Annotated in this window: 52 protein-coding genes (2 of these 52 only partly in view); 24 read left to right on the top strand and 28 right to left on the bottom strand. The window is 72.5% G+C overall.

All coding sequences use genetic code 11. From position 1 onward, the window contains the following. From IF28_RS0129580 to rhaI, 3 genes are all read right to left on the bottom strand, one after another. On the bottom strand, window positions 1-160 hold the 5' end (the start) of the coding sequence (locus IF28_RS0129580) for a rhamnulokinase (protein ID WP_030226529.1). The gene continues 1,289 nt to the left of window position 1, outside the view; 160 of the gene's 1,449 nt are visible here — the first part of the coding sequence; the start codon lies at window positions 158-160; its stop codon lies beyond the left edge, outside the window. Continuing rightward, window positions 157-2,196 carry a bifunctional rhamnulose-1-phosphate aldolase/short-chain dehydrogenase gene (locus IF28_RS0129585; protein WP_030226531.1) on the bottom strand — a complete coding sequence of 680 codons (2,040 nt, stop codon included), beginning with the start codon at window positions 2,194-2,196 and terminating at the stop codon, window positions 157-159. The genes IF28_RS0129580 and IF28_RS0129585 overlap by 4 nt, the downstream gene beginning before the upstream one ends. Before the next feature lie 143 nt (window positions 2,197-2,339). Then, window positions 2,340-3,500, bottom strand: coding sequence for an L-rhamnose isomerase (gene rhaI, locus IF28_RS0129590; protein ID WP_030226534.1), 1,161 nt, complete (start codon window positions 3,498-3,500; stop codon window positions 2,340-2,342). Between the two features lie 261 nt (window positions 3,501-3,761). Here rhaI and IF28_RS0129595 point away from each other — a divergent pair, with 261 nt between their 5' ends. From IF28_RS0129595 to sigJ, 10 genes are all read left to right on the top strand, one after another. Then, window positions 3,762-5,279 carry a sugar ABC transporter ATP-binding protein gene (locus IF28_RS0129595; protein WP_030226537.1) on the top strand — a complete coding sequence of 506 codons (1,518 nt, stop codon included), beginning with the start codon at window positions 3,762-3,764 and terminating at the stop codon, window positions 5,277-5,279. Beyond that, window positions 5,276-6,316 (top strand): ABC transporter permease, encoded by a 1,041-nt coding sequence (locus tag IF28_RS0129600; protein ID WP_030226539.1) that lies wholly within the window; start codon window positions 5,276-5,278, stop codon window positions 6,314-6,316. Before IF28_RS0129595 ends, IF28_RS0129600 begins: the two co-directional genes overlap by 4 nt. Continuing rightward, a complete protein-coding gene (locus tag IF28_RS0129605) occupies window positions 6,309-7,280 on the top strand; it encodes an ABC transporter permease (RefSeq protein WP_030226541.1) in 972 nt (323 codons plus the stop codon). Before IF28_RS0129600 ends, IF28_RS0129605 begins: the two co-directional genes overlap by 8 nt. A gap of 124 nt (window positions 7,281-7,404) precedes the next feature. Further along, the gene (rhaS, locus tag IF28_RS0129610) at window positions 7,405-8,490 is read left to right on the top strand and encodes a rhamnose ABC transporter substrate-binding protein (RefSeq protein ID WP_030226545.1); all 1,086 of its coding nucleotides are present in this window, start codon (window positions 7,405-7,407) and stop codon (window positions 8,488-8,490) included. Window positions 8,491-8,521: 31 nt separating this feature from the next. Then, on the top strand, window positions 8,522-8,842 hold the full coding sequence (locus IF28_RS0129615; RefSeq protein WP_030226548.1) for an L-rhamnose mutarotase: 321 nt from the start codon (window positions 8,522-8,524) through the stop codon (window positions 8,840-8,842). Between the two features lie 14 nt (window positions 8,843-8,856). Further along, window positions 8,857-10,281 carry a BNR repeat-containing protein gene (locus tag IF28_RS0129620; protein WP_030226550.1) on the top strand — a complete coding sequence of 475 codons (1,425 nt, stop codon included), beginning with the start codon at window positions 8,857-8,859 and terminating at the stop codon, window positions 10,279-10,281. An 81-nt stretch (window positions 10,282-10,362) separates the two neighbouring features. Continuing rightward, a complete protein-coding gene (locus tag IF28_RS0129625; protein WP_030226552.1) occupies window positions 10,363-11,388 on the top strand; it encodes a LacI family DNA-binding transcriptional regulator in 1,026 nt (341 codons plus the stop codon). Window positions 11,389-11,489: 101 nt separating this feature from the next. Then, window positions 11,490-12,791, top strand: coding sequence for an alpha/beta fold hydrolase (locus IF28_RS0129630; RefSeq protein WP_030226555.1), 1,302 nt, complete (start codon window positions 11,490-11,492; stop codon window positions 12,789-12,791). A 42-nt stretch (window positions 12,792-12,833) separates the two neighbouring features. Further along, window positions 12,834-13,577 (top strand): PIG-L deacetylase family protein, encoded by a 744-nt coding sequence (locus tag IF28_RS0129635; protein ID WP_030226556.1) that lies wholly within the window; start codon window positions 12,834-12,836, stop codon window positions 13,575-13,577. Then, the gene (gene sigJ, locus IF28_RS0129640; RefSeq protein ID WP_406710873.1) at window positions 13,574-14,464 is read left to right on the top strand and encodes an RNA polymerase sigma factor SigJ; all 891 of its coding nucleotides are present in this window, start codon (window positions 13,574-13,576) and stop codon (window positions 14,462-14,464) included. Before IF28_RS0129635 ends, sigJ begins: the two co-directional genes overlap by 4 nt. Before the next feature lie 301 nt (window positions 14,465-14,765). On the opposite strand, the gene IF28_RS0129645 is transcribed toward sigJ, so the two are convergent. Continuing rightward, window positions 14,766-16,208 (bottom strand): cytochrome P450, encoded by a 1,443-nt coding sequence (locus tag IF28_RS0129645; protein ID WP_051713926.1) that lies wholly within the window; start codon window positions 16,206-16,208, stop codon window positions 14,766-14,768. A gap of 104 nt (window positions 16,209-16,312) precedes the next feature. Between IF28_RS0129645 and IF28_RS0129650 the strand changes: the two genes are divergently transcribed. Next, window positions 16,313-16,921 (top strand): TetR/AcrR family transcriptional regulator, encoded by a 609-nt coding sequence (locus tag IF28_RS0129650; protein ID WP_030226563.1) that lies wholly within the window; start codon window positions 16,313-16,315, stop codon window positions 16,919-16,921. 90 nt (window positions 16,922-17,011) lie between these two features. After that, on the top strand, window positions 17,012-17,740 hold the full coding sequence (locus IF28_RS0129655; RefSeq protein WP_030226565.1) for a DUF2470 domain-containing protein: 729 nt from the start codon (window positions 17,012-17,014) through the stop codon (window positions 17,738-17,740). Between the two features lie 27 nt (window positions 17,741-17,767). Here the strand turns inward: IF28_RS0129655 and IF28_RS0129660 are convergent, their stop codons facing one another. Both IF28_RS0129660 and IF28_RS0129665 read right to left on the bottom strand, forming a co-directional pair. Further along, window positions 17,768-19,003 carry an FUSC family protein gene (locus tag IF28_RS0129660; protein ID WP_030226567.1) on the bottom strand — a complete coding sequence of 412 codons (1,236 nt, stop codon included), beginning with the start codon at window positions 19,001-19,003 and terminating at the stop codon, window positions 17,768-17,770. 81 nt (window positions 19,004-19,084) lie between these two features. Continuing rightward, window positions 19,085-19,573, bottom strand: a complete 489-nt coding sequence (locus tag IF28_RS0129665; protein WP_030226571.1) for an FBP domain-containing protein — start codon at window positions 19,571-19,573, stop codon at window positions 19,085-19,087. 161 nt (window positions 19,574-19,734) lie between these two features. Between IF28_RS0129665 and IF28_RS0129670 the strand changes: the two genes are divergently transcribed. Further along, a complete protein-coding gene (locus tag IF28_RS0129670) occupies window positions 19,735-20,715 on the top strand; it encodes a phosphotransferase family protein (protein WP_030226573.1) in 981 nt (326 codons plus the stop codon). Between the two features lie 91 nt (window positions 20,716-20,806). Then, window positions 20,807-22,096 (top strand): ROK family transcriptional regulator, encoded by a 1,290-nt coding sequence (locus tag IF28_RS0129675; RefSeq protein ID WP_030226577.1) that lies wholly within the window; start codon window positions 20,807-20,809, stop codon window positions 22,094-22,096. A gap of 9 nt (window positions 22,097-22,105) precedes the next feature. Here the strand turns inward: IF28_RS0129675 and IF28_RS0129680 are convergent, their stop codons facing one another. The 4 genes from IF28_RS0129680 to IF28_RS0129695 all read right to left on the bottom strand — a co-directional run bounded on the left by IF28_RS0129680 (window position 22,106) and on the right by IF28_RS0129695 (window position 25,668). Continuing rightward, complete coding sequence (locus IF28_RS0129680) at window positions 22,106-22,381, bottom strand: hypothetical protein (protein WP_030226579.1); 276 nt, start codon at window positions 22,379-22,381, stop codon at window positions 22,106-22,108. 300 nt (window positions 22,382-22,681) lie between these two features. Continuing rightward, window positions 22,682-23,896 carry an FUSC family protein gene (locus IF28_RS0129685; RefSeq protein ID WP_106982167.1) on the bottom strand — a complete coding sequence of 405 codons (1,215 nt, stop codon included), beginning with the start codon at window positions 23,894-23,896 and terminating at the stop codon, window positions 22,682-22,684. A gap of 30 nt (window positions 23,897-23,926) precedes the next feature. Further along, window positions 23,927-24,583 (bottom strand): HAD family hydrolase, encoded by a 657-nt coding sequence (locus IF28_RS0129690; RefSeq protein WP_030226585.1) that lies wholly within the window; start codon window positions 24,581-24,583, stop codon window positions 23,927-23,929. A 44-nt stretch (window positions 24,584-24,627) separates the two neighbouring features. Next, entirely contained in the window at window positions 24,628-25,668 is a 1,041-nt protein-coding gene (locus tag IF28_RS0129695; protein WP_030226587.1) for a PHP domain-containing protein, read from the bottom strand. 110 nt (window positions 25,669-25,778) lie between these two features. Here IF28_RS0129695 and IF28_RS0129700 point away from each other — a divergent pair, with 110 nt between their 5' ends. Beyond that, entirely contained in the window at window positions 25,779-26,060 is a 282-nt protein-coding gene (locus tag IF28_RS0129700) for a hypothetical protein (RefSeq protein WP_030226588.1), read from the top strand. A gap of 2 nt (window positions 26,061-26,062) precedes the next feature. Here the strand turns inward: IF28_RS0129700 and IF28_RS0129705 are convergent, their stop codons facing one another. The 3 genes from IF28_RS0129705 to IF28_RS0129715 all read right to left on the bottom strand — a co-directional run bounded on the left by IF28_RS0129705 (window position 26,063) and on the right by IF28_RS0129715 (window position 27,842). Continuing rightward, the gene (locus IF28_RS0129705; protein WP_030226590.1) at window positions 26,063-26,608 is read right to left on the bottom strand and encodes a VanZ family protein; all 546 of its coding nucleotides are present in this window, start codon (window positions 26,606-26,608) and stop codon (window positions 26,063-26,065) included. A 59-nt stretch (window positions 26,609-26,667) separates the two neighbouring features. Further along, complete coding sequence (locus IF28_RS0129710) at window positions 26,668-27,330, bottom strand: DUF4230 domain-containing protein (protein ID WP_030226592.1); 663 nt, start codon at window positions 27,328-27,330, stop codon at window positions 26,668-26,670. A 131-nt stretch (window positions 27,331-27,461) separates the two neighbouring features. Next, a complete protein-coding gene (locus IF28_RS0129715; protein WP_030226594.1) occupies window positions 27,462-27,842 on the bottom strand; it encodes an anti-sigma factor antagonist in 381 nt (126 codons plus the stop codon). A 317-nt stretch (window positions 27,843-28,159) separates the two neighbouring features. Here IF28_RS0129715 and IF28_RS0129720 point away from each other — a divergent pair, with 317 nt between their 5' ends. Then, complete coding sequence (locus IF28_RS0129720; RefSeq protein WP_030226597.1) at window positions 28,160-28,552, top strand: VOC family protein; 393 nt, start codon at window positions 28,160-28,162, stop codon at window positions 28,550-28,552. A 42-nt stretch (window positions 28,553-28,594) separates the two neighbouring features. Here the strand turns inward: IF28_RS0129720 and IF28_RS0129725 are convergent, their stop codons facing one another. After that, entirely contained in the window at window positions 28,595-28,906 is a 312-nt protein-coding gene (locus IF28_RS0129725) for a DUF4235 domain-containing protein (RefSeq protein WP_030226599.1), read from the bottom strand. A 61-nt stretch (window positions 28,907-28,967) separates the two neighbouring features. After that, window positions 28,968-29,999, bottom strand: a complete 1,032-nt coding sequence (locus IF28_RS0129730; protein WP_030226601.1) for a glutathione S-transferase family protein — start codon at window positions 29,997-29,999, stop codon at window positions 28,968-28,970. A gap of 137 nt (window positions 30,000-30,136) precedes the next feature. Here IF28_RS0129730 and IF28_RS0129735 point away from each other — a divergent pair, with 137 nt between their 5' ends. Beyond that, window positions 30,137-31,066, top strand: coding sequence for a cation diffusion facilitator family transporter (locus IF28_RS0129735; RefSeq protein ID WP_030226602.1), 930 nt, complete (start codon window positions 30,137-30,139; stop codon window positions 31,064-31,066). Between the two features lie 472 nt (window positions 31,067-31,538). On the opposite strand, the gene IF28_RS0129740 is transcribed toward IF28_RS0129735, so the two are convergent. Further along, a complete protein-coding gene (locus tag IF28_RS0129740) occupies window positions 31,539-32,171 on the bottom strand; it encodes a LysE family transporter (RefSeq protein ID WP_030226603.1) in 633 nt (210 codons plus the stop codon). A 251-nt stretch (window positions 32,172-32,422) separates the two neighbouring features. Between IF28_RS0129740 and IF28_RS0129745 the strand changes: the two genes are divergently transcribed. Beyond that, window positions 32,423-33,391, top strand: coding sequence for an aldo/keto reductase (locus tag IF28_RS0129745; RefSeq protein WP_030226605.1), 969 nt, complete (start codon window positions 32,423-32,425; stop codon window positions 33,389-33,391). Window positions 33,392-33,400: 9 nt separating this feature from the next. Here IF28_RS0129745 and IF28_RS0129750 read toward each other — a convergent pair whose 3' ends face one another. Further along, on the bottom strand, window positions 33,401-33,982 hold the full coding sequence (locus IF28_RS0129750) for a DUF4232 domain-containing protein (RefSeq protein ID WP_030226607.1): 582 nt from the start codon (window positions 33,980-33,982) through the stop codon (window positions 33,401-33,403). A 14-nt stretch (window positions 33,983-33,996) separates the two neighbouring features. Next, window positions 33,997-36,375, bottom strand: coding sequence for a SpoIIE family protein phosphatase (locus IF28_RS0129755; RefSeq protein ID WP_030226610.1), 2,379 nt, complete (start codon window positions 36,373-36,375; stop codon window positions 33,997-33,999). A 233-nt stretch (window positions 36,376-36,608) separates the two neighbouring features. Here IF28_RS0129755 and IF28_RS0129760 point away from each other — a divergent pair, with 233 nt between their 5' ends. From IF28_RS0129760 to IF28_RS0129775, 4 genes are all read left to right on the top strand, one after another. Beyond that, a complete protein-coding gene (locus IF28_RS0129760; RefSeq protein ID WP_030226614.1) occupies window positions 36,609-38,855 on the top strand; it encodes a glycoside hydrolase family 9 protein in 2,247 nt (748 codons plus the stop codon). A gap of 113 nt (window positions 38,856-38,968) precedes the next feature. Next, window positions 38,969-39,211 (top strand): hypothetical protein, encoded by a 243-nt coding sequence (locus tag IF28_RS0129765; RefSeq protein WP_030226616.1) that lies wholly within the window; start codon window positions 38,969-38,971, stop codon window positions 39,209-39,211. A 3-nt stretch (window positions 39,212-39,214) separates the two neighbouring features. Then, on the top strand, window positions 39,215-39,592 hold the full coding sequence (locus IF28_RS0129770; protein ID WP_030226619.1) for a hypothetical protein: 378 nt from the start codon (window positions 39,215-39,217) through the stop codon (window positions 39,590-39,592). Between the two features lie 338 nt (window positions 39,593-39,930). Continuing rightward, window positions 39,931-41,571, top strand: a complete 1,641-nt coding sequence (locus IF28_RS0129775; RefSeq protein ID WP_030226622.1) for an RICIN domain-containing protein — start codon at window positions 39,931-39,933, stop codon at window positions 41,569-41,571. A gap of 97 nt (window positions 41,572-41,668) precedes the next feature. Here IF28_RS0129775 and IF28_RS0129780 read toward each other — a convergent pair whose 3' ends face one another. Then, a complete protein-coding gene (locus IF28_RS0129780) occupies window positions 41,669-42,838 on the bottom strand; it encodes a lactate 2-monooxygenase (RefSeq protein ID WP_030226626.1) in 1,170 nt (389 codons plus the stop codon). 422 nt (window positions 42,839-43,260) lie between these two features. Here IF28_RS0129780 and IF28_RS0129785 point away from each other — a divergent pair, with 422 nt between their 5' ends. Further along, complete coding sequence (locus IF28_RS0129785) at window positions 43,261-43,695, top strand: subtilase-type protease inhibitor (RefSeq protein ID WP_030226628.1); 435 nt, start codon at window positions 43,261-43,263, stop codon at window positions 43,693-43,695. 151 nt (window positions 43,696-43,846) lie between these two features. Here IF28_RS0129785 and IF28_RS0129790 read toward each other — a convergent pair whose 3' ends face one another. From IF28_RS0129790 to IF28_RS0129825, 8 genes are all read right to left on the bottom strand, one after another. Continuing rightward, window positions 43,847-44,044 carry a CDGSH iron-sulfur domain-containing protein gene (locus tag IF28_RS0129790; protein WP_030226631.1) on the bottom strand — a complete coding sequence of 66 codons (198 nt, stop codon included), beginning with the start codon at window positions 44,042-44,044 and terminating at the stop codon, window positions 43,847-43,849. Next, window positions 44,025-44,654 carry a HemK2/MTQ2 family protein methyltransferase gene (locus tag IF28_RS0129795; RefSeq protein ID WP_030226634.1) on the bottom strand — a complete coding sequence of 210 codons (630 nt, stop codon included), beginning with the start codon at window positions 44,652-44,654 and terminating at the stop codon, window positions 44,025-44,027. The genes IF28_RS0129790 and IF28_RS0129795 overlap by 20 nt, the downstream gene beginning before the upstream one ends. A gap of 46 nt (window positions 44,655-44,700) precedes the next feature. Then, on the bottom strand, window positions 44,701-45,714 hold the full coding sequence (locus tag IF28_RS0129800) for an iron-containing redox enzyme family protein (RefSeq protein ID WP_030226636.1): 1,014 nt from the start codon (window positions 45,712-45,714) through the stop codon (window positions 44,701-44,703). 180 nt (window positions 45,715-45,894) lie between these two features. Then, the gene (locus IF28_RS0129805) at window positions 45,895-46,905 is read right to left on the bottom strand and encodes a hypothetical protein (RefSeq protein ID WP_030226637.1); all 1,011 of its coding nucleotides are present in this window, start codon (window positions 46,903-46,905) and stop codon (window positions 45,895-45,897) included. A gap of 106 nt (window positions 46,906-47,011) precedes the next feature. After that, window positions 47,012-49,837, bottom strand: a complete 2,826-nt coding sequence (locus IF28_RS0129810) for an NHLP bacteriocin export ABC transporter permease/ATPase subunit (RefSeq protein ID WP_030226638.1) — start codon at window positions 49,835-49,837, stop codon at window positions 47,012-47,014. A 1-nt stretch (window position 49,838) separates the two neighbouring features. Further along, window positions 49,839-52,061 (bottom strand): NHLP family bacteriocin export ABC transporter peptidase/permease/ATPase subunit, encoded by a 2,223-nt coding sequence (locus IF28_RS0129815; protein WP_030226641.1) that lies wholly within the window; start codon window positions 52,059-52,061, stop codon window positions 49,839-49,841. Further along, complete coding sequence (locus IF28_RS0129820; protein WP_030226644.1) at window positions 52,058-52,864, bottom strand: HlyD family efflux transporter periplasmic adaptor subunit; 807 nt, start codon at window positions 52,862-52,864, stop codon at window positions 52,058-52,060. The genes IF28_RS0129815 and IF28_RS0129820 overlap by 4 nt, the downstream gene beginning before the upstream one ends. 110 nt (window positions 52,865-52,974) lie before the next feature. Beyond that, entirely contained in the window at window positions 52,975-53,190 is a 216-nt protein-coding gene (locus IF28_RS0129825; protein WP_030226648.1) for a hypothetical protein, read from the bottom strand. 568 nt (window positions 53,191-53,758) lie between these two features. Here IF28_RS0129825 and IF28_RS0129830 point away from each other — a divergent pair. Further along, a complete protein-coding gene (locus tag IF28_RS0129830) occupies window positions 53,759-54,988 on the top strand; it encodes a S1 family peptidase (RefSeq protein ID WP_037894283.1) in 1,230 nt (409 codons plus the stop codon). A gap of 182 nt (window positions 54,989-55,170) precedes the next feature. On the opposite strand, the gene IF28_RS0129835 is transcribed toward IF28_RS0129830, so the two are convergent. Further along, window positions 55,171-56,970, bottom strand: partial view of a PP2C family protein-serine/threonine phosphatase gene (locus IF28_RS0129835; RefSeq protein ID WP_078621528.1) — the 3' portion only. Its footprint extends 327 nt past the window's final position; 1,800 of the gene's 2,127 nt are visible here — the last part of the coding sequence; the start codon falls outside the window, past its right edge; its stop codon occupies window positions 55,171-55,173.

Raw genomic sequence — 56,970 nt, forward strand, 5'->3', positions numbered from 1 at the left:
GGACGTCCCAGCGCAGCCCCTCCGGCACGCGCACCGGCCGGTTGGGGAAGCGGTGGGCCTCGGCCAGTTCCAGGCTGTCGGGGCCGACGCGGCCGACCATGACGCGCCCGCTGGACGCGCCGAGGTCGACCGCGGCGTACGACTTCACGGCGGTGCTCATCGCAGGAACGCGGCGGCGACGCCGGCGTCGACCGGGATGTGCAGGCCGGTGGTGTGGGTGAGGTCGCCGCCGGTCAGCGCGAACACGGCGTTGGCCACATGCTCGGGCAGCACCTCGCGCTTCAGCAGCGTCCGCTGGGCGTAGAACTCGCCCAGCTTCTCCTCCGGCACCCCGTACACGGCGGCGCGCCTGGCGCCCCAGCCGCCCGCGAAGATTCCGGAACCGCGTACCACACCGTCCGGGTTGACCCCGTTGACCCGGATGCCGTGCTCACCCAGCTCGGCTGCCAGCAGCCGCACTTGGTGGGCCTGGTCGGCCTTGGTCGCGGAGTAGGCGATGTTGTTGGGACCGGCGAACACGGCGTTCTTCGACGCGATGTAGACGATGTCGCCGCCCAGTTCCTGCGCGGTCATCACCCGGGCCGCCTCGCGCGAGACGAGGAAGGAACCGCGGGCCATGATGTCGTGCTGGAGGTCCCAGTCCTTCGCGGTCGTCTCCAGCAGCGGCTTGGAGACCGAGATGCCGGCGTTGTTCACCACCAGGTCGACCCCGCCGAAGGCGAGCACGGCGGCCTTGAACGCGTCGGCGATCTGCTCCTCCGACGTCACGTCGACGGTCACGGCGACGGCCCTGTCGGTGCCGCCCAGCTCCTCGGCGACCTGCGCGGCGTTCTCCCCGTTCAGATCGGCCACGACGACACACGCGCCCTCGGCCGCCAGCCGCCGGGCGATCGCCTTGCCGATCCCGCTGCCGGCGCCGGTGACCAGCGCGACCCGGGTGGCGAGCGGCTTGGGCCTCGGCATCCGCTGGAGCTTGGCCTCCTCCAGCGCCCAGTACTCGATGCGGAACTTCTCCGACTCCTCGATCGGCGCGTACGCCGACACGGCCTCGGCCCCGCGCATCACATTGATCGCGTTGACGTAGAACTCGCCGGCCACGCGCGCGGTCTGCTTGTCCTTGCCGAAGCTGAACATGCCCACACCCGGCACCAGCACGATCGCCGGGTCGGCGCCGCGCATCGCGGGGGAGCCGGGCTCCGCGTGCCGCGCGTAGTAGGCGGCGTACTCCTCGCGGTAGGCCGCGTGCAGTTCCTTCAGCCGGGCCACCGCCTCGTCGAGCGGGGCGGACGGCGGCAGGTCCAGGACCAGCGGCCGGACCTTGGTGCGCAGGAAGTGGTCCGGGCAGGAGGTGCCGAGCGCGGCCAGCCGCGGGTGCTCGGCGCGGGCCAGGAAGTCCAGTACGGCGCCGGAGTCGTCGAAGTGCCCGACCTGCGGCCGGTCCTGCGAGGCGACGGCCCGCACATACGGGGCCAGGGCCGCGGCCCGCTCCCGCCGCTCGGCCGCGGACAGCGCCCCGTACCCCTCGAGCACCGGTCCGAAGGGCTCGGGCCGGCCACGCTCGGCGAGGAACTCCTCGGCGGTGCGGATGATGTGCAGCGAGTTCCGCTCGCACTCCTCGGAGCTGTCACCCCAGGCGGTGATGCCGTGTCCGCCGAGCACACAGCCGATGGCCTGCGGGTTGGCCTCCTTGACGGCCGCGATGTCGAGCCCGAGCTGGAAACCGGGCCGCCGCCACGGCACCCACACCACGGTGTCACCGAAGCACTCGGCGGTCAGCTTCTCCCCGTCGGCCGCGCAGGCGAGCGCGATCCCCGAGTCGGGGTGGAGGTGGTCCACGTGGGCGGCGTCGACGAGTCCGTGCATCGCGGTGTCGATCGAGGGCGCCGCACCCCCCTTGCCGTGCAGACAGTAGTCGAACGCGCCGACCATCTCGTCCTCGCGCTCGACGCCCGGATAGACGTCGGTGAGCGCCCGCAACCGGTCCAGCCGCAACGCGGCCAGCCCCGCCTCGGTGAGCGTCCCGAGATCCCCGCCGGACCCCTTGACCCACATCAACTCCACGTCACCCCCGGTGACGGGGTCGGTCTCGGTCCCCTTGGCGGAGGTGTTGCCACCGGCGTAGTTGGTGTTACGGGGATCAGCACCGAGCCGGTGCGACCGAGCGAGGAGGGCGACAGCTTCGGGATTGGTTGCCATGAACGATCAGTCCTTGTCGAAAGAGGGGGAGTGGTGCGCCCCTTCAGGGGCGCGGGGCTGCGTTGAATGTGCGGCTGCCGCCGCGCGGGCGCGATCAACCACAACCGACGCGCAGCCCGCGACGAACAGAACCCGGCAGACGCTCACGCGCCCCAGCCGGCCTGCTCACCCCCGACCCGCTCGGCCACGATCCTCTCGGCCCATCCGGACCGCCGGTAGGCGGCCATGGGCTCGGGGTCCAGCCCCATCTCCTCCCGCACCTCACGCAGCAGCGGACGCACGTCCGTGTTGTACGCGTCCATCAGCACGGCATTGGCCTCGAGTACGTCTCCCGCCCGCTGAGCATCGGCCAACGCCGACCGGTCGACGAGCAGAGCCTTGGCCGTCGCCTCCTGGACGTTCATCACGGAACGGATGATCGCCGGGATCTTCGCCTCGATGTTGTGGCACTGGTCGAGCATGAACGCCACCTCGGGCGTGAACCCGCCCCCACGGATCACCTCGTACATGATCCGGAACAGCTGGAACGGGTCGGCCGCGCCGACCATCAGGTCGTCGTCGGCGTAGAACCGCGAGTTGAAGTCGAACGCGCCGAGCCTGTTCTCCCGCAGCAGCGTCGCCACGATGAACTCGATGTTCGTGCCCGGGGCGTGGTGACCGGTGTCGACGACCACCTGCGCCTTCCCGCCCAGCTTCAGGCAGTGCGCGTAGGCGGTGCCCCAGTCCGGGACGTCCGTCGTGTAGAACGCCGGCTCGAAGAGCTTGTACTCCAGCAGCATCCGCTGGTCGTCCCCGAGCCGCTCGTACACCTCGGCGAGCCCCTCGGCGAGCCGGTCCTGGCGGGCCCGGATGTCGTCCTGCCCGGGGTAGTTCGTGCCGTCGGCGAACCACAGCTTCAGGTCCTTGGAGCCGGTCGCGTCCATGATGTCGACGCACTCCAGCAGATGGTCCACGGCCTTGCGGCGCACGGCCGCGTCGGGGGCGCAGATGCTGCCGAGCCGGTAGTCGTCGTCCTGGAAGGTGTTGGAGTTGATCGCCCCGAGCCGCACCCCGCGGTCCTCGGCGTGCTTGGCCAGCGCCGCGTAGTCCTCGACCCTGTCCCACGGGATGTGCAGCGCCACGGTCGGCGCCACACCGGTGAACGCGTGCACCTGGGCGGCGTCGTCCAGCTTCTCCTGCGGGGTGCGGGGGACGCCCTGTTGCGCGAACACCTTGAACCGGGTCCCCGAGTTCCCGTACGCCCAGGACGGCGTCTCCACGGCCTGTGTCTTGAGAGCGGCTTTCACCGCGGCGAGCTCGGTCACGTCAGGGCTCCTGTGACATCGGGTCGTAACGACCACTGAGTGAAACGATTCAGAACGGGAAGCTATGGGTCTCCCGAAGGGGTGTCAACCCCTCCGGCTCAGACGGTCCTTCGTGATCAGGCCGAGACCTGAAGCTGTCGAAAGTTTTTCGACCGGGACCCATTGACGTGACATGCGTCGCGCGCCTAACGTCCCGGCAACCCAGTTGAAACCTTTCACGACGTCGCGAGGGCCTCCCACCGACGTCGTCGAGGAGCCCTCATGACCCACCCGTCCGACACGGGTCCGGCCCCGGTTCTCGCACTGAAGGGCATTTCCAAGTCCTTCGGCGCGGTCCGCGCCCTGCGGGACGTCTCCCTGGAGCTGATCCCCGGGGAGGTGCACGCCCTCGCCGGTGAGAACGGAGCCGGCAAGTCCACCCTCATCAAGACGCTCGCCGGAGTGCACCGGCCGGACACCGGCCAGGTGCTGCTCGACGGCGCGCCGGTCGTCTTCCACGGCCCCGGCGACGCCCGCGACGCCGGTATCGCCGTCATCTACCAGGAGCCGACGCTCTTCCCCGACCTGTCGATCGCCGAGAACATCTTCATGGGCCGCCAGCCCCGGCGCGCGTTCGGCCGGATCGACCACCGGGCCACCCACGCCGCGACCGCCGCCCTGATGAATCGGCTCGGCGTCGAACTCGACCCGGACCGGCCGGCCCGCGGCCTGTCCATCGCCGACCAGCAGATCGTCGAGATCGCCAAGGCACTCTCCTTCGACGCCCGTGTCCTGATCATGGACGAGCCCACCGCCGCCCTCACCGGCAGCGAGGTCGCCCGCCTCTTCGGCGTCGTGCGCACGCTGCGCGAACAGGGTGCCGCGGTGCTGTTCATCTCCCACCGGCTGGAGGAGATCTTCGAGATCTGCCAGCAGGTCACCACGCTGCGCGACGGCGCCTGGATCTCCAGCGAACCGCTGGCCGGCATGACCGAGGACGACCTGGTCCGCCGTATGGTCGGCCGCGACCTCGAGGAGCTCTACCCCAAGCAGGACGTCACGCCGGGCGAGACCGCCCTGAGCGTGCGCCGGCTGACCCGCGAGGGCGTCTTCACCGACGTCTCCTTCGACGTACGGTGCGGTGAGATCGTCGGACTGGCCGGCCTCGTCGGTGCCGGGCGCACCGAGGTGGCCCGCGCGGTGTTCGGCGTCGACCGCTGGGACGCCGGCGAGGTCGAGGTCGACGGACGAAGGCTCGTCAACGGCGCCCCGTCCACGGCCATGGCCGCCGGACTCGCCCTGGTCCCGGAGGACCGGCGCGCCCAGGGGCTGGTGATGGACATGTCCATCGAACGCAACATCGGCCTCACCGGACTCCGTACGACCGTGAAGGCCGGACTGATGGACCGCGGCGCCGAACGCGACCGCTCCCTCGACTGGGCCGTCAAACTCCAGGTCAAGTACGCCCGGATCGCAGACACGGTGAACACCCTGTCCGGCGGCAACCAGCAGAAGGTCGTCCTCGCCAAGTGGCTCGCCACCGGCCCCAAGGTGCTGATCGTGGACGAGCCCACGCGCGGAATCGACGTCGGCACCAAGGCCGAGGTGCACCGGCTGCTGTCGCAGCTCGCCGCCGACGGTGTCGCCGTCCTGATGATCTCCTCCGACCTGCCCGAGATCCTCGGCATGGCCGACCGCGTGCTGGTGATGCACGAGGGCCGGATCACCGCCGAGATCCCCCGTACCGACGCCACCGAGGAAACCGTGATGGCCGCAGCCACGGGGAGGGCCGCCGCATGACGGTCGCCGCTCCCGAAGAAGCCCCCGTCGCCGAGGTGCCCAAGGCCGGCGCCACCCGGCTGGTGGACCGTGTCTTCAAGATGCGCGAACTCGCCATCCTGCTGGTCTTCCTGGTGATGATCGCCGTCACCCAGGCCGGTAACAGCGAGTTCCTGTCCGAACAGGGCATCAAGGACCTGCTGCTGAACGCGACCATCCTGGTCCTCGTCGCCACCGGCCAGTCCCTGGTCGTCATCACCCGCAACGTCGACCTGTCCGTCGGCTCCACCCTCGGCATCAGCGCCTTCGCCGCCGGCGTCTACCTCCAGGACGGCGGAAACCCCGTCGTCGCCATCGCCCTCGCCGTACTGCTCGGCATCGGCTTCGGACTGCTCAACGGCCTTCTCGTCAGCCTCGGCCAGGTGCCCGCCCTCGTCGTCACCCTCGGCACGCTGTACATCATCCGCGGCATCGACTCCATCTGGGTCGGCTCCCGCCAGATCACCGCCGCCGACCTCCCGGGCGGGTTCGTCGACTTCGGCGCGGGCGGCATCTCGGCGGTGCCGTACCTGGCGCTCATCGCGCTGGTGGTGCTGGTGGCGACGGCCTACTACCTCAAGCACTTCGGCAGCGGCCGCGAGCTCTACGCGCTCGGCTCCAACCCGGAGGCCGCCCGGCTCGCCGGCATCCCCGTACGCAAGCGGATCCTCGCCGCGTACACCTTCTGCGGCGCCCTCGCCGGCCTCGCCGGCGCCCTGTACCTGGCCCGGTTCGGCAACGCCGACTCCGGCACCGGCAACGGCTACGAACTCACCGTCGTCAGCGCGGTCGTGGTGGGCGGCGTGGTCTTCACCGGCGGCTCCGGCAGCGTCTACGGCGCGGCCCTCGGCGCACTGCTGCTGACCTCCATCAACAGCGTGCTGCCCGCCCTCGGCGTCAGCTCCGTGTGGGTGCTCGCCATCAACGGCATCCTGCTCATCCTCGCCATCGCGGTCGACCGGATCGTCGCGCTGCGCGTGGCCTCCGCCCTGAAGAAGAGGAACGCCCGCCATGCCTGAGTCCCTCACGCGAGCGGTCCGCTGGGACACGGTCGTCGGCGCCCTGCTCGTCGTGGTCCTGCTGCTGTCCTTCACCACCGTCGACGGCTTCGGCAACGCGCTCAACCTGTCGTTCCTCATCGGCAACACCCTGCCGATCGCGCTGATCGCCCTGCCCATGACGCTGCTCGTGGTCGCCGGCGAGATCGACCTGTCCGTGGCCTCCACGGCCGGCCTGTCCGGCGCGGTGATGGGCGCCCTGTGGAACCAGGGCATGACCATCGAGACGATCATCCCGATCTGCCTCGTCATCGGCGTCGTCTGCGGCCTGATCAACGGCCTGCTGGTGACCCGCCTCGGACTGCCGTCCCTCGCCGTCACCATCGGCACGCTCGCCGCCTACCGGGGCATCGCGCAGATCGTGCTCGGCTCCGACGCGGTGACCGACTTCCCCGCCCAGTACCTGGACTTCGCCGCCGGACGCATCGGCGACACGTTCGTCCCGTACGCCCTCCTGCCGTTCCTGGTGCTGCTCGCCATCGCCGTCGTCGCCCTGCACGCCACCCCGTTCGGCCGGTCGCTGTTCGCGATCGGCGCGAGCGAGGAGGCGGCGCGGTTCGCCGGCATCCGCGTCAAGCGGCAGAAGCTGACGTTGTTCGTGCTGACCGGGCTCATGGCTTCCCTCACGGGGGTCTTCTGGGCCCTGCACTACGCCAGTGCGCGCTATGACAACGCCACCGGACTCGAACTCTCCGTCGTGGCCGCGGTGTTGCTCGGCGGGATCGACTTCGACGGTGGCAAGGGGACGCTCGGTGGTGCGATCGCGGGTGTGTTCCTGCTCGGTGCCCTGCAGAACGTGATGAGTCTCCAGGACGTGTCCGCGCAGTCCCAGATCGTCGTCACCGGTGTGTTGTTGGTGCTTTCCGTGCTCGGGCCGCGGGTGGCACGGCAGGTTGCCCTGGCCAGGGCACGAAGGCTGACATAGACGGATGTCCGTCGACTGCGGGCCGTCCGGGGCCGGTCGCGCCCACGCGGCAAAGCCGCACATCGATACGGTCCCGCGCCCCTCTGGGGCGCTCCTCACTCCACATCACCAAAAGGAACCCATCATGCGCAAGGCAACCCTCCGTCGTACCTGTGTGGCTCTCGCTGCCGTCACCTCGCTCGCTCTGGGCGCCACCGCCTGTGGCGGTACCACCAAGGAGGACGTGAAGAACGAGGGCGGCGGGGCAGCCGCCTCGGCCGGGAAGGCCGACCCGAACGCGGCCACCAAGAAGGGCCTGACCGTCGGCTTCCTGCCCAAGCAGGTCAACAACCCCTACTTCACGAGCGCCGACAAGGGCGGCGAGAAGGCCGTCAAGGAACTGGGCTCCACCTACAAGGAGGTCGGCCCCTCCAGCGCCACCGACACCGCCGGCCAGGTCTCCTACGTCAACACCCTGACCCAGCAGCAGGTCGACGCCATGGCCGTCTCCGCGCAGGACCCGGGCGCCCTGTGCACCGCGCTCAAGCAGGCCATGAAGAACGGCATCAAGGTCGTCACCTACGACTCCGACACCACCGCCGACTGCCGCAACGCCTTCGTCTCCCAGGCCAGCGGCGAGGACCTGGGCCGCACCGAGGTGCAGCTGCTCGCCGAACAGATCGGCTACAAGGGCGAGATCGCGATCCTGTCCGCCGCGCAGACCGCGACCAACCAGAACGCCTGGATCGAGTTCATGAAGGACGAACTCAAGGACCCCAAGTACAAGGACATCAAGCTGGTCAAGGTCGCCTACGGCAACGACGACGCCCAGCAGTCCTTCCAGCAGACCCAGGGGCTCCTCCAGGAATACCCGAACCTGAAGGGGATCATCTCCCCGACCACCGTCGGCATCAAGGCGGCCGCCCAGTACCTGTCCGGCTCCAAGTACAAGGGCAAGGTCAAGCTGACCGGCCTCGGCACCCCCAACGACATGCGCAAGTACGTCAAGAACGGCACCGTCGAGGCGTTCGAGCTCTGGGACCCGGCGAAGCTCGGCGAACTGGCCGCCCGTACCGCCATCGCCCTGTCCTCCGGCCAGATCACCGGCAAGGAGGGCGAGACCTTCAAGGCCGGCGACATGGGCGAGTACACCATCGGCAAGGACGGCGTGATCAACCTCGGCAAGCCCACCGTCTTCAACGCCGAGAACATCGACCAGTTCGACTTCTAGGCCCCATCTCCCCCTGAAGGAGCGGTACTTCATGCAACGCGTCTGTTTCCTGCTCAAGGTCCGACAGGACCGGATCGCCGAGTACCGCGAACGTCATGCCGCCGTGTGGCCCGAGATGCGCGAGGCGCTCTCGGCCACCGGCTGGCACAACTACTCCCTCTTCCTGCGCGACGACGGCCTGCTCGTCGGCTATCTGGAGACCGAGGACTTCGAGGCCGCCAAGTCCGGTATGGAGGCCACCGAGGTCAACGCCCGCTGGCAGGCGGAGATGTCCCCCTTCTTCGAGTCCCTCGACGGCTCCCGGCCGGACGAGGCGATGAAACCGCTGACCGAGGTCTTCCACCTCGCCTGACGACGGAGCCCGCGATGAGACGACGCACTCTTCTGGCCGGAGCACTCCTCGGCACCGCGGCGGCCCCCGCCCTCGCCGCCGGCACCGCCCGGGCCGCCGCCCCCGGCCCGTCGGTCACCCGCACCGGCACCACCACGCTCGACAGCCGGGCGATCTACTTCGTGTCGTACGACGGCCTGGTCAACAACAACGCGTTCCAGAAGAACGGCCTCCTCACCCACAAGGGCCACCAGTACGCTGCCTGGTACACCGCCGACCGGGGCGCGGTCGTCGCCCGCCGCGCCCTCGGCGCGAGCACCTGGCAGACCGTGCGGGTCGGCCACAGCCTGCGGTACGACGACTCCCACAACGTCATCTCCATGGGCGTGTCGGGGACCGACGGCCGGCTGCACCTCACCATGGACTCCCACAGCGACGGCTTCACCTACATCAAGTCCGTCGCCGGACTCCTGGACGACCCCACCGGCCTCAGCTGGACCGCGAGCCGGTTCGGCGCCCCGCAGTCCACCCTCGACGGGCTCGCCCTCACCTCACAGTTCACCTACCCCCAGTTCGTCGCCACCCCCGAGGGCAGGCTCCAGCTCAGCTACCGGGCCGGCGTCTCCGGCAACGGGCGCAACGCCCTCGCCGAGTACGACGGCAGCCGCTGGACCGCGCTGGGGGAGTGGAGCGCCTCCACCGGCACCTACAGCAGCGAGCACGGCTCCTCCACCGCCCGCAACATGTACCTGCACGGCATCGACTACGACCGCGGCGGCCGGCTGCACTCCTTCTTCACCTGGCGCGAGCAGAACGGCGCCGTGATGTGCAGCGGCGGCGGCATCACCAACCACGACACCGGCTACGTGTACTCCGACGACCGCGGCCGCACCTGGTGCAACGCCGCCGGCACCGTCGTCGGCGCCACCGGCACCTCGGACCGGGTCTCCGTCACCGACGCCGGACTGGTCGTCGACCCGCTGAACCCGGACCACTCCCTGATGAACCAGGAGAGCCAGTCCACCGACTCCGCCGGCCGCCCGCACGCGATCATCTCCTACGTCCCCGGCCGCTTCGGCCAGTGCACCACCGACTACGTCGCCGACCGCACCGCGAACGGCCGCGCCTTCCACGTCCGCAGGACCGCCGCCGGCGGCTGGCGGAAGACCGAGATCCCCGTCCCGCTGAACTCGAGCCAGCGCACCAAACTGGTCCTGGACCGCCACGACAACGCCTACGCCGTGTTCCCCTACGGCCGTATCGCCGCCGCCTCCGCGGCCTCCGGGCACACCGACTGGAGACCGCTGTACGACGGCGCCGGCCTGAACGCCTTCGGCGAGGTCGTCATCGACGAGACCCGCGTCGCCCAGGACGGGGTGCTGTCCGTCATGTACCAGGAGAAGTCCACCGGTACGACACCCTCACCCCTGCACGTCGCCGACTTCCGTCTGCCCGCCTGACCGTGTCCGCCCGGGGGCGGCCCGTGCCGGTAGTGTGAAGGCCCGCCGCGCCGCCCCCCTCTCCCTGGAGGTCCCTGCCCGATGGCCCAGTCGGTGGGTATCAAGGACGTCGCCCGCGTCGCCGGAGTATCCGTCGGCACGGTCTCCAACGTGATCAACCGCCCGGACACGGTCGCCGCCGAGACCCGGGCACGGGTGCTGTCCGCCATAGACCGGCTCGGCTACGTCCGCAGCGAGTCCGCCCGCCAGCTGCGCGCCGGCCGCAGCCGCATCATGGGCCTGCTCGTCCTCGACATGGGCAACCCCTTCTTCGTCGACGTCGCCCGCGGCGCCGAACGCGCCGCCCGGGAGGCCGGGCTCGGCGTCATGGTCTGCAACAGCGCCCAGAACCCGGGCGAGGAGGCCGAGTACCTCTCCCTCTTCGCCGAACAGCGGGTCCGGGGCGTCCTGCTCACCCCGGCCGACGCCACCGGCCGCAACATCGAGGCGTTCCGCCGGCACGGCATCCCCTTCGTCCTGGTCGACCGGGTCGCCGAGGGCACCACCGAGTGCTCGGTCTCCGTGGACGACGTCGCGGGCGGCGCGCTGGCCGTGCGGCACCTCGTCGACGCCGGACACCGTTCCATCGCGTACGTCAGCGGCCCGCCCGGACTGAACCAGGTCCGCGACCGCCGCACCGGCGCCCTGAACGCCCTCGCCGAGGCCGGACTCGGCCCCGACAGCCTGCGCGAACTGCCCACCGAACGCCTCGACGTCGCCGCCGGACGCGACGCGGGCGCCCGCCTCCTCGGCCTCGCCGACCGGCCCACCGCCGTGTTCTGCGCCAACGACCTGCTCGCCCTCGGCGTGCTCCAGGCGCTGTACGCGGCCGGCGTCGGCGTCCCCGACGACCTCGCGATCGTCGGCTACGACGACATCGAGTTCGCGGCCGCCGCCGCCGTACCGCTCACCTCCGTACGGCAGCCGGCGGTCACCATGGGCGCCCTGGCGGCGGAGCTGCTGCTGGAGGAGACCGAGAGCGAGGGCACGGGCACACCGCACGAGCACCGCAGGGTCGTACTGCGCCCGGAACTGGTGGTCCGGCGCTCCAGCCTCTCGGCCCGCTGACGGGCGGTCAGCAAGAATTCCATGATCCCGGGCTCGTTGGCCGGACGAACATGTGCTGAACTGGGTCACGGTCCGACAATCCGTTCGTCCCGGGAGCCCCGTTGACCGTCAGCTACCGCCAGCCCGGCGTGGTCCTCACCGACCGCCGGTTCACCGTGCCCCTCGATCACGACAACCCCTCCGGGGAGACGATCGAGCTGTACGCGCGTGAGGCCGTCGCGAGTGACAAGTCCGGCCAGGACCTGCCCTGGCTGCTCTACCTCCAGGGCGGACCCGGCTTCGGGGCGAACCGTTTCATCGGGAAGCAGGCCTGGCTCGGCCGGGCCCTGGAGGACTACCGCGTCCTGCTCCTGGACCAGCGCGGCACCGGTCACTCCACGCCCGTCAACCGGCAGACCCTCCCGCTGCGCGGCGGCCCCGCCGCACAGGCCGGCCACCTCACCCGCTTCCGCGCCGACTCCATCGTGCGGGACTGCGAGGCCATCCGCCCCGAGGTGACCGGCGGCGCCCCCTGGACCGTCCTCGGCCAGAGCTTCGGCGGCTTCTGCACCGTCGCCTATCTCTCCACCGCCCCCGAGGGCCTGGACACGGCCCTGATCACCGGCGGTCTGCCCTCCCTCGACGCCCACGCCGACGACGTCTACCGGGCCGCCTACCCGCGTATCGAACGCAAGGTCGCCGCGCACTACGCCCGCTACCCCCAGGACGTCGAACGCGCCCGCCGTATCGCCGACCACCTCCTCGCCCACGACGTCGTCCTCCCGAACGGGTACCGGTTCACCGTCGAGGCGTTCCAGTCCCTCGGCATCATGCTCGGCGGCGGCGAGGGCAGCCACCGGCTGCACCACCTCCTCGAGGACGCCTTCGTCCGCACCCCGGCCGGCCCCGAACTCTCCGACGCCTTCCAGGAACAGGCGCAGGGCCTGCTCTCGTACGCAGGACACCCGCTGTACGCGCTCGTCCACGAGGCGATCTACGGCCAGGACGCCCGCCCCACCGCCTGGTCGGCCGAGCGGGTACGCGCGGAGTTCCCCCGGTTCGACGCCGCCAAGACGCTCGCCGGCGACGAGCCGCTGCTGTTCACCGGCGAAACCATTCACCCCTGGATGTTCGACAACGACCCCGCGCTGCGCCCGCTGCGCGAGACGGCCGAACTGCTCGCCGCCCGCACCGACTGGACGCCCCTGTACGACCCCGCGCGCCTCGCCGTCAACGAGGTCCCGGTCGCGGCGGCCGTCTACCACGACGACATGTACGTCGACACCGCCCACGCGCTGACCACCGCCCGCACCGTCCGGGGCCTGCGCACCTGGGTCACCGACGAGTTCGAGCACGACGGCCTCCGGGCCGGCGGCCCCCGGGTGCTGGACCGGCTGCTCGCCCTGGTGCGCGACGAGGTCTGAGCCGGGCGGGGCGTTGTCGGTGGGGCGGGTTAGTCTGCGGACATGACCGAGCCGACGATCAGTCAACTCGAGCCCATGCCCGACGACTGGCAGCGCGCACTGGCCGTGGTCGCCCACCCGGACGACCTCGAGTACGGCTGCTCGGCGGCCGTCGCGTCCTGGACGGACGCCGGCCGCGAGGTCAGCTACGTCCTGGCGACCCGGGGCGAGGCGGGCATCGACACGCTGGAGCCGGCGAAGTGCGCGCCGCTCCGGGAGCGTGAACAGCGGGCCAGTGCCGCCGTGGTCGGCGTGTCGGAGGTCGACTTCCTCGACCACGCGGACGGGGTCGTCGAGTACGGGCCCGCGCTGCGCCGCGACATCGCCGCCGCGATCCGCAGGCACCGGCCCGAGCTGGTGATCACGCTCAACCACCGGGACACCTGGGGCGGCACCTACTGGAACACCCCGGACCATGTGGCCGTCGGGCGGGCCGTGCTCGACGCGGCCGGGGACGCCGGCAACCGGTGGATCTTCCCCGAGCTGATCGAGCGCGGCCTCGAGCCCTGGAGCGGCGTCCGCTGGGTGGCGGTCGCCGGTTCCACCCACGCCACGCACGCGGTGGACGCGACAGACGGTCTCGAGCGGGCGGTCGCCTCGCTGCTCGAACACCGCACCTACATCGAGGCGCTGACCGACGAGGACCCGGAGGCGTACGCGCGCGGGCTGCTGACCGGGTTCGCCCAGGAGACGGGGAAGCGGTTCGGGGACCGTCCCGCGGTCGCCTTCGAACTGTTCCCCCGGTGATCCCCGTGGAAGGGGAGCTGCTGGCGGAGCGGTTCGAGGAACACCGCGGGCACCTCAAGGCGGTCGCCTACCGCATGCTCGGCTCCGTGACCGAGGCGGAGGACGCCGTCCAGGAGGCCTGGCTGCGGCTGGGCCGCTCCGACACGGACGTCATCGACAACCTCGGCGGCTGGCTGACCACCGTGACCGGCCGGATCTGCCTGGACCTGCTGCGTGCGCGCGCCGCGCGCCGTGAGCAGCCGATGGACGAGACCTTCGTTCCGGACCCGGTGATCAGGCCCCTGTCGCAGGTGGACCCGGAGCAGGAGGCGCTGCGGGCCGACTCGGTGGGTGTGGCGATGCTGGTGGTCCTGGAGACGCTGCAGCCGGACGAGCGGCTGGCGTTCGTGCTGCACGACATGTTCGCCGTGCCGTTCGACGACATCGCCCCGGTCGTGGAGCGCAGCCCGGCCGCGACCCGTCAGCTCGCCGGCCGGGCCCGCCGCCGCGTCCGCGACGCGACCCCGCCCTCCGATCCCGACCTCGGCCGCCAGAGGCGGGTCCTCGAGGCGTTCATGGCCGCCGCGCGCGCCGGAGACTTCGAGGCCCTGGTCGCGGTCCTCCACCCGGACGTGGTCCTCCGCGCGGACGCGGGCCCCCTGATCCAGGGCGTGGCCGGCTCCAAGCTCCTCCGCGGCGCGAAGCCGGTGGCCGAGTCGGCGATGCTGTTCGCCCGCTTCACGGCGGCAGGCCAACTGGCCCTGCTGAACGACTCGATGGGCCTCCTGACCGTGGTCGACGGCCGCCTCGCCTCCACCCTGTCGATCACCATCGCCGACAACCAGATCACCGCCATGTACATCCTCGCCAACCCCACCCGCCTGACCCACCTGACGCCCCACCCCTAACCCCACAGCCTCCGCACCCAGCCGCCCACCCGTGCCGCCTCCGCCCTCCGCGCCCAACTGCACCCCTCCGCCCCGGCCTCCGCACTCCGCGGGCAACTGCACGCCTCCGCCCCGGCCTCCGCACTCCGCGGGCAGTCGTGCCGCTGGGGCGGCACGGGTGGGCGCGACGGCACCCCGCCGGCGCCGGGTCGCGCATCCCACCCCCGGCCAGCCCCGACGGGCCGCACCCCGCCGGCGTCGGGCGGCGCGGATACCCCGGCCCACACCAACATGCCGGCACCCCGCAAGGCCCTACCCCCACTCACCCCCGCCGCTCCAACCACACCCGCAACCCCTCCGGCATCAACGTCAACCGCTCGGCCACCCGCAACCGATACCCCGGATCGGCCCGCAGCTCGTACCGCCGCAGCAACAACCCCAGCACCAGCACCGCCTCATGCAGCGCGAACTGCCGCCCGATACACGCCCGCGCCCCCGTCCCGAACGGCTTGAACACATGCGGCGCCCGCCCCCGAACCGCCCCCACCTCGAACCGACCCGGATCAAACCCCTCCGCATCCGCCCCCCACACCCCCGCATCCCGATGCAGCATCGGCGTCAACACCAACGTCCAGGCCCCCCGCCGCATCGGATGCACACCCCCCAGCACCGTGTCCCGGACAGCCTCCCGGGCGAACGCCGGCGCGGTGGGCCACAGCCGCAGCGTCTCGTCCAGCACCCGCCGCACATACCGCAGCTTCGCCACCTGCTCGTACCCCGGCGCCGCCACGTCCCCCCACACCCGGTCCACCTCCGCACGCGCACGCTCGGCGACATCGGGCCGCAGCGACAGATAGTGCAGCGCGAACGACAGCGCACCCGACGTCGTCTCGTGCCCCGCCACCAGAAACGTGATCACCTGCCGCCGCACGTTCTCCGCCGACAACCGCTCCCCGCTCTCCGGATGCGCGGTCTTAAGCATCCGGTCCAGCAGATCCCCGTCCCCACCGCCGGAGGCCCGCCGCTCCCGCACCACCCCGTCGACGATGCGCTCGAGAAGCGCGATGTCGGCCACGTTCCGCCGTCCCGCCCGGCGCAGCAGCAGCGGAGCCAGCGGCCCCGGCACACTGTTCAGCCGCTGCGCGTGACTCAGCGTTCCGACCATCGCGGAGACGAACGGATGCGGACGCGCCCGTTCGAAGGACCCGAAGTCGTGCCCGAACCCGGTCCGCGCGATCGTCTCCAGCGTCAGCTTGGTCATGTCCCCGGGCACGTCCACCGACCGCCCCCCGGCCGCCGCGAGGTCCCAGTGCTCCGTCAGCCGCTCCGCCACCGACAGCATCATCGGGTGGTACCCGGCCATCGCCTCCCGGCTGAACCCGGGCGCCAGCACGTCGTGCGCCAGCTGCCAGTTCGGCTCGTGGTTGTACGCGGTGAACAGCCCGTCGCCGGCGACCGGCCGCAGATTGGCGATCCCCAGCCCCACATGCTTGGCGAACCGTGACTCGTCGGCCAGATCGGCCACCAGCTCCGCGCCCCAGGTGAACACGAACTCCTTGCCGAACGCGCTCCGCCGGAAGATCGGCCCCAGCCGGCGGGCGTACCTCAGCGAGTCCTGCACGGGCGTGGCCCTGCTCGCCCCGATCAGGTCGCCGAGCAGCGGCAGCCGGTACGGCGGACGGGGGATGCGGTGCAGCTCCGGCCAGCCCCGCTCCGCGCTGCGGAACCCCTTCGGCGGTACGGCCCGTGTCGTCGTCTCCGCCATGACGCCATCCCCTTCGACCCGGCGAGTCCACGTGTTGTACGTGAGTTCAATAAGGCGATTCAGTCTGATCCGGCGGCTGAACGGGCGTCAAGTACAGTGCGGGAATGGCCGTGAACCAGGGCGGGCGCACACGGCGCAGGCTCAGTACCGAAGAGCGCCGGGAGCAGCTTCTGTCGGTCGGTGCGCGGCTGTTCTCGGAGAGCCCCTACGACGACGTGTGGATCGAGCAGGTCGCCGAGATCGCCGGGGTGTCGCGCGGACTGCTGTACCACTACTTCCCGACCAAGCGGGACTTCTTCGCGGCGGTGGTGGAGCGGGAGAGCGAGCGGATGCTCCGGATGACGGCGGCGGTCCCCGGCGTCCCGGTGCGCGAGCAGCTGGCGGCGGGTCTCGACACGTATCTGGGGTACGTCGGGGCCCATGCGCACGGCTATCGGGCCTTCCATCGCGCCGACGCGGCGGGGGACCGGGCGGTGCGCCGGGTCTACCAGCGGGCGCTGGCCGCGCAGGAACGGCAGATCCTGGCCGCGCTCGCCCGGGACCCCGAGTTCGGTCCGGTCCTCGAGGCGCGGCCGGACACCCGGCTCGCCGTGCGCGGCTGGCTGGCCTTCACCACCGCCGTCTGTCTGGAGTGGCTGCGCGGTTCGGAGCTGGACCGCGAGCAGGTGCGGGACCTGTGCGTGCGTGCCCTGCTGGGTGTTCTCGCGCCCTGAGACAGGTCCCGTAAAGATCGCGCCATCCGGTTGGCGCACACCCCGATCTCCTATAAGTTAGGCAAGGCTTACCTAAGAGGAGGTTCGGGGATGGCTGACGACACACACGGCTGGACGGCCGCGCCCGGTGCGGCGGAACGGGCCCGTTCGGTGCTCGCCGCCGCGTGGTCCTGCGCGGTGACCGCGGAGGGCACCCGGGAGGAACTCGTCGGCGCGCACAGCGTGACCGACGACGGAGAGGTGCTGTTGCACGTGCCCGAGGACAGTGCTCTGCTCGCCGCCGCGATCTGCGCGCCCCGCGGCGAGCCGTCCGCCGTGCTGGAGTTCGCCGACGTCGCCCCCGTCCCGCTGCGCAACCGGATCCGCGCCCGGCTGTGGCTGGCCGGCTGGTTCACCGTGCGGGACGGGCACCTCGTCCTCCGGCCCACGCGCGTGGTGCTCCGGCAGCCGGCCGGCGCCGTGGTGGTCGACGTCGACGAGTTCACCGCCGCCGCGCCCGACCCGCTCGCCACCGCCGAGGCCCGGCTGCTGAGCCATCTGGCCGACTGCCACGCCGACGCCGTGGAGCGGCTGACCCGTCTGGTCGACCACGGCAGTCTGCACGGCGCGGTCCGGGTCCAGCCGCTCGCCGTCGACCGGCACGGACTGACCCTGCGCATCGAACGCGTGCGGTCCGGCGGTGACGTACGGCTGCCGTTCCACGCGCCGGCCAACGACGTCTCCCAGCTCACCGAGCGCATGCACGTACTGCTCGCCCAGGCGGGCGCCGCCTCCTGCCCCCGCCCGCTGCAGCGGCAGCGCGCCGACGGCGAGGCGTGACCCGAGGGATTTGGACCCGCGGGCAGATCATGTGGAGCGGTGGGAGGCGCCGCCGCGCCTGCGGCGCAGCCGGTCCCACAGCCGGGTGAGCCGCGGCAGCCGCCGGCGCTGCTCCTGCGAGTGCCGGTCCAGCTCCTCGAACAGCCGGCGCGTGCGGTGCTCGGTGTCCATCTCGTCGAGGATGCGGTTGACCTCGGTCAGTACGGCGCCCAGCAACTGCCACTGACGGGCGTCGCGCCGGGCCTGCTCGAAGAGCAGCCGGGCCAGCCGGTCGCGGGTGGCGGCCGCCTGCCGCAGCTGGGCGGCGAGCCGCTCCTCCGCCGACTCGGCGTTCGCGCTCACGCTCGTGGTCACCAGCACCGCGAAGCTGACCACGGCGTCCGCGATCTCGGCCAGCAGTTCCTCGAACGCGGCGCCCGTCTCCGGATCGAACAGCCGCTGCCCCTCGCGTTCCTTGGCCAGGTCGGTGAGCGTGCGCGCCAGCACCCGCAGTACCACCGTGCAGATCTCCAGCGTGTCCAGCCCGGTACGCAGCACCACCCGGTGCAGCAGGCCCTCACGGACCCGCGGATTGAGCCGCAGGCTGTCCTCCGCCTGTCTGAGGTCCGCGTCCACCTCGACGATGTCGTGGTCCAGCCGCCGTGCCTCGTGCAGCCGGGCCGCCGCCCGGTCCGGGGGCGTACGGCCCGCCGCCTCCTCGCCGATCCGCAGCATCAGCTGCCGCACCCGCCGGGCCAGCTCCTCGATGGACTCGCCGGCCTCCTCCACCCATACGGGCGGCGCCAGCAGCAGATTGAACGCCATCCCGACGACCGCCCCGATCAGCGTCTCCACGATCCGGGCCCAGGCGGTGTCCCCGTGCGTGGTCACCCCGAGCACCAGCATCGCGCTGATCGCCACCTCGGGCACGAATTCGTCCACCCGCACGACATGGCCGATGACCAGCGACGCCAGGATGAGCAGACCCAGACTCCACCAGGTCAGACCCACCAGGAGACTGAAGAGGATGGCCACGACGACACCGGTCACCACGGAGTTCACCCGGCGCATCCCGGTGGTGAGCGTGGAGTACAGGGTGACCTGGACGACGAGCAGCGCGGTCAGGGGAGCGGTCAGCGGCGCGGCCTCCGGACTGAGCCGGGTCGCGATGACGTAGGCGACCGTCGCCGCCGCCGACGACCGCACCGTCTGCACGGCCACCGGGTCCCGGTGCAGCTTGACGAACCGGACGGCCGGCGCGGTCATCTCACGTACCACTCGCATCCTCCGACGCTTCCCCCTCCCCGGACACGTCGAACGTGTTCACCGGGTACGGCAGTCGCCCGGGGGACAGGCCGGCCGGGTCTACAGCTTGTCGAGGAAGGCGAACAGATGGCCCCTGGTGCGGGCGATCTGCTCCTCCACCGTGAGGCTCTCCTCGAAGCGGCCCCCGCTCTCCGGGACCTTCTTCCCGCGCAGGTACAGGGAACAGGCGAGGTCGGTGCACATGTAGGCGCCGACCGAGTTGCCCTCACGCCCGGCCGGGCCCGCCTTGCGCGCGGTCATCAGGGCGACACCGCCGCGCGGATGCGTGGTCAGGCACAGGGAGCACATGCTGCGGTGCAGAAAACCCCGCTGGGCGGGCTGGAAGCGCATGGCCACCCCGACGAGACGGTCCTCCCGCTCGGTGACGAGATAGCTGCGATCAGGCGCTCCGGGATCGCGCCAGCCGAGGAAATCGAGATCGTCCCAGGCGCGTTCGCCCAGGTCACGCGGGACAGCCAGCCGCTTGGCCTCACCCTTCGAGCAGTTGACGAACGAACCGCGGATGTCCTGCTCGGTGAGTGCTCTCATGGGGGGCGCCTCCTGCGGATTGTTTCGAAACCTAGGGGGTCTAGGTTTCTGGTTCAGGGTAGGGGCCCGGCGCCGGGGGGAGCCAGCGATTTTTCCCGGGACCGCGGCCCGTGGCCTTCCGTACGCTGTACGGCAGTCGCCGAATGGGAGGGGTACGGACGATGGGGGACTCCTGGGAGCGGGCCCGCAGGGTGCTCACGGAGGCGGGACTGCCGCCCGGCGCGCTCGCCGGCGTACGGCCGATGAGCGGAGGCACCTACAACACCGTCGAGGAGCTCCGCCTCACCGACGGCAGCCGCTATGTGCTGAAGATCCCGCCCACGGCCGCCACCCCCGGCCTGCGGTACGAACGCCGACTGCTCGTCGCCGAGGCGGACTTCTGTGCCGGCGCCGCCGAGGCCCGGGTGGCCGCCCCGCACACCGTCGCCGTCGACGGGGACGGCCCCGTGCCGTATCTGCTGATGACCGCCTGCCCGGGCGAGCCCTGGACGGAGGTGGCGCCGGCCGGCGCGGAGCGGGCCGCTCTGCGCACCGAGCTCGGCCGTCAGGTGGCCCGGCTGCACCGGGTCGCCGGACCGGCGTTCGGCTACCCGTCCGGCGCCCTCGGCCCGCTCGCCCCCGCCTGGCGCACCGCGTTCACCGCGATGACCGACGCCGTGCTCGCCGACGCCCGGCACTACGGAGCCTGGCTGCCCCGCCCGGGCGGCGAGATCGCCGCCGTGCTCCGTACCGCCGACGGGGCGCTCGACGAGGTCACCGTGCCCGTGCTCGTCCACTTCGACCTGTGGCCGGGCAACATCCTGGTGGAGCGCACCGCCGCGGGGGAGGCCCGGATCGGCGGGCTCATCGACGGGGAGCGCATGTTCTGGGGCGACCCGCTCGCCGATCTCGTCTCCCTCGCCCTGCTCGGCGACATCAGGGCGGACGGCGCGTTCCTCGCCGGATACGCGGAGGCCGGAGGGCGGGCCGTGTTCGACCGGGCGGCACTCGCCCGCCTCGCCCTCTACCGCGCCTACCTCTACCTGATCATGCTGATCGAGACCGTTCCGCGCGAGGCCGGGGAGGACCACGTGCGCTGGGTCCGGGACACCGTCGCCCCGGAGCTGGAGGCCGCGCTGGACGAAATCGGCCGGCTCTGTTAGTTCACATCATGAAATAAGGGTGGGAGAAAGTCGCGCCCGGTCGGTCCCCGGCGGTATGTTGCAGGTCGGGCAGGGTATCGGAAGGAGCCACATGGCGGGGCGGAACGGGCGCACGGTGCGCGACCTCAGGCGGGCCAACCGTACGGCCGTGCTGCAGCGGCTGTACTTCGACGGCCCGCTGAGCCGGTTCGAACTCGGCCCCGCGACCGGGCTCAGCTCCGGCTCCGTCAGCAATGTCGTCGCCGACCTGGTCGCCGACGGCCTGGTGGAGGAGGCGGGCAGCGTCGACTCCGACGGCGGCCGCCCCCGCACCCTGCTGCGGGTGGCACCGCTCAGCGGCCACATGATCGGCGTCGACGTGGGCGAGACCAGGGTCCGCGTCGAACTGTTCGACCTGACCCTCACCGAACTCGCCCGCGCGGAGCTCCCGCTGGAGCAGCAGCGCTACGAGGTCGAGGTCATCGTCGACCACATCCGCTCCGGGATCGCCGAGGTGCTCGCCGGCGCGGGCCTCGCCCCCGAGCGGCTGCTCGGCGTCGGCATCGGTGTCCCCGGCATCGTCGAGCACACCCCCGACCGGGGCGCCGTCGTGCACGGCCAGACCATCGGCTGGGACGCCATCCCCCTGGAGGCACTGCTGCGGGCCGAGTCCCTGCTGCCCGAGACGGTGCCGTACTTCATCGACAACGGCGCCAAGACCCTCGGCCAGGCCGAGATGTGGTTCGGCGCCGGACGCGGCGCCCGCAACGCCCTCGTGGTGCTCTTCGGCTCCGGTGTCGGCGCCTGCCTCGTCACGCCCGAGGTGGAACACGGCCGGGCCGTCGAGTGGGGGCATCTGACCGTACGGGTCAGGGGACGCCGCTGCCGCTGCGGCGCGCTCGGCTGTCTGGAGGCGTACGCGGGCGCCGAGTCGCTGCTCGCGCGCTGGCGCGAGGAGGGCGGCGCCGTGCCCGGGGACACGGACGAGGAGACGGCGCTGACGGCGATGCTCGCCGCCGCCTACCCGGCCGACGAGGCCGCCCCCGACCCGGTCGCGCTCGCCGTCCTCGAGGAGACCGCCGAGTACCTGGGCGCCGGCCTGTCCGACCTGATCAACCTCTTCCAGCCGGAGCGCATCCTGATGGGCGGCTGGGCCGGCCTCCAGCTCGGCTCCCGCTTCCTGCCCGCCGTACGCAAGCACGCGCTGTCGTACGCGCTGCGCCATCCGGCGGAGAAGGTCACGATCGAACTGGGCCGTCTCGGCCCCGACGCGGTCACCGTGGGTGCCGCGATCCTTCCCCTCGCCGACTTCTTCACCCGGGGCGGCCGTCGTCCCGACCCCGGCCCCCAGTCCCCGCCCCCCGCCTGGCACACGGCCCTGCGGGACCGCGCCCCGCGGTAGGGCGGTCCGTCACGCGGAGGACTCGTCCGGCACCGGATGGTCCGGGTTGGGGGATGCGGGGTGCGGGTCGCCCTGGCGGCCCGTGCCGGCCTCGTCCGTGTCGGGGACGTCCGATGCGGCGTCGTCCGCTTCGTCCGCGCCGCCGGTCTTCCTCTCGCTCTCCCGTTCCGCGGCGGCGGGCGCGACCTCCCAGGGGTCCTCGCCGGGGCCGGCCTGCTGGTCGGGCAGATCTCGGGGGACACCGGCGCCGTTCTCACCGGGGCCTTCGAGGCGGTGGTCGGTCACGGCGCTCTCCCTTCATACGTCCACGAGCCCACGCGAGTACCTCCGCGAGTGCCGGTGAAACCCGCCCTGGACAGAAGGAAGCCCCGGCCGCGACGGGGGAATCACGGCCGGGGCGGCTCAAGGTGGGCGCGGACGGCGGTCGCCTCTCGGCGAAAGGCTCCACAGGGCTTCAGCCGAACGATCGTCCCTGTGGGCGGATGGTGAGGCCCGGGGACACTGTCCCGTCCGCACCCACGTTCTGTTCAACGGAGACCCGTCCCCGGGTGTTCCGCGTACGGCCACCGACGTGCGTGACGTGTGTCACCGGCCCCGCGTGCCGCCGTCGAGATCGGCCCACAGGTTCTCCGCCTGAAGCACCAGAGTGCCCAGGACGGCCGTGCGCGCGGCACCCTCACCCGCTTGGGCGCGCAGGTTCTCCTGGAGCTTCCCGTGCAGGTCCCGCATCACGGCCTCGGTCCGCTCGTCCAGGAGGGCGTCGGCGCGCGTGCCGCCGTGCAGCAGCCGGTCCGCCTCCGCGCGGCAGGCGTCGCCGAGCAGCGCCAGCAGCTCCGCGTAGCAGCCCAGCACCGCCGCGTCCGGCGCGGCCGGGGTGCGTTCCTCGTCGGCGGCCACCACGAGCGTGCGGGTCAGCGCGGTGACATGTCCGGTGACGCGGCCGAACCGTTCGTCCTCCCGCTCCGGCGGCAGCGCGACGGTCGGCGCCCGGTGCACGGCGCGCAGGACGCCCGAGGTCAGCCGCAGGCTCTCCCTGCTCCAGCCGCGGGCCGAACGCAGCGCCTCCAGCCGGTCCTGCAGCCGTGCCGCGGCGGCGAGCCGTCCGGCTGCGGTCCCCGCGTCCCATCCGCCGTCACGCAGATCCCCGGCCACGGCGTGCAGCACGTCACCGGCCTCCCGGGCGAGCGCCGCGAGGTTCTCCCGTACGTCCCGCAGATGGATCGGCGGCAGCACCAGCGCGTTGACGGCGACCCCGATGACCGCGCCGAGCGCCGCCTGCCCCAGCCGATGTCCCACCTCCATAGCGCCGAACGTGCCCGTGGCGAGCGTGAAGACGGCCGTGGTGGCGGCGTAGATGCCCTGGTCGCCGAAGCGCGGCCAGTTCGAGAGCAGCACCAGCACCGGCACGGACAGCGCCAGGGCGCCCGTGATGTCACCGGTGACGGCCTGCGCCCCCGATGCCACGAGCGCCCCCGCGCAGATCGCGGTGAACTGCCGTGCCGCCTGCATCAGCGAGCTGAAGACCGTGGCCTGCACCAGCACCAGCGCCACCCAGGGCGCCATCAGGGCCATCGGGTCGCCGAGCCACTCCCGGGCCAGCAGCCACGCCAGCAGCGCCGCCGCGGCGGCCTTCAGCGACTGGACCAGCAGATCCCGCTCCCGGCCCGGGCCACGCCACGCGGCCCGGGCCGCCCGGCCGACGGACCGCACATCCCAGCGCACCGCCTCCCGCACCCGCGCCGACGCGGCCACCCGGCCGACGTCGTCACCCCGCCACGTCTCATTCCGCACGGACACCATGCCCCGCGGGTGTCCCGTCCGCCCGGACCCTCATGCCAGGGGACCCTCCGACAGGGACGCCAGGAGGTGCGCCGGGTCGTCGTAGACCGCGTCCGCGCCGGCCTCTACCAGGTCGGCCCGCGGAATACCGCCGCACAGTACGCCCACACAGCGCACCCCGGCCCTCTCGCCCGCCCGCATGTCCCACACCGTGTCACCGACGAACACCGCCCGCTCCGCGGGCACCCCCGCCAGCCCGAGGGCGTGCTCGACGGGTTCCGGCGCGGGCTTGCCCTCCTCGACGTCGTCGGCGCTCGCCGTCGCGGCGATCGCCTCGTCCGCGTCGATCGCGCGGCGCAGCGCGCTCAGCTCGGTGCCGCCGGCCGAGGTGGCGAGGACCACCGTCCAGCCGTCGCGGTGCAGCCGCTTGAGCAGCAGGCCCGCGTCCGCGAACGCCGGCAACCGGTCGAACCACTGCCCGTACAGCGCCTTGTGCGCGGCGCTCAGCTCCTCGTCGCGGCCGGTGTCCCGGTCCTCGCCCAGCAGCCGGGCGACCAGGTCGGAGGAGGGCAGTCCCACGGCCCGGTGGACGGCGTGCATCGGAACCCGGTGCCCCGCCTGGCGGAAGGCCTCCCACCAGGACGTCACATGCAGATGGTTGGTGTCGACCAGCGTGCCGTCGACGTCGAACACGGCCGCCCGCTCCATACCTGTCCTCTCCTCGGGGTCCTCGGAGCGGTACGGGTACCACCTCAGCCGCCCGTCACTCCGGAGGGCACCTTCCGCTCCCCGGTCCAGGCCAGCAGGTCCTGCCGCGACCATGTGGTGACCACCCGTTCGGGTGCCACCCCGCACTCCTGCGCGCGGGCGCATCCGAGGATCTGCCAGTCCAGCTGGCCCGGCGCGTGCGCGTCGGTGTCGACGGAGAAGAGCACACCTGCCGCCACCGCCCGGCGCAGCAGCCGGCGCGGCGGGTCCAGCCGCTCGGGCCGGCTGTTGATCTCCACGGCGGTACCGGTCTCGGCGCACGCGGCGAACACCTCGTCCGCGTCGAACTCCGACTCCGGCCGGCCGCGCCCGGTCAGCAGCCGACCGGTGCAGTGCCCGAGGACGTCGGAGTGCGGGTCGCGCACGGCGGCGACCATGCGGCGGGTCATCGACCGGGCGTCCATCCGCAGCTTGGAGTGCACGGACACCACCACGACGTCCAGCAGCTCCAGCAGCTCGGGCTCCTGGTCGAGGGAGCCGTCCTCGAGGATGTCGCACTCGATGCCGGTCAGCAGCCTGAACGGCGCCCAGGTCCCGTTGAGCTCCGCCACCACCTCCAGCTGCTCGCGCAGCCGGTCGGCCGAAAGGCCCCGCGCCACGGTCAGCCGTGGCGAGTGGTCCGTGAGCACGGCCCACTCGTGGCCGATCCGGGCCGCGGTACGGCCCATCTCCTCGATCGGGCTGCCGCCGTCCGACCAGTCGGAGTGCAGATGGCAGTCCCCGCGCAGCAGCGCCCGCAGCTCCCGCCCCGCCCGGTCCCCGGGCTCCCGGTCCGCCTCCTCCTCCAGCTTGCGCAGATAGCCGGGCACCTCCCCGGCCAGTGCCTCCCGCACCACCTGCGCGGTCTTAGGACCGACCCCCTTGAGCGTCTCCAGTGTCCCGGCCGCCGACCGCTCGCGCACCTGCTCCCCGCCCAGCTCCGACAGCGCACGCGCGGCGGTGCGGAAGGCCCGGACACGGTACGTGGGCGCCAGGGACCGTTCCAGCAGAAAGGCGATCCTGTCCAGCGCCTCGAGGGGTTCCATCGCCACCTCCTCGCTCCAGGGTTGCCCAGCGGGCCCACGGGCGCACGGCGGGGCGCACGCGGACGTCGTGTCCGAGCCGTTCCCGCCGTTTCGGCTCTACCCTCGAAGACATGACCGAAAGTGCGAGCCCGTACATGTCGCAACCGCGGATCACGGTCCTCGGGGTCCAGCCCACGACCCCGCCGTTCCGGATCGTGGAGATCGACGGACAGATGGTCGGCGAGGCGAGGAGCGTCACCGACGTGCTGCTCGCCGCCGCGGCGTTCGGGATCACGGTCCACGACCTGGACGATCCCGACGTGGTCCGCTGGGTGGGCGGGGACAAGTTCACCTGGACCTCGCGCCGCACCCCACGGACCCCCCAGAAGCAGAACGAACGGCCCCAGGCCTGACGTCAGGTCTTGGGCCGCCGCGCGTGCACGGCACGGCTCAGGCGCCGTCCCAGGAGCAGGTAGCCGAGGAGCGCCCCGCTCGTGTTCAGGATGACGTCGTCGACGTCGAAGGCGCGTCCGGTGACCAGAGCGCCCTGCGCGAACTCCACCAGCAGCATCACGACGGCCGTCAGTACCAGCACCCGCAGGAATCCGCGCGTGCGCGGGGCGACGACCGGCGCGAGCACCCCGAAGGGCACACCGAGCAGGATGTTCCCGCCGATCTGGCGTACGGCGTCGCGCAGCGCGGGCTGGTCCAGATAGGCCCGCAGCGAGCGGCCAGGATGCAGATTCGTGTGGGTCAGCGCCTCCGAGGCGGGGGAGGGGTGCAGCGTGAGCCGGGCCAGGACCGCCGCGAAGGCGACCATGAAGAGGAACGCGCACACCATCGCCAGCAGCCGCGGCAGCAGCGGGAGCGGACGCCCCCGGCCGTCCTGAGGGGCGCCGCGCCCGGACGGTCGCGGACGCCGGCGCAACAGGGAACGCGGATGTGGGGCGGCCCGGGCCATTCGGTCCTCCAGTCGTCAACTGCCTTGTGTGGTACGCCGTTTACCCCCGTCGGTGCCGGTCAGTCGCCGTAGTCGACCCGCACCTCCTTGAACCCCAGGGAGCGCAGCAGCCCTTCGAGCATCTCCGTGGTGTTGGTCTCGGCCCGGGCCGTGAGCCCGCTCTCCTTCGCCGCGTCGCCGATATGGCGCACGGCGAGCTTCTGCACGGCCTGTTCGCTGTTGGGGTTGTCCGAGAAGAGGTCGCCGAGCCGGTCGAACAGCCCGCGCTGCTTGGACACGGCGTAGGAACGCTCGGGGTCGAGGGCCGGCGTGCCCAGGCGGGCGTGGGGCAGCCGCAGGGTGGCGGACGTACGGTCGTCGTTCACCCGTACGTCGTCCTTGCCCAGCTGTCCCAGGTCGACATAGGCGTCCACGGTGCCCGCGCCCACGTACAGCGTGCGGCTGCCGCGGACGGCGTCCGGGAGGAACTTCGTGTCCTTCTCCAGGTCCACCACCACCTGGAAGTTCCCGGAGGCGGCGTCGTAGCGGCTGATGTCCTGGATGGACTCCAGGAGCGCGGGTCCGGAGCGGTCCTCGGTCTCGGTGCCGAACAGGTCCTTCAGGCCCGGCAGTACGCTCAGCCGGAGCCCGGCGAACAGCACGGCGAGCAGCACCACCACCGCGGCCAGCACCTTCACCCACCCGGGGACGCGCGCGGCCAGTGGTTTGACTGGAGTCGTCATGGCGACGGCCCTCCTTCCTCCTGACCGAATGCCCCTCAGTTCCCGTGACAGACCGGGGAGTCGGGGAACGGCGGACCGCACCGGGAGCACGGAGGGGGCGCACGGCGGGGGCCGGGCCGTGGACCAGGAGGTCACAGCGGGCCGGACGTGGCCTCCGGCTGTTCCAGGGCCGCGTCCAGGGTCGGCCAGGGGTGCAGCAGCCGGGACGTGCCGGTGATCCGCAGCATGCGCAGGGTCAGCGGGTGGGCGCACACCAGGCACAGCCGGCCGGTTCCGTCCGCGAGCCGGAGCCGGGCCCGGTACAGCAGACGCAGTCCCGAGAGGTCGAAGAACTCGACATGGGTCAGGTCGATCACGATCCGGGCGTCCGGCGGGGCGGTCGCCCGGTCCAGATGCGGGACGATCTCCTCTGCCGCGGCGATGTCGATCTCGCCGCGGAACTCCAGCACCGTGTGTCCCCGGTCGTGGCGGACGCGCAGATGCCGGGTCAGCGGCGCAGGTTCGTACCGCACGACGCCATCGCCTCCAGCTCGCTCCGTGCAACGGGGGAGGGGATCGGCCCCAACACCGGTTCCCTCCCTGCAAGTTACCTTCGGTCGAGTGCATTTGAGCATGTTCGATTGACATATGTCTTCGATTTGCGACCGAGTTCTTCCGAACCGGTCGGTCGGTCCCGCCGGACCTCTCCGGAGCGTGACGGAATCCTCACTTCCGGCACCGGCCGAACCCGATGCCCGGTCCCGCCGCGACTGAATCCGCCGAGCCGGGACAGGTGTCCTCCACAGGCCGGGGCAGAAGCGCCCCGCGCCACGGACCCCACGGAGAAGACATGAGCCTGGTGACGGCCGGCGTCGTGGTGCTCGACTGTGCCGAACCCGAGAAACTCGCCGAGTTCTACAAGGAGTTGCTGGGCGCGGAGGACCTCGACGCCCATGTCAACCGGGTGGAGATCCGGGCCGCCGACGGCTTCCGCCTGGCGCTGCGCCGCGACGTCAACGCGACCGCCCCCAGCTGGCCCCGTCCGGAGAACTCCCTCCAGGCCCACCTGGAGTTCGTCGTCGACGACCTGGACGCGGTGGAACGCCTGATCGTGGGCCTCGGCGGCCGCCCGGTGGAGACGGGCGACGCGACGGGGCCCACCGAGGAACGCGGCTACGCCGACCCCGCGGGCCACTCCTTCACCATCCGCCGGGGCACCTCGACGGCACCCAAACAGGGCTGACCCACCGTCATGGGACGACGGTGGGCCGGCCGCACGGCCGGGTCAGTCGCGGCCGCCCGGCTCCTGGACCGGCCAGCTGCCCGTCGAGCGTTCGACGGCCCTGGCCCCGGCCCGGTCCACGGCACTGCGCACCACCGCGAAGATGGCGCCCTGGATCGCCGCGGCCAGCAGGATCTCCCCCCAGCGGCGGTCACGGTCCAGCGCGTCCGGCGCGTCGTCCTCGTGCCGGATCAGCTTCCAGGTCTTCTGGAACGCCATCTTCGCCACCGTGCCGCTCGTCCAGCTCAGCGCGAAGCCCAGGGGCTTGTACGCCAGCGGCAGCTTCTTCTTCGCCTTCTTGACCTTCTTCGCCACGGGGATCTCCTAGGTCGGCTTCGTCGTCGGGTGATGGATGGATCGTCAGGGGCCGGGCGGCTCAGGGACGGCCCCTCGCCGGCACCTCCTCGGCGGCCGGCGCCGGTTCCGGCGGGGTGCCGTCCCCGAACGGCCGGCCGCCCAGCACCTCCCGGTGGTGGGGCGCCGTCCAGCCGGAGAGGCCGGGACCGAGGGGCACGATGCCGGACGGGTTGATACCGGTGTGGACCTGGTAGTAGTGGCGCTTGATGTGGTCGAAGTCCACCGTGTCGCCGAAACCCGGCGTCTGGTACAGATCACGGACGTACGCCCACAGCACCCGGTTCTCGGCCAGCTTCCACCGGTTGCACTTGAAGTGACCGTGGTACACCGCGTCGAACCGCACCAGCGTGGTGAACAGCCGGATGTCCGCCTCGGTGATGGTGTCGCCGACCAGGTACCGCTGCCCCTCCAGCCGCCGCTCCAGCAGCTCCAGCCGGCGGAACAGTGCCGCGTACGCGGCCTCGTACTCCTCCTGGCCGGTGGCGAAGCCCGCCCGGTAGACGCCGTTGTTGACGTCCTGGAAGACGTCCTCCATCAGCGCGTCGATCTCGTCGCGCCGCGCCCGCGGATACAGGTCCGGCGCACCCTCCCGGTGCAGCGCCGTCCACTCCGTGGCGAGGTCCAGGGTGATCCGCTGGTAGTCGTTGGTCACCAGTTTCCCGCTGGGCACGTCCACGACCGCCGGGACGCTCACCCCGCCCGGGTGGTCCGTCTCCCGCCGGTCGTACGCCTCGCTCAGATACCGGATGCCGAGCACCGGGTCACGGCCGTCCGGGTCCAGGGTGAACCGCCAGCTGCGGTCGTCCTGGACCGGGTCCGCGACGGCCAGGGACAGCGCGTCCTCCAGCCCCAGCAGCCGCCGGGACACCAGCGCCCGGCTCGCCCACGGGCAGGCACGGCTCACCACGAGCCGGTAGCGCCCGGCCTCCACCGGCCACCCGTCGCGCCCGTCCGCGGTGATCCGGTCCGCGAAGTGCGCCCTCGACCGCTTGAACCGCTTCCTGCCGTACGCGCTGTTGCCGCCGCCGCCCCCGTCGTCGCGGCCACCCATGATGATCTCCTTCCCGCCGGTCGGAACGTCCCTGTGACCGCGTTCCCCGTTTTCCGCCCCCGGCACGGTGTGACCTAGGCCGACCGGGGCAATCGGCCCGGGTGAGTACACGATCGGATCGCAGAACCCGCGTCACCGTGCTGGTGGCACTCGCAGCCAATCTGGTGATCGCCGCGGCCAAGGCCGTCGGCGGGCTCCTCGCTGCCTCGCCCGCGCTGCTGTCGGAGGCGGCGCACTCGGTGGCCGACAGCCTGAACGAGGTGTTCCTGCTGGCCGCGCTGCGCCGCAGCCGCCGCCCCGCCGACCGGCGCCACCCCTTCGGCTACGGAAAGGAGCGGTTCTTCTGGTCGCTGCTCGCCGCCGTCGGCATCTTCGTGATGGGCGGCTGCTTCAGCTTCTTCCAGGGCGTCGAGGCCCTCAGGAACGGTGCCGGCGAGACCCGGAGCGGCTATGTGGCCGGGCTGATCGTGCTCGCCGTCGCCCTGCTCGCCGAGGGCGGTTCCCTGCTGCGGGCCCTGTACCAGGTACGCCGGCAGGGCGGCCGGGTCCGCGACCTGCGCGACCCGGCGCTGCGCACGGTGGTCGCCGAGGACGGCACCGCGGTCGTGGGCGTCACCCTCGCCATGGCGGGCATGGCCCTGCACATGGTCACCGGTGACGTGGTCTGGGAGGCGTCCGCCTCACTCGCCATCGGCGCGCTGCTGGTCTACGTCGCCTACCGGCTCGGCCGCGACGCCCGTGACCAGCTGATCGGCGAGGCCGCGGACCCGGAGGCGAGCGACCGGATCCGGGAGCTGCTGGCCGAGCAGCCCGAGATCGACAGCGTGGAGGCGCTCTTCACGATGAAGACCGGCATGGACACCGCCCTGGTGGCGGCCCGCGTCGACCTGGCGCCCGGCATGGACAGCGAGCGGGTCGAGGAGGTCGCCGTACGCATCAAACGGTCCATCGCCCGTGAGGTACCCGAGGCGGGACAGATCTTCCTCGACGTCACCGAACGCGGCGATCCGGAGGCCCGGGAGGCATGGGAGAGCCCCGCCGCGACGGGGGAACGCGGCGGGGCCTGACCCACGCGTGCCCGGTTCCCCACCCTTCACGCACACCGCACCCCGAAAAATCTCCCGAGCCCCCATCACCTGACGCCCAGTCACACCACCCCACCCGCCAGCCGCAGACACCGGTACTGCCGGGCACCCGCGCCCGCCTGTGCCGCTAGCCGCGCCCACCCGCGCCGGTAGCCGCGGGCACCGGTGCTGCCGGGCAGCCGCGCCCGCCTGTGCCGCTAGCCGTGCCCACCCGCGCCGGTAGCCGCGGGCACACGTGTGCTGCCGGGCACCCGCGCCCGCCTGTGCCGGTAGCCGTACCCGCCTGTGCCGCTAGCCGCGGGCAATCGTGCCGCTGGGGCGGCACGGGTGGGCGCGGCGGCACCTCGCCAACGCGGGCAAGTGACACCCTGGCCCGCCCCCCGGCACGGGCACGGGCACCCGCACCCGCACCGAACCCGTACCCGCCCTCGCAGAGACATGGCTTCCGGGCCAGTCACACAGGCGTCACAGCCATCCGCCCCGCGAGCGCGGCCATCACCCCGGCCGCCACGAGCCCCGTCACCAGCCGCCCCCGCCGCCCCGTCAGCGCCCGGCCCAGCAACGCACCGCCGCCCGCCAGCAGCACCTGCCAGCTGGCCGACGCGGCGAACGCCGCCGCCACGAACACCGTCCGCTCCACCGGCCCGGCCGCCCCACCCCCACCGGACCCGAGCACGAGCGCCGCGAAGTAGATCACCGTGGTCGGGTTGAGCAGCGTGATCCCGAGCAGCGACAGGAACGCGCGCGCGGCGCCCGGCGGAGCGGCCCCGGGCCCGGCGGCAGTCGGCCCGTCACGGTAGCGACGTACCGCACCCGCCGCGCCCCACACCGCCAACGCGAGCAGCACCAGCACACAGACCCACCGCATCGGCCCCAGCACCGGCCGCAGCGCCGACGCGAGGGCCGTACCGCCGACCGTGGCCGCGAGCGCGTACAGCCCGTCGGCCGTGGCGACACCGAGGGCCGCGCAGACTCCGGTACGCAGGCCGGTACGGGCGGTGAGAGAGACCAGATACGCCCCGACAGCACCCACGGGGACCGCGATGCCGTAACCGGCGAGCAGTCCCGCGAGCAGCGCGGCCGTCACGAGCGCGGCGGAGTCGGGCCTCCCCGCCGGCCGCACCGCTGCTGTCGCCCGGCCACGAAAGCGGCGGCGGACGGCGGCAGCGGAAGGGCGTTCGTGGACATGGCCGGATGATGGCGCCGCGAGTCCCGTACGGGCAATCGGTTTTCCCGCCCACGGCATCCGGCACCCGGCACCCGGCACCCCCCTTCGAGTGCGCGCCAACGCGTACGCTCCCCCTGGCAGCGACCCTCCAGCAGACAGGAGCAGCAACGATGCAGTACGTGAAGCTCGGTTCGACGGGCCTGGACGTGTCGCGGATCTGCCTCGGGTGCATGACCTACGGCGTGCCCGACCGCGGCAACCACGAGTGGACGCTCGACGAGGAGGCGTCCCGCCCGCTGATCCGGCAGGCGCTGGAGGCGGGCATCACCTTCGTCGACACCGCGAACGTGTACTCGGACGGCACCAGCGAGGAGATCGTCGGCCGGGCCCTGCGCGACTTCGCCAACCGGGACGACTACGTGCTCGCCACGAAGGTGCACGGCCGGATGCGGCCCGGACCCAACGGCGGCGGCCTGTCCCGCAAGGCGATCATGACCGAGCTGGACCACAGCCTGACCCGCCTCGGCACCGACCACATCGACCTCTACCAGATCCACCGCTGGGACCCGCACACCCCCGTCGAGGAGACGATGGAGGCGCTGCACGACGTCGTCAAGGCGGGCAAGGTGCGCTACATCGGGGCCAGTTCGATGTACGCCTGGCAGTTCTCCAAGGCCCAGTACACGGCGCAGCTGCACGGCTGGACCCGGTTCGTGTCCATGCAGAACCACTACAACCTCCTCTACCGCGAGGAGGAGCGCGAGATGCTGCCGCTCTGCGCCGACCAGGGCGTGGGCGTCCTGCCCTGGAGCCCGCTCGCCCGGGGCCGGCTCACCCGGGACTGGGACGCCACCACCGGCCGCAGCGCCACCGACGTGTTCGGCAGCACCCTCTACCAGGAGGGGGACCGTGCCGTCGTCGAGGCGGTCACCCGGATCGCCGAACGCCGCGGCGTCCCGCGCGCCCGGATCGCCCTCGCCTGGCTGCTGCACCAGGAGACGGTCACCGCGCCCATCATCGGCGCGGCCAAGCCGCACCACATCGAGGACGCCGTGGCCGCCGTGGAACTCGAACTGACCGACGAGGAATGGGAGGAACTCCGGCAGCCCTACGTCCCGCACCCGGTCGCCGGCCATTGATCGGGGCCCCTACGGTCCGGTGCCCGGCTCCAGCGTCGTGAGGAACACCGAGGACGCGTTGCCGGACACCGGGACCGCGCCGGCCCTCCACGGCACCTTCAGGGGGTCGCGTTCGTCCGGAGGGGTGACGAGGAGCGCCGAAGGGGTGGCCGTACGGGCGCCGCTGACACCGGGGCTGGAGTAACGCAGCCCCGCCCAGGCACTGGCGCCGGGCGCCAGCGTGACGGTCACCGGGTCGCCGGGGGTGCGCTTCGGGTCCCGGCCCAGCTGCCCGCCGGCCGCGTCCACGAAGGCGGCGCCCGGGTAGCCGTACAGCGTGCAGGTGCGGGTCGACACGTTCGTCAGCACGACGGGGAAGTTGCGCTGGCCCGCCCCCGGGTCCATCCGGCCGACGGCGGCGCTCAGACCGGCGGTACGGCACCGGGGGACCGGGGCGTCCGTGAGCCGGGCGGGTGACGCGGAGCGAACGTCCGCCGTACGCGCGGAGGGCTCGGGGGCCGCGGGGCCGGCCGTACCGCTCCCGGTGCCGCAGGAGACCAGCGCGCCCAGCAGCACCGCCGCCGCGCCCACTCGCCGTGACCCGTTCGCCATCGACCGTCCCCCTGTCACATCTCGTCCACCAGGGCCAGTTCCGCCCAGATGGTCTTGCCGTCGGCGGTGTGCCTGCTGCCCCAGCGCTGGGTCAGCTGGGCGACCAGCAGCAGCCCCCGGCCGCCCTCGTCCCAGGTCTTGGCCCGGCGCAGATGCGGCGCCGTGTGGCTGGTGTCGGACACCTCGCAGATCAGCGTCGAGGCGTCGTGGATCAGCCGCAGCCGGATGGGCTGGGCGCCGTACCGGATGGCGTTGGTGACCAGCTCGCTCACCACCAGCTCCGCGGTGAACGACACCTCGGTCAGCGCCCAGGTGCCCAACTGGTCGAGGACCTGCTTGCGGATGGGCGCGACCAGCGCGGGATCGGCGGGGATGTCCCAGGTGGCGACCTGCGCGGTCGGCAGTCCGTGGGTACGGGCCAGCAGCAGGGCCACGTCGTCCGTCGCACCGCCCGGCGACAGCACCGTGTTCAGCACCCGGTCGCAGGTCTCGTCGAGCGGGCCGGAGGCGCTGGACAGCGCCTCCCGGAGCAACGCGTGACCGGCCTCCGTGTCCCGCCCCCGGGACTCCACCAGCCCGTCGGTGTAGAACGCCAGCACCGATTCGTCGGGCAGCTCCAGCTCGGCCGACTCGAACGGCAGACCGCCCATGCCCAGCGGAGGCCCGGAGGGCAGCTCCAGATGCCGGGCCGGGCCGCCCGGCGCGATCAGCACCGGCGGGGGATGCCCCGCCCGCGACAGGGTGCAGCGCCGCGACACCGGGTCGTACACCGCGTACAGACAGGTCGCGCCGACCTCGCCCGAGCCGGGGTCGTCGCCCGACTCGTGCGACAGGTGGAGCACCAGGTCGTCGAGGTGGGTGAGCAGTTCGTCGGGCGCGAGGTCGATGTCGGCGAGGGTGCGCACCGCCGTACGCAGCCGGCCCATGGTCGCCGACGCCTGGATGCCGTGCCCGACGACCTCCCCGACCACCATGGCCACCCGCATCCCCGACAGCGGGATCACGTCGAACCAGTCGCCGCCGACGCCCGAGCGCGCGGCCGGCAGATAGCGGGTGGCCGCCTCCACGGCGGCCGTGCGCGGCAGGGTGCGGGGGAGCAGGCTGCGCTGCAGCGCCAGGGTGGTCTCCCGCTCACGGGAGTAGCGGCGGGCGTTGTCGATGCACACGGCGGCGCGCGCGGTCACCTCCTCGGCCAGCAGCACATCGTCGTGGGTGAACGACTCCGGGCGGGCGAAGCGGGTGAAGGCGGCCACCCCGAGGGTCGTACCGCGGGCCTGGAGCGGCACGGACAGCATGGAGTGGACGCCGAAATCCCGGACCTGACGGGCGCGCGGCTCGTCCACCTCGAGCCAGGGGTCGAGATCACCGGAGGGCACCGACGCCACGACGCTGTGCCCCGCGAGCAGCGAGTCGGCCTGGGGCGCGGCGGCCGGATAGACGACGACCTCGCCCGTCCGGGCGACCGCCTCGGGGCTGCCCGGTGTGAGCGACTGGTGGGCGACCCGGCGCAGTGAAACCGGCGCGGTCAGCGGGACGGTGAGCTCACCGCCGGGCTCCTCGGGCTCCAGCAGGTCCACGCTGACGAAGTCGGCGAGCGCGGGCACACACACCTCGGCCAGTTCCTGCGCCGTCCGGGTGACGTCCAGGGTGGTGCCGATCCGGATGCTGGCCTCGTTGACCAGCTGCAGCCGCTCCCGGGCCCGGTACTGCTCGGTGAAGTCGTGGGCGGTCACGCACACGCCCCGCGCCCGCCCCGACTGGTCGGTGAGCGGGGCGAGCCGGGCCAGCCAGGCGTGCGCGCGGCTCTCGCTGGTGGCCTTCATGTGCGTCTGCATCTCGTGCGGCCGGCCGGTACGCAGCGCCTGCCGCAGCTGCCGCTCGAGCTCGGTGTGCTGCGGCCGGCCGCCGATGTCGGTGGGCCGCAGTCCGCGCAGATGGGGGGCCGGCAGTCCGAGGAGGTGCGCCATGGCGTCGTTGACCCCGCGCAGCCGCAGCTCCTCGTCGAAGACCATCGTGGCGCAGGGCGACTGGAACACGGCCGTGCGGACCAGCGGGTCGTCGGGGAGCTCCTGGTCGGTGTCCTCCAGCGAGGTGGCGGCGAGCCACTCGCCGGGGCCGCCGCCCGCCGGCTCCCGGTGGTGCGCGAGCACCCACACCGTGACGGTGCCGCCGTCGCGGTGCCGCAGCGCGAGCGTGCCGCTCCAGCGGGCGACGGGCGGCCGCGGCGGGCCCGGGACGCCGGCGAGCAGCTCGGAGGCCGGCCGGCCGACGACCTCCTCGGCCGTATGTCCCAGCAGCAGCCGCGCACCCTCGCTCCACCGCGCGAGCGTGCCGTCGGCGGCGATGACGGCCCTGGCCGTCACGGCATCGTCGAACGGGTCGTCCGGGCTCATCCTCGCCACTCCATCGCGCACACTCACCGTGAACCGGTGCATCGCCTGAGTTCCAGCCTAGTGGTTCCGCGTCCCACGCGGACTGCGAACCTCCGCTCGGGGTGACGCCGTCCAGTCCTGTCCCAACCGTTGACGGAGTGTCACTCCTGCCACAACCATGGTCCGCGTACGGAGATGGGAGCGCTCCCAAAAACGCGCTCATACCCCCGCACCTCCCCCAGAGGAGCCCAGACGTGAACAGACGCAGAACCGCCGCTCTGCTGTCCCTGACCGGACTGCTGGCTACCGCGCTCACCGCGCTGCCCGTCACCCCGGCCGGGGCGGACGAGGTCGAGCAGGTCCGCAACGGCACCTTCGACAACGGCACCGACCCCTGGTGGGCCTCCGCCAGCGTCACCGCGGGCCCGTCCGACGGCCGCCTGTGCGCCGACGTCCCCGGCGGCACCGCCAACCGCTGGGACGCGGCCGTCGGCCAGAACGACATCACCCTGGTGAAGGGGGAGTCGTACCGCTTCTCCTTCAGCGCCACCGGCTCGCCCGCGGGCCATGTCGTACGGGCGATCGTCGGCCTCCAGGTGGAGCCGTACGACACCTACTACGAGGTGTCCCCGCAGGTCAGCGTCTCCGGGGACAGCTACTCGTACACCTTCACCTCGCCCGTGGACACCGCGCGGGGGCAGGTCGGCTTCCAGCTCGGCGGGAGCGCGGACCCCTGGCGGTTCTGCGTGGACGACGTGTCGCTGCTCGGCGGGGTCGCCCCCGAGCCGTACGAGCCCGACACCGGGCCCCGCGTCCGCGTCAACCAGGTCGGCTATCTGCCCGCCGGGCCCAAGAACGCCACCCTGGTCACCGACGCCGCCCAGCGGCTGCCCTGGCAGCTGAAGGACGGCGCCGGCCGGGTCGCGCGGAAGGGCTGGACCGAACCGCGCGGAGTGGACGGCTCCTCCGGGCAGAACGTCCACTCCATCGACTTCGGGGGGCACCGGAAGCGCGGCACCGGCTACACCCTCGTCGTGGACGGCGAGACCAGCCGGCCCTTCGACATCGGCACCGGCGCCTACGAGCGGCTGCGGCTGGACTCGGCGAAGTACTACTACACCCAGCGCAGCGGCACGGAGATCCGCGACGACCTGCGCCCCGGCTACGCCCGCCCGGCCGGGCACGTGGACGTCGCACCCAACCAGGGCGACGGGGCGGTGCCCTGCCAACCCGGGGTCTGCGACTACACCCTCGACGTCACCGGCGGCTGGTACGACGCCGGCGACCACGGCAAGTACGTCGTCAACGGCGGCATCAGCACCTGGGAGGTGCTGAGCACCTACGAGCGCGCCCTGCACGCCCGCACCGGCCGGGCGGACAGGCTCGGCGACGGCACGCTGGACATCCCGGAGAGCGGGAACAAGGTTCCCGACATCCTCGACGAGGCCCGCTGGGAGCTGGAGTTCCTGCTGAAGATGCAGGTCCCCGACGGTGAACCGCTGGCCGGCATGGCCCACCACAAGATCCACGACGAGCAGTGGACCGGGCTGCCGCTGCTGCCCGGCGCCGACCCGCAGAAGCGCGAACTGCACCCGCCGAGCACCGCCGCCACCCTCAACCTCGCGGCCACGGCCGCCCAGGCGGCCCGGCTGTACCGCCCCTACGACAAGGAGTTCGCGGCCACCGCGCTGGCGGCGGCCCGCGAGGCCTGGACGGCGGCCCTCGCCCACCCGGACCTGCTCGCCGACCCGAACGACGGCATCGGCGGCGGTGCCTACGACGACGCCACCGTGGCCGACGAGTTCTACTGGGCGGCCGCCGAGCTGTACCTCACCACCGGAGAACATCAGTTCAAGGAGTACGTGCTGAACTCCCCGGTGCACACCGCCGACATCTTCGGCCCCCTCGGCTTCGACTGGGCCCGCACCGCAGCGGCCGGCCGGCTCGACCTCGCCACCGTGCCCAGCCGGCTCCCCGGCCGGGACAAGGTCCGCCGCTCCGTCGTCCAAGGCGCCGACGGCTATCTGGCCACGCTGAAGGCCCACCCGTACGGCATGCCGTACGCGCCGGACGGCAACGTCTACGACTGGGGCTCCAGCCACCAGGTCCTCAACAACGCGGTCGTCCTCGCCACCGCCTACGACCTCACCGGCGCCGCGAAGTACCGGGACGGCGCACTGCAGAGCATGGACTACATCCTCGGCCGCAACGCCCTGAACATCTCGTACGTCACCGGCTACGGAGAGGTCAACGCGCACCGCCAGCACAGCCGCTGGTACGCGAACCAGCTCGACCCGAACCTGCCCGACCCGCCCGCCGGCACACTCTCCGGCGGACCCAACTCCAGCATCCAGGACCCGTTCGCCCAGTCGAAACTCCAGGGCTGCGTCGGCCAGTTCTGCTACATCGACGACATCCAGTCCTGGTCCACCAACGAACACACCATCAACTGGAACGCGGCGCTGACCCGCATGGCCTCCTTCGTGGCCGACCAGGGCTGACCCTGGGCGAAAGGGCCGGTGACCGCACGGTCACCGGCCCTTTCGGTACCCCTGCTCATATCGCTTGACCTGCGTGTATTTACGATTCAGTACCCGAGCGGTACCGTGAGGGCATGCCAGCTCTCAACGTGGAGTTCAGCGAGCGCGAGCTCGAGGACCTGCGGCAGATCGCCAAGGAACGTGGTACGTCCATGAAGGCGCTCGTACGGGAGGCGGCCGCCGCGGACATAGCCCGCCACCGCGCCCTCCAGGAGGGTGCCGAGGCCTTCCGCCGGTTCTTCGCCTCCCACGCCGACGAATTCGCCGCCGCCTTCCCGGACGACGAACCTCCCGGCGGCACCGGACGGGCCGCCTGACCGATGGCACCCGTGCTCCACATCGACGTGCCCTGGCTGCTCCAGCGGCACGAGGAGGTCCTCCCGGACCAGCCCACCGTCAACGACTTCTCCGCCCTGGTCGCGGCCGTGGCCCGCCATCGCGTCGACCCGCCCCGGCTGGGCGTCGACTCCGACCCCGCCTGGCGGGCCGCGGCCCTGCTGCACACCCTCGCGGTGCTCCGTCCGCTGCCGTCGGCCAACGCCCGGTTCGCCTGCGCCACCGCCGTCGCCTACATGTTCGTGAGCGGGGCCGGCATCGACCCGCCCTACGGCGCCCTGGTCGATCTGGCGCGCGCCCTGATCTCCGGCGAGGCGGATGTCTACGGCGCCGCCGACCGGCTGCGGTCCTGGCAGATCTGAGCGGGGCGCGGGATGTCCGGGCCCCGAGGTGAACCCGGCGAAAACCCCCCGTCGAAAGGCGGGGCGACCACCTCGGACGGCGCTTCCTTTCTGACTTTTTGTCAACGCGGCCCGGGTTGACCGGCCGCCTTGTTGGCCGAGCGCCGGTTGTGCGAGAGTGAGCCACCCGTGCGGGGGGTAAAGGCCGGGGCCGCACACGAGTTGACGTACCGGGTCCGATGCGCCGCTGGTGAATTCGCACCCCCCGTTCCCCGCCAAAAAGGTATGCACCAATAGGGCTCCTTTTCGGTGACGGAAACCCTCGAATGTCACATGCGCTGTGGGAAGGAATCATCTCAGTGCACACCCCCCACCCCCCTCGACCTCCGTACCCGCCGCCCGGCGGGGACCCGGGGGAATCCGACGAGTTCCTCGCCGTCCGGTTGCGGGGCCGTCCGGACGGCGAGGCCGGCTATTCCGTCGCGCTGCTCACGGCGCGGCACTGGCAGTCGATGCACGAGTACGCGGCCATCTGCCTGGCCACGTCGGGGCAGCTCGCCGCCACGGTCACCGCGGCCGCCCTGCACCGGGTGCTGGACCGGGTCGCCGTCGGCGAATCCGCCGTCGCACTCCGGCCGGTGCTGCTGGTGGGCGTGCGGGACACGGTCCGGGAGTGGGCCGCGGACGATCGAATAGCCGAAGTTATGCCGGAGTTGCAGAAACCGGCGGGCGGACGCGGCATGCGCGCGGCCACGACCATGACTCCGGAAAACCGGACACTCGCCCAGCGGGCATTCCGGGCGCTGCCGGCGCGTACGCGCTGTTTGCTCTGGCATGCCGAGGTCGAGGCGGAGCCGATTTCCGTACCGGCCGGTCTGCTGGGCATCGACCCCGACATCGCGGCGGGCGCACTCGAACAGGCGCGGGACAAATTCCGTCAGGGTTGTGTCCACGCTCATCAGGAACTGGCACCGACCAAGGACTGCCGCTTCTACAACCGTCTGCTCGACGTCCCGATCCGGCGGGGTGGAGCCCTGCTGCCGGACGTACGGCAGCATCTCGCGGAGTGCCGCTTCTGCCGGAACGCGGCCGAGCAACTCAGCCACTTCGAGGGCGGCCTGGGCCCGCTGATCGCCGAAGCGGTGCTCGGATGGGGCGCGCGGCGCTATGTCGACTCACGCCCGGGGCGCGTGAGCGCCGGGCCGCGCGGGGGGCGCGCGGCCCGGCGCCGGCGGCAGGGCGGCGACAGCGGGTCCGGCGGCGGCCGGCACCGGGTGCTGTCGCGGATCCCGGTCCCCGCACGCCTGGCGGGCCTCACCCTTCCGGACCCGGTGCGCTCCACCAGGACCCTGCTGACCGGTATCGGCGCGGTGTCCGCCGGGGTGCTGGTGAGCGTGCTCATCGCCGGGTCCTCCACTCCGGACGGCGGTGCCACCGACCCGACGGGCACCACCGCGGCGGGAGGGCGCGCGGCCATACCGTCCGCGTCCCCGCCCGGTGCCGCGGGGCTCCCCACGGCACCGGAGCGGACACGGTTGCGCAACATCGCCTCCGGCCTGTGCCTCGACACCCGGGGCGAGCCCCAGGACGGCTCCGGGACCCGGCTGGCGGACTGCACATCGGCCTGGACCCAGCAGTGGACGTACGAGGAGGACGGGCTGCTGCGCAGCGTGGCCGACCCCGGTCTGTGCCTGGACTCGCACAAGGACGCCGGTGTCGTCGTCCTCGGCACCTGCCCCGACGCGGGCGACCGGCGGGGCGCCGACGTGCGCTACGACCTCACCGTGCAGGGCGAGTTGGTGCCCCGCTGGGACGTCCAGCTGGCCCTCACCCCGGCGACCCCTGACGCGAACGCCGACATCGTCGTCAAGGTACGCGACCGCACGGTGAACCAGCGCTGGACCCCCGAACCGGTCCGCTCCACCACGGGCTCCCTGTCCATCACCGGGACCCACACCCCGCCGGCCCGCCACGCAAGGCTCGCCGAACCGGTGACGTGACCCTCCCGCCGGGGCGGGGTGCGTCCGAACCCCCGTCCCGGCCGGCGCCGAGCCGGCAGCGCCCAACGGGCCCGGCGCGCGGGCCCGGCCGGGCCGGTCAGGGTGTGATGTCCGTGAGGTCGGCCGGGCCGATGGCCGCCGGGGTGGCGTGGCCCGAGAGGGCCAGGGTGAGGTCGAGTTCGGCGAGGAGGCAGCGGATGACGTGTTCCACGCCCGCCTGGCCGTCGAGACCGAGCCCGTAGACGTACGGGCGTCCCAGCAGGACCGCCCGCGCGCCGAGGGCGAGCGCCTTGAAGACGTCGTCGCCGGTGCGCACCCCGCTGTCGAACAGCACGGTGAGCCGGTCGCCGACGGCCGCCGCCACACCGGGCAGCGCGTCCGCCGCCGCGATCGCCCCGGCCACCTGGCGGCCGCCGTGGTTGGACACCACTACGCCGTCCATCCCGGCGTCCGCCGCGAGCCGGGCGTCGTCGGGGTGCAGCACCCCCTTCAGGACGATCGGGCCGTCCCAGTTCTCCCGCAGGAACGCCAGGTCCGGCCACGACTTGGCCGGGTCGGCGAACATGCCGACGAAGTGCATCACCGCCGCGTTCGGATCCTCGTGCACCGGCTTGGCCAGCCCCGCCCGGAACGCCGGGTCGGAGAAGTAGTTCGCGGTGCCCACACCGTGCAGGAACGGCAGATACGCCTGGTCCAGATCGCGCGGGCGCCAGGACAGCAGGGGAGTGTCGAGCGTGACCACGAGCGCCGTGAACCCGGCGGCCCTCGCCCGGTGCAGGAAGCTCCGGGCCACCTCCACGTCCTTCGGCCAGTACAGCTGGAACCAGCGTTCCGCCTCACCCATCGCCTCCGCGACCTCTTCCATCGGAGTGCTGGACGCGGACGACAGCACGAACGGAACGCCCTGCGCGGCCGCCGCCCGCGCGGCGGCCGGCTCGGCGTCCGGATGCATGATCGACAGCACCCCGACCGGTGCCAGCGCCAGCGGCGCCGGCAGCGAGCGGCCCAGCACCTCGACCGACAGATCCCGCTCGTGCACGTCCCGCAGCATGCGGGGCACGATCCGACGGCGTGCGAGCGCGGCCCGGTTGGCGCGGGCGGTACTGCCGTCGCCGGCGGAACCGGCGACATACCCGACCGGCCCGGGCCCCAGCCGCCGCTCGGTCAGCTCCTCCAGCCGGGTCAGATCGGTCGGCAGCCGGGGCACGGCCCCTGTCATCCCGTTGAGATAGATCTCGTACTGGAAGTCGCCCCAGTGCTTCGCCATCCGCCCCGCCTCGTCTCCTCGAGCCACGCCGTCCCGCGCATACTGGCCGGTATGCGCGGGGCGCGTCCAGCGCCGGGGGCCATGACCGGGTCGTCGCGGGGGCGTTCCCATGAACACAAGGCGTCGACGAACGGTCTGCCGAGAACAGAATCGGAATGTTTCAGGCCGATTGCGGAGCGGCCGTATTCCGGCCATCTGGCCACATCGCGCGCCCCGCCTCCGTGCGGTTCCTGGGCGCACCACTCCGGCTTCCGTGACTTCACGCCACTGATTCAACACGCAATGTTACTGAAACCCGCATGCCCGAGGTGAAGTTCCGGCGCCGACTCGGCAGACTCCGGCACGCCGGTTCGGCACCGACCGAGCACGAGCCGGCGACTCGTCGACATCGACTCGTCGACACGAGCGGAAGGATGCACACAATGCGGAACACCGCGCGCTGGGCCGCCACCCTCGGCCTCACGGCCGCCGCCGTCTGCGCACCCCTGTCCGGGGCGGCGCTGGCCGCTCCGGGAACCGCCCCGTCCGCGCTCTACGCCCCGTCGGCCCTGGTGCTCACCGTGGGCCACGGCGAGAGCGCGCCGACCGTCACGCCGGAACGCGCGGTCACCCTGACCTGTGCCCCGGGATCGTCGGGCACCCACCCGGCCGCGGGGGCGGCCTGCGCGGAGCTGGCCGGCGTCGGCGGCGACCCCGCCGCCCTGACGATGAGAGAGGGCGCCTTCTGCACCAAGGAGTACGCCCCGGTCCTCATCACCGTCGACGGGGTGTGGCGGGGACAGCGCGTCTCCTACGAGCGGGTCTTCCCCAACGAGTGCGTGATGAACGCTCACGGTCCGAGCGTCTTCGCGTTCTGAGACCGGGATCGCACGGTTCCCGTGACCGCGTGGCGGCCGGCGGATTGGGGAGTGCCGGCCCTCCCGCGGAACGTGCGGTCTCGTGCAAGGAGGCCGGCGGGCGGAGTGGGGCCGCCCGCCGGCCTCCGGGCTGTTCACGGATCCCGCCGGCTCAGGCCCGGTCCCGGTGACTGGTGTCGCACCACGGATAGCGGCGGCTGCGGCGGCAGGTGCACAGAGCCACCCGGAAGCGGTCGGAGGCGACGACCGTGCCGTCCTCCAGCTCGACCTCGACCGGCCCCTCCACCAGCAGCGGGCCCTTGCGCCGTACGGTGACGCGTCGCGGGGTGTCAGACGGGGAGTTCGGCACGGATCACCACCAGCTCCTCCTTGTCGTCGGCCGCGGTGAGCAGCCCCCGTTCCCGCAGCCAGCCCTCCCTGCCGCGTACCACCGGGCCGAAGGCGATGTGCCGGCGCCGGATCACCGCGGCCTTCATCCCGGCCTCCCGCAGCCGCCCGACCGTCGGGCCGGGGCCGCTGAGCGCCGACTGCACCAGCAGCAGCACCCCGCCCGTCCGCAGCAGCGCGGGCGCCTCCCCGCAGATCCGGTCCAGGACCAGCCGCCCGTCGCCGCCCGCGTCCCAGGCACGGGCCGCACCGCGCGGCGGCGTACCGCGGCCGGGCGCCGGAACGTACGGCGGATTGGCGAGGATCAGGTCGTACGACTCACCCCGTACGGGTGCGAACAGATTGCCGCGCCGCACCCGGACCGGAACACCGGCCCGCAGCGCGTTCACCCGCGCCGTGCACACCGCGCGCCGGGACACGTCCACCGCGGTCACCCGGCAGCCGCGCCTGGCGGCCTCCACCGCCAGTGCGCCGGATCCCGTTCCCACGTCGAGCACACGCGCGCCCGGCGGGACGGGTTCGTCGGACAGGGCACCGGCCAGCAGCTCGGTGTCCTCCTGAGGGGCGTACACGCCCGGTGGTGCCAGTGGATTCACAAACCGCCGGGTACCCCCGCGATCAGGAGATATGGGTGAACTCCCGTGACAAAGGAGTCCGCAGTGACGACCGGCCGGCGCCCCAGTCCGCGAGCAGCCGCCCGCCCAGCAGATCCTCGGTGAACACGGTGGCGTCGACACCGAAGGCGACGTCCGCCTCCAGCCACGGCTCCTCCTCCAGCAGACCGGCGACGACCTCGTGCCGCACCACCTGCTCGTGCACCGCGTCCGCCTCCACGTGCTCGTCGTAGAAGTGCTCGGCGGCGGGCCCCGCGCCCGTCCGGCGCATCGCCTCGGCGAGTCGCCGGGAGCCCGGCGAGGAGGTGATCTCGACCGTCGCGAAGTGGCCGACCAGCGCGCCCCTGAGGGAGCGGTGCAGGCCGAACAGGGACATCAGGTTCACCGTCACGAGCTGCTCGGCGCAGGCCGCGTCCAGATAGCGCCCGTACGCCGTGTCCAGGCCCAGGTCCGCCATCAGGCCCGCGAACAGACGCGCGTGCACGCGGTCGGCGCGGCCGCCGCCGTACTCGTCGAACTCCACCGCGGCCATCGCCGCCTTGGCGCGCCCCCACAGCCTGGGCAGCACCCAGGCGTGCGGGTCGGCCTCCTTGAGGTGGTAGAGCGACCGCTGGGCGGCGTACTCACGGATCTGCCACAGCTCGCCCTCGTCGCGCAGGAAGTGGCTGACCCCGGTGCCGTCCACCGGCTCGACCAGGATCCCGGCGAACGCCTCCTCGACGCCGTCGTGCCGCCGGGCGTCCGCCCGCAGCGCGGCGAGGAAACGCTCCTCCAGGGCGGCCCTGAAACCCAGCAGCTCCGGGTCCCATTCGAGATCCGCCGCCGCGTCCGCGAATCCGCGGTAGTGCAGCTCGTAACACGTATAGAGGGCGAGCTGCAGGTCGTCGCCGTACACGGGGGCCGCGGCGATCCCGTCGTACGAAGGCAGCGGGCCGCCACCGCGCAGCCGCTCCACGACGCCGCCGCTCAGGGGCCCGCGCGGGGCGGGCAGCCGGGGTTCCTCACGGGGGTGTTCCATGCGGCCCGGGTACCCGGACGGCGCAAGGGCACCCCCGCCGGCGGGGTACTCCCGAGCAACTGGAGAAGGACGGGGTGGCGGTCGACGTCGTCCGCGCGGTGGACCTGGACATCGCCCCGGGCGTGATCAGCGAGGCCGTGCACGACGGCGACGGGCTCTTCCTCTCCTCGTACGTCCGGGTCAGCCGCGTGCCGCGGCGATGCGCAGCGGTACGGGCTCGGCGGCCGCCGTCTCCTTCTCGCTCAGGCGGGCGATCTCCGCCCACCAGGACGGGCCGTCCTCGAGGTGGCGCAGCAGTACGCCCTCGCGCAGCGCCCAGGGGCAGATCGTCACCGTCCGCAGACCGGTCAGCTTCATCACCGTGTGCCCCACCACCGCGCCCGCCAGACTCTGCGCGGCACGCGGCGCGGAGATACCGGGCAGCCGGGCGCGGTCGGCCGCGGGCAGCGCGGCCAGCCGGTCGATCGCCCCGCGCAGGTCCGCGCAGGACAGCTCCCGGTCCACGAACGGCCCGTAGCGTCCCGGCGCGGCCCCGCAGAGCCTGCCCAGCTGCTGGAAGGTGCGGGAGGTGGCGACCGCGGTGCGGGGCCCCTCCCAGCGGATCCGGGCCGCCACGTCCCGCAGTTGGTGCCGCACCCGGCGGCGCAGCGCCCGCACCTGCTCCGGGGTGGGGAGTTCCGTGTCCGCGAAGTACTCGTGGGTGAGCCGGCCCGCCCCCAGCGGCAGCGAGGCCACGAAGTCCGGCAGCCGGCCGCGTCCGAAGGCGACCTCCAGCGAACCCCCGCCGATGTCCACCAGGGCCAGCGGCCCGCACCGCCACCCCATCCAGCGCCGGGCGCCGAGGAAGGTGAGCTCGGCCTCCACCTCGCCGGGCAGGGTGCACAGGTCGACGCCGGTCCGGTCACGGACCGTGCGCAGAACCTCCTGCCGGTTCGGGGCGCCGCGCACCACGGCGGTCGCGAACGCCAGGGGGGACGACGCGCCCCACCGCGCGGCGGTCCTGTCCGCCGCCGCGACCGCCTCCACCAGCCGCTCCACCGCCTGCGGGGGAACCGGCCTTCCGGGCGTGACCTGTTCGGAGAGCCTGAGCGGCCACTTCGCCGTGTGCACCGGCAGGGGCGCCCCGCCCGCCGTGTCCGCCACGACGAGTCTGACGGTCTTCGATCCGACATCCATCACGCTGGTCCGCATGGCCCGTGGGTACCCACTTACCGCGCGGATCAACGGACGGCGGCGCGCATACGACGAAGAAGCGCCCAGGTGTGACCGGACGGTGACCGTTCGCCGGCGTCCCGGTTCACGCCAGCTGTCGTCGCACCAGTTCGTGCAGCCGCCCGCCGGTGTCCGCGAGGAGCAGACCGGGCGGCCCCTGCTGGACCACCTTCCCCGCCTCCATCACCACGATCCGGTCCGCGTCCAGCACCGTCGACAACCGGTGCGCGATGACGATCCGGGTCGCCTCCAGGGCCTTGGTGCTCTCGATCACCGTGCGCTGCGTCTCGTTGTCCAGGGCGCTGGTCGCCTCGTCGAAGAAGAGGATCCGCGGCCGGCGGATCAGCGCCTGCGCGATCATCAGCCGCTGCCGCTGCCCCCCGGAGACGGCGCCGCTGCCGGAGACGAGGGTGTGCAGTCCCATCGGCATCCGCCTGATGTCCTCGGCCAGCCCCGCCATCTCCGCCGCCGCCATCGCCTCCTCGGGCGTGTACGGCTCGGTGCCGCAGATGACGTCCAGGATGGAGCCGGTGAACGGCTGCGCGTGCTGGAGCACCACACCGCACTGGCGGCGCACCGCCGACTGGTCCAGCGCGGCCAGGTCCTGGCCGTCGTACAGCACACTGCCCGAGACCGGACGGTCGAAGCCGATCAGCAGCCGCAGCAGGGTGGACTTGCCGCAGCCGCTCGGGCCGACGACCGCGACGAACTCGCCCGGCCGCGCCTCGAACGACACGTCGTCCAGGACCAGCGGGCCGTCGTCGGAGTAGCGGAACGACAGCCGCCGCGCCTCCACCGCCCCGGACAGCGGACCCGGCCGGGTGCTCGCCGTCCGCACCTCGGGCATGGCGTCCAGCACCGGCCTGATCTGCTCGAACAGCGGCAGCGCGGCGACACCGGAGACGAACGCGCCGGTCAGCTGGGTGACCGAGGTCAGGACCATCGTCACCGACGTGTTGAAGGTGAGGAACTCCGCCGCCGTCATGGAGCCGCGCGCCGGCCCGGCCAGCAGCATGAACATCGACAGTGTCACCAGCGGCAGATAGACCGCGCCGAGGACGGCCGTGAGGTTCTTGATCCGGCCGGCCTTCTGCTGCAGCTCGCGGCTGCGGGCGAACTCCGACGCCCACGCGGCGTACGCGTAGTTCTCCGCCGCCGCCACCCGCAGTTTCGGCAGCCCGCGCAGGGTCTGGTAGGCCTGGTTGTTCAGTTTGTTGGTGAGCACCACCAGACGGCGCTGCCAGCGCACCTGCCACAGCCCGAGCGCCAGGAACACCCCCGCGATCACGACCAGCATCCCGAGCGCGGCCAGCGCCATCGGCACGCTGAACCACAGCAGCAGCACCAGGTTCACCGCGCCGATGGTGACGGACTGCGTCACGGTCGGGCCGACCCCGGCCAGCATCCGGCGGATCGCGCTGATGCCCATCGCCGCGCTCGCCAGCTCACCGGTCGAACGCTCGGTGAAGAACGTGGTCGGCAGCCGCAGCAGCCTGTCCCACACGGCCGGCTGCAGCGTCGCCTCCACCCGGCCCTCCAGCCGCAGCAGGGTGAGGTTCTGCAGCAGCATGAACGCGGCCGCCACCACACTGCTCAGCATGACCGCGAGACACACCTGCACGATCAGCCCGGTCTGCGCCTTCGGCACGAACTCACCCAGCACCCTGCCGGTCGCCAGGGGCACCAGCGCGCCGATCGCCACGGTCACCAGACCGCTCAGCAGCAGACCGGTCAGATCACCGCGCGTCCCCGACATGCAGAACCGCACCAGCCCGAGCGGGCTCAGCCGCCGCTCGGGCAGCGGACGGTAGAACATGACCGCGCGCGGCTCGAACTCCTCCGCGTTCGCCTTCTCGACCGGCGTCTCACGGCCGGTCGCCGGATGCACCGCCACATAGCCGCCGCGCCGCCACAGCAGCGCCACCGGCGCCCCCGACAGGGCCCGGTGTCCCACCAGCGGACCGACGTCGTCCCGCCACCAGTGCCCGTCCAGCCGTACGACACGGGTGCGCAGCCGGGACGCCAGGGCGACCTGCTCCACCGGATCGAGCCGGTCCCCGCCGGTCCCGGACTGCGCGGGCGCGGCGAGCGTGATGCCGGCCGCCCGCGCCACCAGCCGGCAGGCCGCGTACGTGGCGTCCGCGTCGGCCGCCGTGGTGCGCTGCCCCGACCGCTTGCCGATCGCCGCCAGCAGCGTCCGGTCGGCCTGGGCGCGGACCGCCTCACCCGCCGCGATGCCTTCCGCGGTCCGTGTCTCGTGGGTGTGCTCCAGCTGCTCGATCCACCGGTCCAGGGTGGTCATCAGCCGGTACTGCTGGTCGACCATGCTCTGCCACAGCGCCGGGTCCATCAGCAGATCGGCCGCCGCCTCCGCCCCGTACAGCGAGCCGTACTGCACACTGCCGGGCGGCACCTGCATCCAGAACACGTCGTCGTCGCTGGGTGCCGTGGCCCGCTCGGCCGCCATCGGGGCCTGGAACAGCACCGCCAGGCTCCGCCCCACCCCGAGCGCCAGCGCGTACTCCAGCGGGCTCGTCGTCGGCGGCACGTACTGCGGACTGCCGTACTCGTCGTACGACCAGGTCTGGGTGCTCGCCGGCTGGTACAGCTCGCGCAGTCCGACGCGGTGCACCACACAGTCCCGCAGCGGACGCGCCACCAGCGTGTGCGCCGGACCCGCCACCGGGCCCAGCACCAGCGAACCCGCCTCCAGCCGGCCCAGATGGTGCCAGTGCCCCTGCCGCTCGGCGTCGACCGCGAACAGGTCCACGGCGCCGGACGCGATCAGCCACAGCACCTGCGGCCCCTCCAGGTCCAGCCGGCCGAACCCGGAGCAGTCGATCGGTGTGCCCAGCGATCCGAGCGCCCCCAGGACGAGATCGCCGCCCTGGCCCTCGTGCACGGCCGTCATCTCATCGCTCCCTGACCAGTGCCGCGTACGCGCCACCGCGCGCCACCAGCTCCTCGTGCCGTCCGCGCTCCACGACCGTGCCGTGGTCCAGGACGACGATCTCGTCGCTGTCGCGCACCGTGCTCAGCCGGTGCGCGATCACCACACAGGCACAGCCGCGCCGGCGCAGGTTGTCCATCACCACCAGTTCGGTCTCCGCGTCCAGGGCGCTGGTCACCTCGTCCAGCACCAGGATGCTGGGCCGGCGCACCAGCGCCCGCGCGATCTCCAGGCGCTGGCGCTGGCCGCCGGAGAAGTTCCGGCCGTCCTGCTCGACCGGGCTGTGGATGCCGCCCGGACGGCGCCGGATCACGTCGTACAGCGCGGCGTCCTCGAGCGCCTCCACCACGGCCTCGTCCGGGACCGACGGATCCCACAGCGCCACGTTGTCGCGGACGGTGCCCTCGAACAGGAACACCTCCTGGTCGACGAAGGAGACGGACGCGGCCAGCGCCCCGCGCGCGATGTCCTCGATGCGCTGCCCGTCGATCCGGATCACGCCCTCCCACGGTGTGTACAGCCCCGAGATCAGCCGGGACACCGTGGACTTGCCGCTGCCCGAGCCACCCACCAGCGCCACCTGCTGCCCGGGACCCACGGTCAGGTCGAACCCGGTCAGCAGCGGCTTGTCCAGCGGGTTGTAGCCGAAGGCCAGGTTCTGCAGCTCGACATGGCCGTGCAGCCGGCGTGTCGACTCCCCGGCGCCCGGACGGCCGTAGAGCGGGTCCGCCCGGAAGTTCTCCACGTCCTTCAGCCGGGCCACGTCCGCGGCGAAGTCCTGGATCCGGCCCGCGACCCCGTTGAGCCGCGTCAGCGGGGCGGTGAACCGGGCGACCAGCGCCTGGAACGCGACCAGCAGACCGACCGTGATGTGCCCCTCGACCGCCCGCATGCCCCCGATCCACAGGATCAGCGCGCTGTTGAGCGTGGCGAGCGTCGGCGCGACGACACCGAGCCAGGCGCTCGGCACACCGAGCCGCTGCTGCTCCTCCAGCGTGGTGGCGTGCTGCCCCGCCCACTTGCGGAAGTAGCCGTCCTCCCCGCCGGTCGCCTTCAGCGTCTCGATCAACTGCAGCCCGGTGTACGCCGTGTTGGTGAGCCGCGCGTTGTCCGCGCGCAGTTTCGCCGTACGGGTGGCACGCAGCCGGATCACGATCCGCATGGCGACGATGTTCAGCAGCGCCACACCGATGCCGACGAACGTCAGCTGCGGGTCGTACGTGTACAGCAGCACCGCGTACAGCACGACCACCACCGCGTCCACGCCCGCCGCCGACAGATCGCGGGCCAGCGTCTCGGCCACCGCGTCGTTCGACTGCAGCCGCTGCACCAGGTCGGCCGGGCTGCGCTGGGCGAAGAACGTCACCGGCAGCCGCAGCAGATGGCGCAGGAAACGGGCGCTGGACAGGGTGGAGGAGATGAGGCGGCCGCGCAGCAGATTGCCCTGCTGCAGCCAGGTCAGCACCAGAGTGAGCAGGACGCACGCGCCCATCGACGTGAACAGCACGCCGAGCATCGAGGTACGGCCGCCGATCAGGAACTCGTCGATGAAGGTGCGGCTGAGCCCCGGCACCGCCGCCCCGACCGCCACCAGCAGCAGACTCGACAGCACCACCGCCGGCATGGTGCCCGCCGTGCCGCGCAGCCGGGCCGGCATCGCGCCGAGCACACCCGGCTTGCGGCCGCCGCGGCTGAAGTCCTCCCCGGGCTCCATCACCAGCACGACGCCGGTGAAGCTGCCGTCGAACTCCTCCAGCGGGACGAACCGCCGTCCCTTGCCCGGGTCGTTGATGTAGACGCCGCGCCGGCCGAAGCGGCGGCCCATGCCGTCGTAGACGACGTAGTGGTTGAACTCCCAGAACAGGACGGCCGGTGACGTCACCTCGGCGAGCGCCGCCAGATCCATCTGCATGCCCTTGGCGGTCAGGCCGTAACTCCGGGCCGCCTTCAGCAGGTTGCTGGCGCGCGAGCCGTCCCGCGAGACACCGCAGGCGATCCGCAGCTCCTCCAGCGGTACATGGCGGCCGTAGTGGCCGAGCACCATCGCGAGCGAGGCGGCGCCGCACTCCACCGCCTCCATCTGCAACACGGTGGGCGTACGGACCGTCTTCGCACGGGACTTGGGCACGGTGCGCTTCGGCGGGGCCGCACGGCGTCTGCCGCGGGTCTCCTGGGCGGTGGTCACGGGAGCAGCCAATCGACGGGACGCCGGTCGGCCAGCCGGATCGAACCCGTGGCCAGGGTCATCGAGGTCAGGGCGAACGGCGGACCGTCCGCCGACGACCAGGCGTAGCCGCTCTCGGTGCCGGACGACTTCTCCAGCTCCACCGTGACCGCCACCGGCCGGCCCTCCTTGGTGAACTGCTCGCCGAGCTGGGCGTCCCCGAGGAACGCGGCGATCTGCTGGGCCGACTGGGCCGAGCGGTCGACCGACTTCACCTTCCCGTGCAGGACGCCGTACTCCTGGCTCGGCACGGACTGCACGGTCAGGTCGACGGAGGCGTGCGCGGGGATGCCGGCGGCGCTCTCGGCGGGGACGTACACCGTCGCGCAGAGCGGGGACCCGGAGCCGGTGACCTTCTCCACGGCGGCGACGTTCGCGCCGGTGGAGATGATCTGCCCGGTGCTGGCGGCGAGCGCGGTGACCCGGCCCGCGTCGAGGGTGCGGACGACCTCGTCGCCGTCCCCGGTGCGGACCTCGAGGACGGGGGCGCCGGCGGGCAGCCGCGCCCCTTCCTTCGCGAGGACGGCGGTGACCTGGCCGGCGACGGGGCTCTGCAGGACGTAACTGCCCTGCCCGTACGTGAGGACGGCGGGCGCGCCGACCGTCGAGGTCACCGAGCCGGTCAGCGCCCACACGGACGCGGCCGCCATGGCGACCACCGTCACGGACAGCACCAGCCAGCCCTGCGGGCGCGCGAACCGCACCGGGAGGTCGAGTTCCTCCGGCGACTGGAGCTTGGCGAGGGCCTGTTGGCGGAACTGCACGAGTCTTCCCTCACCTGCGTGAACTCTGCGGGCAACTCAAGGGACGTGTACGCACCGCGGAGTCCCGGAGCCGGGGGGCGGCTCCGGGACTCCGCGGCACAAGGGCGCGATCAGAGACCGGCGACCAGGTTCGTCACCGGGGCGGTGTTCAGGCCGGTGACACCCTCGACGGTGCCGACGACCGTGTCGACCAGGCCGGAGACCGGGGCGATACCGTCCACCGCGCCCGTGATGCTGTTCACGGCGTTCAGGGACAGGCCGCCGGAGACGTTGTCGAGGTCGGCGTCGGAGATCTCGACGGTCTCAACCTGGGGGGTGGAGTTCATGATGGAACTTCCCTTCGTATGGGTATGTCACAAGGGGGAGCGACCCCCTCCGTGGGGACGGATGAAGGCCGCGACCGCGGGCGCCGGACGCCCGTCGCCGGAAGCCCGGAACGGCCCTGCGGTGCGATGGATCAAAGCACGCGGCGAGCCCGGGCTTCCAATCAACCAAACGCCTCACCAGGCAACTTGTGCCGTGCGCGGGTCCAAGCGTGCAGACGCGGGCACGGTGCGGGGGCGACTTCTTCACATGCCCCACCGCATCGCCCCGTCCCGCCACTTGCGCCCCGGAGAACGGAATCCGGCACACCGGCCCCAAAGGCGTACCCCGGTCGGCCGGCCTGTGGACGAATCCCGGTTCCGGTGACCGGGTTGGGCATTCGCTGTGCAGATTCACCGAAGCCGGGATTCCGTCACAGGTGCGTGACCGAGCGTGCCGGACCGGTGGCTCTCCGTGAAGGTTCCGGGGGATTGAACGCCTCCCGCGGCGCGTGCGTACCAACAGCCATCCAGGCGCCCCACAGCTGCCGGACACCGGCACGACTCCGGTCCCCCCAGGAGGTCGAGAAGTTTGAGTCACAAGCGAATCCCGAAGCGCAAGGCCGCGATAGCGGTGGGCTCGGTGGTGGCGCTGGGCGCCGCCGCGTTCCTGCTCCCCCACGCGAACGCCTCCCAGGACGGCGCGTCGGACGGCGCCTCCGCGACGCCGAAGACCCTCAAGGCGGGCGATGCCTCGGATCTCGCCTCGCAGCTCGCCGGGCTCCTCGGTGACGCGTTCGCCGGCTCCTACTACGACGGCGACAGCAAGCAGCTCGTCGTGAACGTCGTGGCGGGCGACGACAACAACGTCGTCGTCCAGGCCGAGAAGGCCGGCGCCGCCGTCCGCGAGGTCGACAACAGCATGGCCGAACTGGAGGCCGGCGCGCACACGCTGAAGACGGAGGCGACCATCCCGGGCACCTCCTGGGCGGTCGACCCGCGCACCAACAAGATCCTCGTCACCGCGGACAGCACGGTGACCGGCGACAAGTGGAACCGGCTGGAATCCACCGTCGAGGGCCTCGGTTCCGGCATGGCGACCATCAAGAAGTCCGAGGGCACCTTCAGAACGTTCGCGTCGGGCGGTGACGCCATCTTCTCCGGCGGCGCGCGCTGCTCGCTCGGGTTCAACGTCACGGCGGGTGACGGCAGTCCGGCGTTCCTGACGGCCGGTCACTGCGGGGTCGCGGCCGAGCAGTGGTCCGACGCGCAGGGTGGTCAGCCGATCGCCACCGTCGACCAGGCGGTCTTCCCCGGCACGGGCGACTTCGCGCTCGTGCGGTACGACGATCCCGCGACCGTCGCGCCCAGTGAGGTGAACCTCGGGGAGCAGACCCTCGCGATCTCGCAGGCGGCGGACGCGACCGTGGGGCAGGAGGTGTTCCGGATGGGGAGCACGACCGGGCTCTCCGACGGGCAGGTGCTCGGGCTGAACGCGACGGTGAACTATCCGGAAGGGACCGTTACCGGGCTCATCCAGACGAATGTCTGTGCGGAGCCCGGGGACAGTGGCGGGTCGATGTTCACCCGGGACGGGCTGGCGGTCGGGCTGACCTCGGGGGGCAGTGGTGACTGCACCGTGGGGGGTGAGACGTTCTTCCAGCCGGTGACCACCGCGTTGGAGGCTGTGGGGGCGTCGCTCGGTGAGGCCGGGGCCGGGGGCGGGGCCGGGGCCGGGGGCGGCCAGGAGGCCGGCGGTGAGGACGCCGGTGCGGGTGGTCAGGGTGCGGGGGAGGAGTCCGCGGTGAGCGGGGCGCACTGACGCGTGCCTTCGCGGCCCCGGGTTCGCCGTTGTGGCGGGACCGGGGCCGTCGGCTGTTCCGGTGGGGGTGGGGGTCCCTGAGGGGTTTCGCCCCCGCCGCCCTTTCCCTTCCCGTCCCTGGGGGCTCCGCCCCCAGACCCCCGTTCGCGCAGTTCCCCGCGCCCCTTTCCTCGCGCCCCTCTTTATCGCGCGTGGGCCTGGAGGAGGAGCAGGGCTATGTCGTCGTCCAGGCGGTTGGGCATGTCCGTGGCGTGTTGGATCAGGGCGTCGGCCAGGTCGTTCAGGGGGAGGTCGCCCAGGGAGGTGAGACGGCGGCACAGGTCGGCCACCGAGTCCTCGAAGTCGGTGTCCGGGGATTCCACCAGGCCGTCGGTGTAGAGGACGAGCAGCGAGCCGGGGGGAAGCGCGACCTCCGTCGACGGATACGCCGCCGACGCGTCGATGCCCAGCAGCGGGCCGCCGGCCAGGTCCAGCACCCGCACCTGGCCGTCCGGCCTGCGCAGCAGCGGCGGCGGATGACCCGCGCGGGACATCACGGCCCGCCCGCGCCCGGGATCGAGCCGCAGATACAGACAGCTGGCGAACAGCTCCGAACCCAGTTCCAGCAGCAGCCGGTTGGTGCTGCGCATCACCTCCTCCGGCGGCTGCCCGACGGCCGTGTACGCGCGCACCGCGGTACGGACCTGCCCCATCAGCCCGGCCGCCGTCACGTTGTGTCCCTGGACGTCCCCGATCACCGCCGCCGCCGTCCCCTGCGCCGCCGCCAGGTCGTAGAAGTCGCCGCCGATCTCCATGCCCTGCATGGCCGGCAGATAGCGGGCCGCGGACTCGATGCCGGGCAGCGACGGCAGCGTGCGCGGCAGCAGCGCCTCCTGCAGCCCGTGGGCGAGCCGGTGCTTGGCGTCGTACAGCAGGGCCCGTTCCAGTGCCTGGGCGATGAGGCCCGCCAGATTGGTGAGCACCGTCCGCTCCTCCGTCGGGAAGGGGTGCGGTGCCGCGTAGGAGAGTACACACGTCCCGACCGGCCGCCCCGACGCGATCAGCGGCAGATACGCCCACGCCGCGAACGCAGACGGATTCAGCACCAGCGCCGGATACAGCCGCTCGACCTCCGCCCGGCTCTCGAAGAAGGCGGGCACCCCCGTCCGCAGCACCTGGCTGCCCGGGGTCGGCTCCGACAGGGGCATCCCGTCGAACCGTTCCACGACCCGCGGATCCTCGTACCCCTGGTGCCCCAGCACCCTCAGCCGGCCCGCGCGGGACCCGAGGACCACCAGCCCCTGGCTGCCCACCGCCGGCGCGATCTCCTCCGCCACCAGCTGCACCACGTCCTGCACCCCGACCGCCTCGGTCAGCGCCCCGGCCAGGCTCAGCACCTGGGTGATGGTGACCAGCCGCGGCTGCCCCCGCCCGGGCCGCGGCGCCGCACGGTCCAGCTCCGCCGCCGGCCGGGCCCGGCTGATCCGCACACTGAGCCCGGTCGTACTCGGATAGAGCCGGAACGACAGCCAGGTGTCCGGCGGGCGCAGCGCGACGAACGAGGTGACGTGCTGACTGAACAGCGCGGCCCGGTACCGGTCCTCGTACGTCGGATCGTTCAGCCAGGGCACCGTCGCCCACATCTGGGCACCGAGCAGCCGGTTCACCGGAACCTCCAGCAGCTCCGCGGCGGCGGCGTTGGCGAAGCCGACCCGCCCGTGCAGATCGAGCGAGCACAGCCCGTACGGCAGCCGGGCCACCATCCGGGCCGCCTCCACCGTGCCGAGCGTGCCGGCCATGCCGCCCACCAGCGGCGCCGCCAGCAGATCCGGTTCCGGCGCCAGCGGCAGGCTCTGCTCGGCCGCCCGCTCCAGCCGTACCGCGAGCCGGTCACAGGCCGCGCTCAGATGATCGCGCTCCCAGTCGGACAGTTCCGGCGGATGCGTGCCGGGCCAGGTCACGAAGACGGCGCCGTACGCCCTCGTCGGCGTCGCCACCGGCAG

Source organism: Streptomyces sp. NRRL WC-3626 (genome assembly GCF_000718785.1).
Lineage (GTDB): Bacteria > Actinomycetota > Actinomycetes > Streptomycetales > Streptomycetaceae > Streptomyces > Streptomyces edwardsiae.

Excerpts from the sequence above, each read along its gene's own strand:
- IF28_RS0129605 (WP_030226541.1), top strand. The coding sequence starts at position 6,309 with ATGCCTGAGTCCCTCACGCGAGCGGTCCGCTGGGACACGGTCGTCGGC.
- IF28_RS0129810 (WP_030226638.1), bottom strand. The coding sequence starts at position 49,837 with ATGACGGCCGTGCACGAGGGCCAGGGCGGCGATCTCGTCCTGGGGGCG.
- IF28_RS0129705 (WP_030226590.1), bottom strand. The coding sequence starts at position 26,608 with ATGGCCCGGGCCGCCCCACATCCGCGTTCCCTGTTGCGCCGGCGTCCG.
- IF28_RS0129780 (WP_030226626.1), bottom strand. The coding sequence starts at position 42,838 with ATGGCGAAGCACTGGGGCGACTTCCAGTACGAGATCTATCTCAACGGG.
- IF28_RS0129805 (WP_030226637.1), bottom strand. The coding sequence starts at position 46,905 with ATGCGGACCAGCGTGATGGATGTCGGATCGAAGACCGTCAGACTCGTC.
- IF28_RS0129720 (WP_030226597.1), top strand. The coding sequence starts at position 28,160 with ATGAGCCTGGTGACGGCCGGCGTCGTGGTGCTCGACTGTGCCGAACCC.
- IF28_RS0129650 (WP_030226563.1), top strand. The coding sequence starts at position 16,313 with ATGGCCGTGAACCAGGGCGGGCGCACACGGCGCAGGCTCAGTACCGAA.
- IF28_RS0129695 (WP_030226587.1), bottom strand. The coding sequence starts at position 25,668 with ATGGAACCCCTCGAGGCGCTGGACAGGATCGCCTTTCTGCTGGAACGG.
- IF28_RS0129585 (WP_030226531.1), bottom strand. The coding sequence starts at position 2,196 with ATGGCAACCAATCCCGAAGCTGTCGCCCTCCTCGCTCGGTCGCACCGG.
- IF28_RS0129675 (WP_030226577.1), top strand. The coding sequence starts at position 20,807 with ATGGCGGGGCGGAACGGGCGCACGGTGCGCGACCTCAGGCGGGCCAAC.
- IF28_RS0129730 (WP_030226601.1), bottom strand. The coding sequence starts at position 29,999 with ATGGGTGGCCGCGACGACGGGGGCGGCGGCGGCAACAGCGCGTACGGC.
- IF28_RS0129785 (WP_030226628.1), top strand. The coding sequence starts at position 43,261 with ATGCGGAACACCGCGCGCTGGGCCGCCACCCTCGGCCTCACGGCCGCC.
- IF28_RS0129620 (WP_030226550.1), top strand. The coding sequence starts at position 8,857 with ATGAGACGACGCACTCTTCTGGCCGGAGCACTCCTCGGCACCGCGGCG.
- IF28_RS0129755 (WP_030226610.1), bottom strand. The coding sequence starts at position 36,375 with ATGAGCCCGGACGACCCGTTCGACGATGCCGTGACGGCCAGGGCCGTC.
- IF28_RS0129700 (WP_030226588.1), top strand. The coding sequence starts at position 25,779 with ATGACCGAAAGTGCGAGCCCGTACATGTCGCAACCGCGGATCACGGTC.
- IF28_RS0129685 (WP_106982167.1), bottom strand. The coding sequence starts at position 23,896 with ATGGTGTCCGTGCGGAATGAGACGTGGCGGGGTGACGACGTCGGCCGG.
- IF28_RS0129690 (WP_030226585.1), bottom strand. The coding sequence starts at position 24,583 with ATGGAGCGGGCGGCCGTGTTCGACGTCGACGGCACGCTGGTCGACACC.
- IF28_RS0129595 (WP_030226537.1), top strand. The coding sequence starts at position 3,762 with ATGACCCACCCGTCCGACACGGGTCCGGCCCCGGTTCTCGCACTGAAG.
- IF28_RS0129745 (WP_030226605.1), top strand. The coding sequence starts at position 32,423 with ATGCAGTACGTGAAGCTCGGTTCGACGGGCCTGGACGTGTCGCGGATC.
- IF28_RS0129635 (WP_030226556.1), top strand. The coding sequence starts at position 12,834 with ATGACCGAGCCGACGATCAGTCAACTCGAGCCCATGCCCGACGACTGG.
- IF28_RS0129750 (WP_030226607.1), bottom strand. The coding sequence starts at position 33,982 with ATGGCGAACGGGTCACGGCGAGTGGGCGCGGCGGCGGTGCTGCTGGGC.
- IF28_RS0129800 (WP_030226636.1), bottom strand. The coding sequence starts at position 45,714 with ATGGAACACCCCCGTGAGGAACCCCGGCTGCCCGCCCCGCGCGGGCCC.
- IF28_RS0129765 (WP_030226616.1), top strand. The coding sequence starts at position 38,969 with ATGCCAGCTCTCAACGTGGAGTTCAGCGAGCGCGAGCTCGAGGACCTG.
- IF28_RS0129615 (WP_030226548.1), top strand. The coding sequence starts at position 8,522 with ATGCAACGCGTCTGTTTCCTGCTCAAGGTCCGACAGGACCGGATCGCC.
- IF28_RS0129625 (WP_030226552.1), top strand. The coding sequence starts at position 10,363 with ATGGCCCAGTCGGTGGGTATCAAGGACGTCGCCCGCGTCGCCGGAGTA.
- IF28_RS0129770 (WP_030226619.1), top strand. The coding sequence starts at position 39,215 with ATGGCACCCGTGCTCCACATCGACGTGCCCTGGCTGCTCCAGCGGCAC.
- IF28_RS0129825 (WP_030226648.1), bottom strand. The coding sequence starts at position 53,190 with ATGAACTCCACCCCCCAGGTTGAGACCGTCGAGATCTCCGACGCCGAC.
- IF28_RS0129645 (WP_051713926.1), bottom strand. The coding sequence starts at position 16,208 with ATGGCGGAGACGACGACACGGGCCGTACCGCCGAAGGGGTTCCGCAGC.
- IF28_RS0129600 (WP_030226539.1), top strand. The coding sequence starts at position 5,276 with ATGACGGTCGCCGCTCCCGAAGAAGCCCCCGTCGCCGAGGTGCCCAAG.
- IF28_RS0129660 (WP_030226567.1), bottom strand. The coding sequence starts at position 19,003 with ATGCGAGTGGTACGTGAGATGACCGCGCCGGCCGTCCGGTTCGTCAAG.
- IF28_RS0129710 (WP_030226592.1), bottom strand. The coding sequence starts at position 27,330 with ATGACGACTCCAGTCAAACCACTGGCCGCGCGCGTCCCCGGGTGGGTG.
- IF28_RS0129670 (WP_030226573.1), top strand. The coding sequence starts at position 19,735 with ATGGGGGACTCCTGGGAGCGGGCCCGCAGGGTGCTCACGGAGGCGGGA.
- IF28_RS0129665 (WP_030226571.1), bottom strand. The coding sequence starts at position 19,573 with ATGAGAGCACTCACCGAGCAGGACATCCGCGGTTCGTTCGTCAACTGC.
- IF28_RS0129655 (WP_030226565.1), top strand. The coding sequence starts at position 17,012 with ATGGCTGACGACACACACGGCTGGACGGCCGCGCCCGGTGCGGCGGAA.
- rhaS (WP_030226545.1), top strand. The coding sequence starts at position 7,405 with ATGCGCAAGGCAACCCTCCGTCGTACCTGTGTGGCTCTCGCTGCCGTC.